51 protein-coding genes (2 of these 51 only partly in view) are annotated in these 57,671 nt (G+C 37.6%); 45 read left to right on the top strand and 6 right to left on the bottom strand.

Going from position 1 to position 57,671, the window contains the following annotated elements; translation table 11 throughout:
- The 3 genes from VPHSUH08_RS01915 to VPHSUH08_RS01905 form a co-directional block, all read left to right on the top strand.
- On the top strand, positions 1–1,499 hold the 3' portion of the coding sequence (locus VPHSUH08_RS01915; protein WP_008600545.1) for a Ppx/GppA phosphatase family protein. It extends 67 nt beyond the left edge of the window; the window shows 1,499 of its 1,566 coding nt (coding positions 68–1,566); the start codon falls outside the window, past its left edge; the stop codon is at positions 1,497–1,499.
- On the top strand, positions 1,489–3,606 hold the full coding sequence (gene ppk1, locus VPHSUH08_RS01910; protein WP_105086591.1) for a polyphosphate kinase 1: 2,118 nt from the start codon (positions 1,489–1,491) through the stop codon (positions 3,604–3,606). The genes VPHSUH08_RS01915 and ppk1 overlap by 11 nt, the downstream gene beginning before the upstream one ends.
- Positions 3,607–4,031: 425 nt before the next feature.
- Positions 4,032–5,009 (top strand): 3D domain-containing protein, encoded by a 978-nt coding sequence (locus VPHSUH08_RS01905; protein ID WP_012864137.1) that lies wholly within the window; start codon positions 4,032–4,034, stop codon positions 5,007–5,009.
- Positions 5,010–5,056: 47 nt separating this feature from the next.
- On the opposite strand, the gene msrB is transcribed toward VPHSUH08_RS01905, so the two are convergent.
- The 3 genes from msrB to VPHSUH08_RS01890 form a co-directional block, all read right to left on the bottom strand.
- Entirely contained in the window at positions 5,057–5,995 is a 939-nt protein-coding gene (gene msrB / locus VPHSUH08_RS01900; RefSeq protein ID WP_105086590.1) for a peptide-methionine (R)-S-oxide reductase MsrB, read from the bottom strand.
- Positions 5,996–7,117 carry a 5-methyltetrahydropteroyltriglutamate--homocysteine S-methyltransferase gene (locus VPHSUH08_RS01895; RefSeq protein WP_105086589.1) on the bottom strand — a complete coding sequence of 374 codons (1,122 nt, stop codon included), beginning with the start codon at positions 7,115–7,117 and terminating at the stop codon, positions 5,996–5,998.
- 253 nt (positions 7,118–7,370) lie between these two features.
- Positions 7,371–8,309, bottom strand: coding sequence for a LysR family transcriptional regulator (locus VPHSUH08_RS01890; protein ID WP_004697127.1), 939 nt, complete (start codon positions 8,307–8,309; stop codon positions 7,371–7,373).
- A 106-nt stretch (positions 8,310–8,415) separates the two neighbouring features.
- Between VPHSUH08_RS01890 and rnmV the strand changes: the two genes are divergently transcribed.
- Positions 8,416–8,943, top strand: coding sequence for a ribonuclease M5 (gene rnmV, locus VPHSUH08_RS01885; RefSeq protein WP_105086588.1), 528 nt, complete (start codon positions 8,416–8,418; stop codon positions 8,941–8,943).
- Between the two features lie 13 nt (positions 8,944–8,956).
- Positions 8,957–9,811 carry a 16S rRNA (adenine(1518)-N(6)/adenine(1519)-N(6))-dimethyltransferase RsmA gene (gene rsmA, locus VPHSUH08_RS01880; RefSeq protein ID WP_105086587.1) on the top strand — a complete coding sequence of 285 codons (855 nt, stop codon included), beginning with the start codon at positions 8,957–8,959 and terminating at the stop codon, positions 9,809–9,811.
- A gap of 90 nt (positions 9,812–9,901) precedes the next feature.
- Here the strand turns inward: rsmA and VPHSUH08_RS01875 are convergent, their stop codons facing one another.
- Positions 9,902–11,149: a sodium/glutamate symporter gene (locus tag VPHSUH08_RS01875; protein ID WP_105086586.1), complete on the bottom strand. Its 1,248-nt coding sequence runs from the start codon at positions 11,147–11,149 to the stop codon at positions 9,902–9,904.
- A 444-nt stretch (positions 11,150–11,593) separates the two neighbouring features.
- Positions 11,594–13,189: a peptide chain release factor 3 gene (locus VPHSUH08_RS01870; RefSeq protein WP_012864142.1), complete on the bottom strand. Its 1,596-nt coding sequence runs from the start codon at positions 13,187–13,189 to the stop codon at positions 11,594–11,596.
- Positions 13,190–13,368: 179 nt separating this feature from the next.
- Between VPHSUH08_RS01870 and VPHSUH08_RS01865 the strand changes: the two genes are divergently transcribed.
- Positions 13,369–15,690: a DNA topoisomerase 3 gene (locus tag VPHSUH08_RS01865; RefSeq protein ID WP_105086585.1), complete on the top strand. Its 2,322-nt coding sequence runs from the start codon at positions 13,369–13,371 to the stop codon at positions 15,688–15,690.
- A 126-nt stretch (positions 15,691–15,816) separates the two neighbouring features.
- On the opposite strand, the gene VPHSUH08_RS01860 is transcribed toward VPHSUH08_RS01865, so the two are convergent.
- Positions 15,817–17,115 (bottom strand): DEAD/DEAH box helicase, encoded by a 1,299-nt coding sequence (locus VPHSUH08_RS01860; protein WP_105086584.1) that lies wholly within the window; start codon positions 17,113–17,115, stop codon positions 15,817–15,819.
- Between the two features lie 539 nt (positions 17,116–17,654).
- On the opposite strand from VPHSUH08_RS01860, the gene VPHSUH08_RS01855 reads away from it, so the two are divergent.
- The 39 genes from VPHSUH08_RS01855 to VPHSUH08_RS01665 all read left to right on the top strand — a co-directional run.
- On the top strand, positions 17,655–17,888 hold the full coding sequence (locus VPHSUH08_RS01855; protein WP_094028542.1) for a FeoA family protein: 234 nt from the start codon (positions 17,655–17,657) through the stop codon (positions 17,886–17,888).
- 9 nt (positions 17,889–17,897) lie between these two features.
- Positions 17,898–20,267, top strand: a complete 2,370-nt coding sequence (feoB, locus tag VPHSUH08_RS01850) for a ferrous iron transport protein B (RefSeq protein ID WP_105086583.1) — start codon at positions 17,898–17,900, stop codon at positions 20,265–20,267.
- 230 nt (positions 20,268–20,497) lie between these two features.
- Positions 20,498–20,704 (top strand): FeoB-associated Cys-rich membrane protein, encoded by a 207-nt coding sequence (locus tag VPHSUH08_RS01845; protein ID WP_105086582.1) that lies wholly within the window; start codon positions 20,498–20,500, stop codon positions 20,702–20,704.
- A gap of 105 nt (positions 20,705–20,809) precedes the next feature.
- Complete coding sequence (locus VPHSUH08_RS01840; protein ID WP_005376730.1) at positions 20,810–21,070, top strand: DUF6110 family protein; 261 nt, start codon at positions 20,810–20,812, stop codon at positions 21,068–21,070.
- 14 nt (positions 21,071–21,084) lie between these two features.
- Positions 21,085–23,223, top strand: coding sequence for a heavy metal translocating P-type ATPase (locus VPHSUH08_RS01835; RefSeq protein WP_105086581.1), 2,139 nt, complete (start codon positions 21,085–21,087; stop codon positions 23,221–23,223).
- Between the two features lie 115 nt (positions 23,224–23,338).
- Positions 23,339–23,743: a hypothetical protein gene (locus tag VPHSUH08_RS01830; RefSeq protein ID WP_105086580.1), complete on the top strand. Its 405-nt coding sequence runs from the start codon at positions 23,339–23,341 to the stop codon at positions 23,741–23,743.
- Complete coding sequence (locus VPHSUH08_RS01825; protein WP_105086579.1) at positions 23,736–24,578, top strand: hypothetical protein; 843 nt, start codon at positions 23,736–23,738, stop codon at positions 24,576–24,578. Before VPHSUH08_RS01830 ends, VPHSUH08_RS01825 begins: the two co-directional genes overlap by 8 nt.
- A gap of 49 nt (positions 24,579–24,627) precedes the next feature.
- Entirely contained in the window at positions 24,628–25,389 is a 762-nt protein-coding gene (locus VPHSUH08_RS01820; RefSeq protein WP_105086578.1) for an ECF transporter S component, read from the top strand.
- Positions 25,390–25,490: 101 nt separating this feature from the next.
- Complete coding sequence (gene scfA, locus VPHSUH08_RS01815; protein WP_004693318.1) at positions 25,491–25,634, top strand: six-cysteine ranthipeptide SCIFF; 144 nt, start codon at positions 25,491–25,493, stop codon at positions 25,632–25,634.
- A gap of 165 nt (positions 25,635–25,799) precedes the next feature.
- The gene (gene scfB / locus VPHSUH08_RS01810; RefSeq protein ID WP_105086577.1) at positions 25,800–27,209 is read left to right on the top strand and encodes a thioether cross-link-forming SCIFF peptide maturase; all 1,410 of its coding nucleotides are present in this window, start codon (positions 25,800–25,802) and stop codon (positions 27,207–27,209) included.
- A gap of 35 nt (positions 27,210–27,244) precedes the next feature.
- Entirely contained in the window at positions 27,245–29,524 is a 2,280-nt protein-coding gene (hypF, locus tag VPHSUH08_RS01805; RefSeq protein WP_105086576.1) for a carbamoyltransferase HypF, read from the top strand.
- 233 nt (positions 29,525–29,757) lie between these two features.
- Positions 29,758–30,009: a HypC/HybG/HupF family hydrogenase formation chaperone gene (locus VPHSUH08_RS01800; RefSeq protein ID WP_004693324.1), complete on the top strand. Its 252-nt coding sequence runs from the start codon at positions 29,758–29,760 to the stop codon at positions 30,007–30,009.
- Positions 29,969–31,087, top strand: coding sequence for a hydrogenase formation protein HypD (gene hypD, locus VPHSUH08_RS01795; protein WP_004693325.1), 1,119 nt, complete (start codon positions 29,969–29,971; stop codon positions 31,085–31,087). Before VPHSUH08_RS01800 ends, hypD begins: the two co-directional genes overlap by 41 nt.
- A gap of 1 nt (position 31,088) precedes the next feature.
- A complete protein-coding gene (hypE, locus tag VPHSUH08_RS01790; RefSeq protein WP_004693327.1) occupies positions 31,089–32,096 on the top strand; it encodes a hydrogenase expression/formation protein HypE in 1,008 nt (335 codons plus the stop codon).
- Between the two features lie 261 nt (positions 32,097–32,357).
- Complete coding sequence (locus tag VPHSUH08_RS01785; protein WP_004693328.1) at positions 32,358–32,804, top strand: hypothetical protein; 447 nt, start codon at positions 32,358–32,360, stop codon at positions 32,802–32,804.
- 108 nt (positions 32,805–32,912) lie between these two features.
- Entirely contained in the window at positions 32,913–34,025 is a 1,113-nt protein-coding gene (locus tag VPHSUH08_RS01780; RefSeq protein WP_105086575.1) for a hypothetical protein, read from the top strand.
- Positions 34,026–34,062: 37 nt separating this feature from the next.
- Positions 34,063–35,616: an organic solvent tolerance protein OstA gene (locus VPHSUH08_RS01775; RefSeq protein ID WP_004697340.1), complete on the top strand. Its 1,554-nt coding sequence runs from the start codon at positions 34,063–34,065 to the stop codon at positions 35,614–35,616.
- A gap of 13 nt (positions 35,617–35,629) precedes the next feature.
- A complete protein-coding gene (gene galU, locus VPHSUH08_RS01770) occupies positions 35,630–36,493 on the top strand; it encodes a UTP--glucose-1-phosphate uridylyltransferase GalU (protein WP_004693334.1) in 864 nt (287 codons plus the stop codon).
- Positions 36,494–36,666: 173 nt separating this feature from the next.
- On the top strand, positions 36,667–37,233 hold the full coding sequence (locus tag VPHSUH08_RS01765) for a hypothetical protein (protein WP_004697294.1): 567 nt from the start codon (positions 36,667–36,669) through the stop codon (positions 37,231–37,233).
- 8 nt (positions 37,234–37,241) lie between these two features.
- Positions 37,242–37,754, top strand: coding sequence for a biotin transporter BioY (locus VPHSUH08_RS01760; RefSeq protein ID WP_004693338.1), 513 nt, complete (start codon positions 37,242–37,244; stop codon positions 37,752–37,754).
- Positions 37,755–37,816: 62 nt separating this feature from the next.
- Complete coding sequence (locus VPHSUH08_RS01755; RefSeq protein WP_004693340.1) at positions 37,817–38,923, top strand: acetyl-CoA C-acyltransferase; 1,107 nt, start codon at positions 37,817–37,819, stop codon at positions 38,921–38,923.
- A 1-nt stretch (position 38,924) separates the two neighbouring features.
- Positions 38,925–40,220, top strand: a complete 1,296-nt coding sequence (locus VPHSUH08_RS01750) for an AMP-binding protein (RefSeq protein WP_105086574.1) — start codon at positions 38,925–38,927, stop codon at positions 40,218–40,220.
- A gap of 27 nt (positions 40,221–40,247) precedes the next feature.
- Positions 40,248–41,246, top strand: coding sequence for a nucleoid-associated protein (locus VPHSUH08_RS01745; RefSeq protein ID WP_004693344.1), 999 nt, complete (start codon positions 40,248–40,250; stop codon positions 41,244–41,246).
- Positions 41,247–41,327: 81 nt separating this feature from the next.
- Complete coding sequence (gene ybaK / locus VPHSUH08_RS01740; protein ID WP_004693347.1) at positions 41,328–41,819, top strand: Cys-tRNA(Pro) deacylase; 492 nt, start codon at positions 41,328–41,330, stop codon at positions 41,817–41,819.
- A gap of 10 nt (positions 41,820–41,829) precedes the next feature.
- On the top strand, positions 41,830–42,555 hold the full coding sequence (locus tag VPHSUH08_RS01735; RefSeq protein ID WP_004693349.1) for a viroplasmin family protein: 726 nt from the start codon (positions 41,830–41,832) through the stop codon (positions 42,553–42,555).
- A gap of 22 nt (positions 42,556–42,577) precedes the next feature.
- Positions 42,578–43,501: an NAD-dependent epimerase/dehydratase family protein gene (locus VPHSUH08_RS01730; protein WP_004693351.1), complete on the top strand. Its 924-nt coding sequence runs from the start codon at positions 42,578–42,580 to the stop codon at positions 43,499–43,501.
- A gap of 20 nt (positions 43,502–43,521) precedes the next feature.
- On the top strand, positions 43,522–43,800 hold the full coding sequence (locus VPHSUH08_RS01725; protein WP_004693353.1) for a DUF1294 domain-containing protein: 279 nt from the start codon (positions 43,522–43,524) through the stop codon (positions 43,798–43,800).
- 83 nt (positions 43,801–43,883) lie between these two features.
- Positions 43,884–45,320, top strand: coding sequence for a glucose-6-phosphate isomerase (locus tag VPHSUH08_RS01720; RefSeq protein WP_004693356.1), 1,437 nt, complete (start codon positions 43,884–43,886; stop codon positions 45,318–45,320).
- A 9-nt stretch (positions 45,321–45,329) separates the two neighbouring features.
- Positions 45,330–46,319 carry a UDP-glucose 4-epimerase GalE gene (galE, locus tag VPHSUH08_RS01715; RefSeq protein WP_105086573.1) on the top strand — a complete coding sequence of 330 codons (990 nt, stop codon included), beginning with the start codon at positions 45,330–45,332 and terminating at the stop codon, positions 46,317–46,319.
- A gap of 125 nt (positions 46,320–46,444) precedes the next feature.
- Entirely contained in the window at positions 46,445–47,293 is an 849-nt protein-coding gene (locus tag VPHSUH08_RS01710) for a hypothetical protein (protein WP_004693360.1), read from the top strand.
- Complete coding sequence (locus VPHSUH08_RS01705) at positions 47,275–48,573, top strand: type II secretion system protein GspD (protein ID WP_105086572.1); 1,299 nt, start codon at positions 47,275–47,277, stop codon at positions 48,571–48,573. Before VPHSUH08_RS01710 ends, VPHSUH08_RS01705 begins: the two co-directional genes overlap by 19 nt.
- 28 nt (positions 48,574–48,601) lie before the next feature.
- Positions 48,602–50,521, top strand: coding sequence for an ABC-F family ATP-binding cassette domain-containing protein (locus VPHSUH08_RS01700; protein ID WP_105086571.1), 1,920 nt, complete (start codon positions 48,602–48,604; stop codon positions 50,519–50,521).
- A gap of 120 nt (positions 50,522–50,641) precedes the next feature.
- A complete protein-coding gene (locus tag VPHSUH08_RS01695; RefSeq protein ID WP_105086570.1) occupies positions 50,642–51,790 on the top strand; it encodes an ABC transporter substrate-binding protein in 1,149 nt (382 codons plus the stop codon).
- Positions 51,791–51,806: 16 nt separating this feature from the next.
- Positions 51,807–52,688 (top strand): branched-chain amino acid ABC transporter permease, encoded by an 882-nt coding sequence (locus VPHSUH08_RS01690; protein ID WP_105086569.1) that lies wholly within the window; start codon positions 51,807–51,809, stop codon positions 52,686–52,688.
- Positions 52,688–53,701, top strand: a complete 1,014-nt coding sequence (locus tag VPHSUH08_RS01685; protein WP_004693371.1) for a branched-chain amino acid ABC transporter permease — start codon at positions 52,688–52,690, stop codon at positions 53,699–53,701. The genes VPHSUH08_RS01690 and VPHSUH08_RS01685 overlap by 1 nt, the downstream gene beginning before the upstream one ends.
- A gap of 11 nt (positions 53,702–53,712) precedes the next feature.
- Positions 53,713–54,474 carry an ABC transporter ATP-binding protein gene (locus VPHSUH08_RS01680; RefSeq protein ID WP_004693372.1) on the top strand — a complete coding sequence of 254 codons (762 nt, stop codon included), beginning with the start codon at positions 53,713–53,715 and terminating at the stop codon, positions 54,472–54,474.
- A 1-nt stretch (position 54,475) separates the two neighbouring features.
- Positions 54,476–55,186: an ABC transporter ATP-binding protein gene (locus VPHSUH08_RS01675; RefSeq protein WP_004693374.1), complete on the top strand. Its 711-nt coding sequence runs from the start codon at positions 54,476–54,478 to the stop codon at positions 55,184–55,186.
- A 408-nt stretch (positions 55,187–55,594) separates the two neighbouring features.
- The gene (locus VPHSUH08_RS01670) at positions 55,595–56,338 is read left to right on the top strand and encodes a polysaccharide biosynthesis/export family protein (RefSeq protein WP_004693377.1); all 744 of its coding nucleotides are present in this window, start codon (positions 55,595–55,597) and stop codon (positions 56,336–56,338) included.
- Between the two features lie 37 nt (positions 56,339–56,375).
- Positions 56,376–57,671, top strand: partial view of a nucleoside-diphosphate sugar epimerase/dehydratase gene (locus VPHSUH08_RS01665; RefSeq protein ID WP_004693378.1) — the 5' portion only. Its footprint extends 531 nt past the window's final position; the window shows 1,296 of its 1,827 coding nt (coding positions 1–1,296); the start codon lies at positions 56,376–56,378; its stop codon lies off the right edge, out of view.

The raw sequence follows: 57,671 nt of genomic DNA, 5'->3' as shown, positions 1-57,671 counted from the left end.
TTTTAGAATACAAGGGCATCGATGATGTACGCGTTATAGATTATGCAGCTAGGGAGGTAACCTTTGGGGAAGAATTATTCCAAACCTCTCGTTTGAGTTTTGAAACAATTGAGGAAATTTGTCATATCTTAAAGGGATATAAACAATTAATGGCTGATTACGGTGTGAGTCGCTCTAGATTATATGGCACCACTGTAATACGTGAAGCCGCTAATCGTCGTAGTATTCTCGACCAAATTTATATTCAAACAGGTATGCGTGTTGAGGTTATCGACATGCCTAAAGAGGTGTATTACAAATATGCCTTACTATACTACAAGATGACTAATCAGTACCGCTTGACGGATCCTACAAAGGCAACATTATTCCTTGATATTACTTCTGGTGGTGTAGGTTTAACCGTTTGGCGTGGTGAAAGCTTATTATTTCAGCGCAATATGCATAGCGGGTCATTACGTGTTATGGAATCTTTTAATCGCAACCAACGTTCCTCTACATCGTTTCCAATGGCTATTACCGAGTATTTACATCGCATGATAGGCCCATTGCGGGAAGAGCTTAAAACTTTCAATATTAATAGTGTCATTTTATCAGGCGATGAAGCTCAATATATGGCGCGCCTCATGGGAGATGGCAGTAATAAGGATGATATTATTACCATTGAACCAGAACGTTTTAAGGGGTTCATCAAATCCTTTGATGGTGTAACGGCCACTAAGTTGATCAATCGATATAGACTACCTGAATATAAGGCCAATATTTTGATGCCTACTATGATTTTATTTAATGAAATTATAACGGCTATAGAGCCTAAATCGTTGATTTTTAGTAGCTTCTCCTTCTCGCAAGGAATAAGCTGGTTTTATGGAGTTGAGGCGGAAAATAATCCTTTTATGTATCAATTGCGTGAGCAAAATGCTCAATTAGCTCGTGCTGTTGCCGCTAGATATCATACTGACAGCATTCATGATGCTGAGGTAGAAAGATTCAGCTCTTTATTCTGTAAAACATTACGCCATAAAGGTTTACCGGAGCGGTGGGGTTATTTATGCCGCATTGCAGCTATATTATGTTCTGTAGGCAAGTTTGTTAATTTACGAAACCATGGAGAGCATGCGTATCATATTGTGATGGGCACAGATATTTTTGGGCTTTCAGAAGAAGAAAAACAAGTGGTAGCAAATGTTGTGTTTTATCATTATAAGGGAACTCCGTCTGATGATGATACATATTTTAATTCCTTGACGGAATTACAAAAGATTCAAGTTACAAAGTTAGTAGCTATCATTCGTGTGGCTTGTGCGCTTGATGCAGGTAGCAATCAAAAAATATCGGATATTACCTTAGAAGAACGGGATAATGTATTGTATGTATTCTGCCGCACTAATGAAGACATTTCTCTAGAATGGTGGACATTTAGTCGCGATTCCGAGTATTTTACAGAAGTATTTGGTATGGAACTCATGCTTGTAAGAGGAGGTGACCGCCATGTTCAGTAATGCTAAATATTATTTTAACCGTGAATTATCTTGGCTAAAATTTAATCAGCGTGTACTATTAGAGTCCATAGATACAAATACTCCGCTGTTGGAGCGATTGCGTTTTATTGCTATTGCTAGTTCTAATTTAGATGAGTTCTTTATGATTCGCGTGGCTGGTTTACGTCATCAAGTTGTGAATGGCATTGTTAAATATGATGCGGCTCATATGGATGCAAAGGCACAATTAAAGGCGATAGATGAATCTGTACAACGCCTTGTTGCTATGCAAAGTATGTATTTAAATAATGTTTTGACTGAACTAGAAAGTTATGGTTTTTTCTTTACACATCCTGATGAGCTAGACGTAAAAACAAAAGCCTGGCTACGCCATTATTTTGAGGAACATATATACCCCGTAGTAACACCATTGGCTGTTGACTCGGGGCACCCATTTCCATTTTTAACAAATCATACCATTAATGCAATTGTACGTATCTTTCAAATACAAGAGGATGGGACTAAGGATTACAAGATTGCTATCTTGCCAATACCATCTGTATTAGATCGAATCATTGAAGTTCCAAGCCGTGGCAATAAGGAACATCGATTTGTTTATCTAGAAGATGTCATTACTTATTATGCAAATCAATTTTTCCAAGGTTATGGTATTGAAGATTATATGGTTTTCCGTATTACTCGTGATGCAGACCTTGAAATAGATGAGGAAGAAGCAACAGATTTGCTATCTGAAGTAGAGGCATCCTTGCGGCGTCGCCGTCGTGGTGATGCGGTACGTCTTGAAGTTTGTGGAGAGATAAAGGATCACTTATTAGACTTTGTCCTTACAAGTGTAGAATTAGAGCAAAAGGACGTATATCGCATTGATGGACATTTGGATTGCCGTATGTATTTTGATTTCTGTAATTATCCAGGTTATGATAAGCTCCGATATGAACCGTTTGATCCTAAGATTCCTAGTGAATTAGTTGATTATGAAGGTGATAGCTTATTTTCTATTATTGGGAAGCAAGATCTTTTTGTTCATCATCCCTTTGAATCTTTTGCAGTGGTTGAGCAATTTATTGCACAAGCAGCTATAGATCCTGATGTATTGGCCATTAAACAAACATTATATCGCGTTAGTGGGGACTCTCCGATTATTGCGTCCTTAATAAAAGCGGCAGATAATGGAAAACAAGTAACCGTGCTTATGGAGGTTAAGGCACGATTTGATGAAGAAAACAATATTCATATGGCTCGACGACTCGAAAAAGCGGGGTGTCATGTTATTTATGGCTTAAAAGGTCTTAAGACACATTCTAAAATTACTATGGTGGTACGCCGGGAAACGGATGGTATTAGGCGGTACGTCCATCTAGCAACGGGAAACTATAATGGTAAAACAGCTCGCATGTATACTGATTGTGGTATATTTACTTGTAATGATGAGTATGGTGATGATGCATCTCGTTTCTTTAACTTGATTTCGGGATATTCTGACCCACCGATTTGGAATAAGTTTATTGTAGCGCCTTTAAATTTACGTGAAAAAATTATGGAACTTATTGACCGTGAAATTGAGTTTGCCAAAAACGGGGAAGAAGCCTATATCATCTGTAAGATGAATTCTTTGCTCGATAAAAAGGTCATTGCCAAGTTGTATGAAGCTTCTTCGGCTGGCGTTCGTATAGATTTAATTGTGCGTGGTATTTGTACGCTTCGACCTGGCATTGCCGGTGTTAGTGATAATATCACAGTACGCTCTATTGTGGGACGTTTTCTTGAACATCATCGTTTGTTCTACTTCCGTAATGGAGGGAATGAAAGTCTGTACCTATCTAGTGCAGATTGGATGCCTCGAAATTTGAATGAACGTGTAGAGCTTATGATTCCTATTGAAGATAAACGCCATAAAGAACGAGTAAAAAGTATTTTAGATTTATATTTAGATGATACATTAAAAGCTCATTTTATGAGAGCAGATGGTTCATATCATAAAATCAATGATCGAGAGAATCCTATATCTGCTCAAGAGGAGCTAATGAAAGCTGCTATTGAGCATGAACACAGAGAGTCAATGACGGTCATTGAACGGTTACAACCAATGTTAAAAATGAATAGATAATGAAGAAACCTTAATATATTAGGTAATGAATTTTAATACAATTACATAACATATAAAAAGCCCATTATATGCGCTTTTTTACTTCCTTATACATTTAAAAATGAGGGAAAAGTGAAGTTTTGAGTGTTCTAGAAAATGTTGGTAACAATTGAAAAACACATAAAAATACAAATTTAGTAATAAAAAATCTGTATATACTATATGTGGTATTACTGTTGTATATATGTACACAATTCGGAATATATTGTATAGTATTTAAAAATATCGATATGTACGTATACAGTGGACTTCTATTAAAAAATATAAAATACAAACTGTTATAAATTCAGTATTTATAAAGGGTTTCCTCTTATTGTTAACTTGCGGCGTTTGACAGGTTGTATCTATCTGTAGTAGAATAATACCATTACAGGAGGGATTACAACATGAGAATTCATAAGACACACAAGCGATATATTTCGTCTGTTGTTGCCGGATTGATTGTAACAGCTGTAACCATGACCGGTTTTTCTTATAATGATAAAACCGTTACCGTTATGGTAGATGGTGCAGCACACACTGTTAGAACGCATTTAAATTCTAACGAAGGCATTGTACGCGATGCTGGGGTTAAGTTAAATCCAAATGATAAAGTTATTTCTAGTTCATCTACAGTTCAAAATGGAACAACCTTAACGGTTGTTCGTGCTATTCCAGTTTATGTAACTGTAAATGGTAAAACAAGAGCTGTATTCACTACAGAAACAACTGCTCAAGGTGTTGCTAATGAGCTTGGTTTCAAAGCACCTAACTATGTAGTAGTGGGCGATGAAAATGGATCTGTTTTAAGTGGTACACGTATAACAATTGCTCAAGTAACAAGCCGCTCTCTATCTACAGTAGATCAAGAAGTTGCTGTTGAAGTGGTTCGTCAAAAAGATGATACTATGGCTAAGGGCGAAGAAGAGGTTGTTCAAGTTGGTCAACCTGGCTTAGAACGAGTACAACGTGAAACACTATATAGTAATGGTACCGTTATTAAAACTAATGACGTATCTAAAGTAACACAACGTGCAATGATTCCTACAATTATTAAAGAGGGCACTCGTGAAGTGACTACATCTCGTAATGTGGCGGGTCGTGCATCTCGCGCTATCGTAATGGAAGCATCTGCTTATCTTGCTGGCGATGGTGATGGTGCTGGTATTACAGCTACGGGTGTACCTGCAGTACGTGGCATAGCAGCAGTTGACCCAGATGTTATTCCATTGGGTACACGTTTATTTATTCCTGGTTACGGTGAAGCTATTGCTGCCGATACAGGTGGTGCTATAGTAGGTAACAAAATCGATCTTGTAATGGACTCTTATGGGGAGGCTATGGACTTTGGTCGTCAAGACGTTACAGTGTACGTTTTAGATTAATATAATAAAAGGACGCCTTACATATGTAAGGCGTCCTTTTATTTTAACTAGTCTTCAATATATGGAATTAAGTATTCGTATTTGGTACCCTTTAATTCTTCTTTAGGGATAAATCTTAAAGCTGATCCATTGATACAGTAGCGAAGAGAGCCATTAGGCCCATCTTCAAATACATGACCTAAATGAGCATTACCGATGCGGCTACGAACTTCTATGCGATTCATACCATGTGAGTCATCTTGGTAATATTTGATAACATCTTTAGCTATTGGCTTAGTAAAGCTAGGCCAGCCACAATGAGAATCGAATTTATGGGCTGATACAAAAAGGGGTTCTCCAGTTGTAATATCTACGTAGAGACCTGCTTTGAACTCATCTGTTAGTTCATGGCTGAAAGGTGCATCTGTAGCAGAGTTTTGAGTTACTTCAAACTCTTGTGGCGTTAATGCCTCTAAATCTTCCTGGGAAGGTTTAGCATATGTATTATCATCGATGAGTGGTTCATCAGATAACCCCAATGGAATGTGACAATAGCCATTAGGATTTTTGTCTAAGTAATCTTGATGGTATTCCTCAGCAGAGTAGTAATTCTCTAAAGGCAATACTTCAATAGCAAATGGTTTACCTTCGAAGGCTTGAGCACGAGCTAAGGTGCTTTCAATAACGTCCTTATCTGTTGGATCAGTATAATAAATACCCGTGCGATATTGAATTCCTACGTCACCACCTTGTTTGTTGACACTAAAGGGATCAATAGCACGTAGGAAATATTGAATTAAGTGATTTAAAGATAATATATCAGCATCGTAAGTGACCTTGAGGGCTTCTACGTGCCCACTATTGTGGCATACATCTTCATAACTTGGATTTTCTGTAGGACCATTAGCATAACCTACTTCAGTAGTAAGGACACCGGAGATCTTTTTGATATACCCCTGAAGGCCCCAGAAGCAACCACCGCCTAAATAAATAGTATGTTCACTCATTTAATCACCCCAAACTTCATGAGCTATTTCTTTGACTAATGCGAGTTTAGCCCATTGTTCTTCCTCGGTCAATTGGTTGCCAATTTCACAGGATGCAAAGCCACATTGAGGGGATAAGCAAAGTCTTTCGAGAGGGATATATTTTGTTGCTTCTTTGATACGTTCTTTGATGACTTCTTTATCTTCTAACTCAGGGCGTTTAGATGTGATAAGACCTAATACAACTTTTTTATTAGGAGAAACTTCACGCAATGGCTCAAAACCTCCAGAGCGATCATCATCAAATTCTAGGTAATAAGCGTCTACATTTTCCTTGGCAAATAGGATAGGGGCAATAGGTTCGTACCCACCACTAGCGGCCCATGTAGAGTTATAGTTACCACGACATACATGTGTAGTAAATGCTAAGTCGTGAGGGCGACCTTCAAGAGCTAAGTTATTCAAACGTAAATATTTTGCGGTTTCACCTTCAATGGTTACACTTTTATCCTTTTGACGACCTGTCCAGTAAGCATGGTCACAACACATACCCCAAGTACAATCATCAAATTGAATATTGCGGCAACCTGCATCGTAAAGGTCTTTAATTACTTGGCGATAGGCGGCAGCAATATCTTGAATCAATTCTTCTAAATCTGGATAGAAGGAGCGCGTTGTAATGCCATTGTCTTCACGGAATAACTCTGCCAAAAACTGAGAGGGAGCAGGAATCGTTTGACGCGCCGTAGTATTTTCGTCTTCAAATTGTTTTACAAATTTGAAATGTTCAACGAATGGGTGGTTTGTTCCCGTAATTTTGCCAGTAAGGGCGAGGGAACCTGGCGCTGTTTCTTGACCGACGAATTTGTAACCGTGTTCCAGTTCAATTTCTTTTACGCCGTTAAAGCCCCACATGAAGTCTAGATGCCAATAGGCACGACGGAATTCGCCATCTGTAATCACTGGTAGGCCAGCTACTTTCTGTTTTTGAATGAGGTCTGTAATAAGACGATCTTCAACGGCTGTTAATTCTTCTCGAGTAATATTTCCCTTATTAAAAGCTTCGCGTGCTTCTTTTAATTCTGCTGGGCGTAGGAAGGAACCTACGATATCAAAGTGGAATGGTGCTGTATGTTTGGACATAATAATCCTCCTTATATAAACGATTAAACCGATAATTTTGATAGGTTAATTATAGCTAAGTATGATTATATATAAAAATATTAATATATTTGAGTTGTGTATAGCTTGAAGTTATGTCTATGAGTGATTTTATGCTTTAAGTTATACCCAAGAAGGCACTCTCTAAAATAGAGAGTGCCTTCTTTATGGATTATCTGATACATCTAAATTGAACAATAGTGTTGTATCGCTCTATAAATAATATGATATATAATTATTTTTTGTTTTCCGGTAATTGAATATGTCTACCGTAATTACTAACGTATTGTTCTAGGGCGTGGATATATTCTTGACCTAAACGGCTACGTTGCATTTTATTATTAGTAATGTAGCCAATGTGCATTAAACCTTCTTCGGCAAGTGGAACGGAAATGATATTTTCACCATTTACCTCTTTATCGATTACACCACTAGATACAGTGTATCCATCAAGGCCAAGTAATAGGCTAAATAAAGATGCTCTATCGCGAACACGGATATGTTTTGGGCGCACTACGGTACTGAAGATTTCTTCAGAGAAGTAGAAGGAGTTGTGATCGCCTTGCTCAAAGGAAATATATGGATATTCCTCTAATTCGTCCATAGAGACTACCTCTTTATGGGCTAGTGGATGCGTTTTACCAATAAAGATATGAGGATGGGCCGTAAATAATTCAGTAAAGGTTAATTCGTTAGTGTGAATTAATTTTTCTAATACAGGACGGTTGAAATCATTATAATAGAGCAAACCAATTTCACTCTTCATATGAGCTACGTCATCGATAATTTCATAGGTTTGTGTTTCTCGTAAGGATACATCATATTGATCGATTTCAGCGCCTTTTAAAAGCTCTACAAAGGCATTGACTGCAAAGGAGTAATGTTGAGTAGACACAGAAAATTGTTTCTTACCGCCGCTTTGGCTCTTATATTGCTCCTCTAAAAGGGCTGCTTGTTCTAACACTTGGCGCGCATAGCCGAGGAAGCGTTCCCCTTCTTTAGATACGGTAATTCCTTTATTAGTACGATCGAAAATGGTAATGCCCATTTCTTTCTCTAGTTCTTTAATAGCCTTGGTGAGGCTCGGTTGAGACACAAATAATCTCTTTGCTGCCTCACTAATGCTGCCTATATTGGCAATTGTAGTGACATACTTTAATTGTTGTAAGGTCATGATTGGCCTCCTTTTATATATTACACTATTAATACTACTCGATTATAAGTATTTAAGCAATGTTATATATATGTTACAATGTATTAATAGAATAAAAGGGGGATATATGTTAAAACAAGTCATTGTGGTAGAAGGAAAATCTGATATACAACGTATCGCTCAAGCTGTAGAGGCTGATTGCATTGCTACAGAAGGATTTACCCTTAGAAGAGGTGTTATCGATATGATTCGCGTTGCCTATGAGAAACGTGGCATTATTATATTAACTGATCCTGATACGGCAGGGGAGCGAATCCGACGCGTTTTAACTAAAAAATTTCCTAATGCACAACATGCTTTTGTGCCTCGTGACGAAGCGTTTGCAAATGATGACATTGGTATAGAACAAGCATCTCCAGATTCAATCAGAAAAGCTCTATCTACATTACACGTAGAGTCTCTAAAATCATCCAACGAATTTACTATGGTGGACTTAGTGCGTCACGGATTGTCTGGTATGCCTGATAGTGCGGCTCGTCGAGCGGTTATTGGTGCTAAATTAGGTATTGGATACGGTAATGGTAAACAATTTTTGTACCGTTTAAATCATTATGGTATAACTCGAGATACTTATGAAGAGGCGGTAAATTGTTAAAATAGGAGTTAAGATGTTAGAATCAGTAATTGCAAGCCCAGAGGTTGTGCATTATATATGTAAGCGCTTTGATATTAAAATGAGCAAAAAGCTAGGGCAAAATTTTCTTATTAAGCGAGGCATAGTTGATGAAATCGTACATGCTGCGGAATTAACCGTAGGGGAACCTGTCCTAGAGGTTGGTCCTGGCATTGGTACGTTGACACAAGGTTTAGCTCAAAGTGGGGCAGATGTAACGGCTATCGAGCTAGATCGTCGCTTATTAGAGGTACTAGATACGACATTGGCATCTTATGACAATGTACGTATCATTCATGGTGATGTGTTAAAGCTTGATGTGCCAACGATTATGAATCATAAACCATTTAAAGTGGTTGCCAATTTGCCATACTATATTACAACACCTATTATTATGTCTTTGTTGGAAAGTAAACTACCTATTGAACGTCTAGTTGTGATGGTGCAAAAAGAGGTGGCCTTACGGATGATAGCAAAGCCCGGTACAAAGGACTATGGCGCATTATCTGTTGCTGTTCAGTATTATACGGAACCAGATATTGTTCTTGATGTACCGCCTAAATCTTTCTTGCCAGCTCCAGCGGTGACAAGTTCTGTTATCCGTTGCGTATTGCGTGATAAACCACCTGTAGATGTGATTGATGAGAAACTATTTTTTCGCGTTGTGAAAGCAGGTTTTGCGCAACGCCGTAAAACATTCTCTAATACGATGAAAACAACGGGCTTAACAAGGGATAGAATTGAAGAGTTATTAGCAAAAGCAAATATTGATGGTCAACGAAGAGGTGAGACCTTTACCCTTCAAGACTTTGCCGATGTAGCCAACGCGTGGGCGACTTTAATCAAATAGTATAATACATAAAGAGCTTATTGGACTGATAAAATATCATTTCAATAAGCTCTTTTTCATGAAAAAAGGACCCAAATGGGTCCTTTTTAGTTAGTAAAGAATGCCAGCCATGGTTGTAATGAGGAAAGCATTTGCAAAGTCGATTAAGAAGGCACCTACTAAGGAAACTACGAGCCAGGCACGAGGGGATGGACCGTGTTTACTTGCTAAGGATAGCATGTTAACTAATGCGTTTGGTGTAGCGCCTAAACCGAAACCGATAGCTCCGGAACCAAGCATAACTGCATCGTAGTTGCGACCAAAGAGGAAGTAAATAAGGTATGCAAATACACAGATAAGTGCCATTTGTACAACTAAGATTGTAATAAGTGGTAAAGCAAGATCAATTAATTGAACTAATTTCAAGCTGTTGATAGCCATTGTTACGAATAAGGATAATGCTACATTAGATACTGCATCAAGAGCTGCATCGTTGATTTTGTATGCTTTAGTAAAATCACCAAAGTTACGAATTACTGCTGCACAAATCATAGCGCCAATATATGCAGGTAGTGGAGTAAGAACAGATAATCCAGCACTTACGATGGTACCGATACCTAATGCAAGACCAATCCACATACAAATTGTTAAAAGATCTTGAGAGTTAAACTGTTTGCCACCGCTTTCAACGTGATCTTCGATCATATCGATGCCTTCATCCTCCATTAACTCAGGATTTTCATAAGGTGTTTTAACTTTATGCATTTTAATAATGCGTTCACCTACAGGTGCACCGAGGATTGTACCAGCTACCATGCCAAATGTTGCAGCTGCAACTGCTGCGGAAGCGGTACCAGGGATACCAAGTAATTGTTCGTAATATGGACCGAAGGCACCAGCTGTACCAAGGCCACCAATCATAGATACAGAACCAGCCATGATGCCAATAATTGGTTCAATTCCTAATGCTTTAGCAATCATAATACCTGCAGTATTTTGAACTACAATCCACACTGCACATGCTAAGAAGAAGAAAATAATGAAGATACCACCCTTTTTGAGGACTTTTAAGGATGCCATTAAACCGATAGTGGTAAAGAAGGCAAGCATTAGAAATGTTTGTAAGGAACCTTCAAAGGTAATGTTTAAGATTTTATAATAAGACAAAATAGCAGTTAAAAATGCAAATGGAAGAGCGCCTACGGCTGGTGCAGGCATACACATACGTTGTAAGAACTTGGAATGCTTATTGATCCAAGTACCGATGAATAAGGTAATTACAGCAAGACCTACAGTTTGAATCATGGACAGTTTTAAGGTCCATACATTGTTGACTAGGGCTAAGTCAATAAGTGGCATAAAATCACTCCTTTAAAATAAAAAATAAATCTGAATTTTATGGTATCATGAATGGTCAAAAAATACTATAGAATATATAACGTATAAAAAGTTTACATTTTTATCTTTAAACACTCATAACAACACAAAAAAACAATAATATTAATAAAGCTATTTTTATGATTATACATATAAATATAGAAAAGTAATAGTATATATTACTTATGTACATAATCATACTATATGTATTCGACTTAAATCTGTGATTTTCCTTCTTGTTATAAAAAAATAAACTGGAATATATTTTTTATATTTATAATTATATAAAATATACTCCAGTTTTAAAATTTAATATTTTTATGTTATTTCGTAAGGCTCTAAATTATAAATGCGATAAATTCGTTCTATAAATGCATGTTAAGTTATAACTAAAATATATATACCTAGCAATAAGCTAATTAGAAGTTATAGCTCATGGTGTAATTTAGGGGTTGTTAAGAATGTTACATCCGGATTACGCTCTTGAACCCAACCCATTTGCCATTCATTGGAAATAAGAACAACGGTGCGATCCCGATTATCTTTTACAATCATCGCATTATCAACACCTTTTAATGATGCAATATCAACTTCGCCATCAATCCAACGGGCTACTCCATATGGCAATGTATGATTTAATAAATCAACGCCATATTCATTTTTGAGGCGGTACTCAAGAACTTCAAATTGAAGCATACCTACGGCACCGACTACGAAGGAATCAAAGGCACCTGGTTGTTCAAAGATTTGAACAGCCCCTTCTTGAGCCAATTGAGTCATACCCTTTTGGAATTGCTTACGTTTCATAGTATCTTTCGGGGATACACGGGCAAAGAATTCCGGCGGGAATACAGGGAAGTCACCGAAAGTTACTTTGTGTTTTTGTGCACAAAGTGTATCGCCTACTCCCATAGTACCTGCATCAAAAACACCAATAATATCGCCTGGATACGCATCTTCCACAATGGTACGTTCCGTAGCTAAGAATTGTTGCGGCTGAGATAGACGGATTGTTTTATTAGATTGGCGATGTAATACGGACATACCTTTTTCGAATTTACCAGAGCAAATACGCATAAATACGATGCGGTCATGGTGATTTGGGTCCATATTAGCCTGGATTTTAAATACTAGAGCAGAGAAGTCTTCACTAGTAGGCTGTACCATTTCCTCTACCGCTTGTCGTGGAGCAGGGGATGGAGCTAGTTCTAAGAATTTTTCTAAGAATGGTTTTACCCCGAAGTTAGTCATAGCAGAACCGAAAAACATAGGTGTTAATTCACCAGCACGAACCTTATTAAAATCGAATGGATCGCCAGCAACGTCGAGCAACTCAATATCGTCAAGCAATGCTTGGTATACATCGTCACCTAATAGCTCTTTCATGCGCGGATCCGTTAAAGCACCTTTTTCGGATGCAAGTTTTTCTTGGCCATGAGTTTCGTCTTTTGCAAAGAGCTCGATAGTTTCGTGTTCTCTGTCGTAGACGCCTTTGTATTCGCCATTAATACCGATAGGCCAGTTCATAGGACATGTACGAATGCCCAGAACATTTTCGATTTCTTCCATTAGATCGAATGGGCTACGACCGAAATGGTCAATTTTGTTTACAAATGTAAAGATAGGAATACCGCGCTCTTTTGATACGGCAAATAGTTTCTTTGTTTGGGCCTCTACGCCTTTTGCTACGTCGATAAGCATGACAGCACTGTCAGCAGCCATCAATGTACGGTATGTATCTTCAGAGAAGTCTTGGTGACCAGGAGTATCAAGGATGTTTACGCGACAACCATCGTAGTCAAATTGCAACACGGAACTTGTTACAGAGATACCACGTTGTTTCTCGATTTCCATCCAGTCGGATACGGCGTGTTTTGCAGTTTTACGAGACTTTACGGAGCCTGCTAAGTGAATAGCACCACCATATAATAGTAATTTTTCCGTTAATGTTGTTTTACCCGCATCCGGGTGAGATATGATAGCAAACGTACGACGACGTTGTACTTCTTCTAAAAATGTCATGATTCACCTCTATTAATATGTTTGTAAAAGCAGATAAATCTTTAGGTTCTACTTTCACAGTCTATATATCGTAAAAATTATACATGATTTTTCTAGTTATGACCACTAAATTGTAGTATAATGAGATTTCATAGAACGGCTTGGGGTTTAGCCGTTATCTTTAGGTTAAGGAGGGGACCATGCGGTTATTTATTGCGGAAAAGCCATCCATGGCTCGCGAAATCAGTAAATGCTTGCCAGAAAATAAGAATATCCAAAAGAGGAATGGCTATTTTATCCAGGGTGACGATGTGGTGACCTGGGTAGTAGGTCATGTACTGCATCAGGCTGAGCCCGGAGATTACGATGATAAATATATCCGTTGGCGTCCTCAAGATTTGCCTATCGTGCCAGCTGAGTGGAAATTGCTTGTCACAGATAGCAGCCGTCAACAGTTTGAGATTGTAAAAGACCTTATCGACAAAGCTGATGTCATCGTCAACGCAGGTGACCCGGATCGGGAAGGGCAACTCTTAGTTGATGAAGTTTTGTACTATGTAGGTAATACAAAACCAGTACAGCGTATTCTATTAAATGCCCTCGATGAAAAATCCATTCGTTCCGCTCTTGATGATTTGAGAGATAACAAGGACCTTCACAATCTATATCAATCTGCATTGGCAAGAGCACGGGCAGACTGGCTCATTGGGATGAATTTATCTCGGGCATATACATTATCTGAACGTTATAAAGGTAATAAGGTAACATTGCCAATTGGTCGTGTAAAGACGCCAACCTTAGCTCTTGTTGTACGTAGAGAACGAGAGTTAGCTGCATTTAAACCAGTAGACTATTTTACTGTAAAGGTATTATATAACCATCCTAATGGGGTGTTTTGGGCCACTTGGCAGCCGACAGATGAGCAAAAAGGATTAGATCCTGATGGTCGTCTTATTAATAAGGCTATAGCTGATTCATTAGTTGAACAATTGCAAAGTGGACCTGATGGTGTTATTAAAGCTGTTACTAAATCCAAAAAGAAAGATGTACAGCGTTTACCGTTATCCCTGTCATCCTTACAGGTACTGGCAGGTAAAGCCTTTTCTTATGATCCACAGACTGTACTTGATACAGCGCAAAAATTATACGAAAAGAAATTAACTACCTATCCACGTTCTGATTGTGAATATTTACCACCCAATCAATATGATGATCGCAATGCAATCCTCAACAATCTACAAAATGCAGGTGATGAGAGATTAGCACAGTGGGCTGCCGATGCAGATCGTTCTATTAAGAGCCGTGCTTGGAATGAAAAGAAAATTACCGCCCATCATGCTATTATTCCTACAACGGTGGCTTGTAATATAAATAGTTTGTCCCAAGAGGAGCGAAATATTTATTTCCTCATCAGTCAAGCTTATATTGCTCAATTTTATGGGGAGCATATTTACGAGCAAACTAAAATTGTAGTAGAACAATGTAAGGAAGAGTTTGTAGCTAATGGTCGTGTAGTTATCGAAGAAGGATGGAAATTGCTTTATAAACGACATAAGTCTAAATCTACGACGGACAATGACGAGCCCGATCTAACCGATGAGCGTGGGGCTGAGTCAGACCCTAAAAAAGAGATTATTGAAGAAACGGACCACTTGCCAGCAGTTAAAAAGAACGATACTGTTTTATATACGGATTCTTCTGTAGAGGCTAAACAAACAAAGCCACCATCCCGTTTTACGCCGTCCACATTACTACAAGCGATGAAGGAAATTCATAAATTCGTAAAAAATGAAGATTTGAAAAAACAATTAAAGGCTGTATCTGGTATTGGTACAGAAGCAACGCGGGCAAACATAATTGATGAGCTTATCAGTCGAGGCTTTATGAAAACGTCAGGGAAGAAGCAAGTCTTATCTCCAACGGAAACGGGCTATCTCTTAGTAGATGCTCTGCCAGAAGAGCTGCTTTATCCTGATGAAACAGCTGTTTGGGAAGAACGCTTAGCACTTATGAGCGAAGGAGAGGATACATTAGATTCCTTCTTAGCGGATCAAATTAAGTTTTTAAAATTATTAATTGATAAACTTGGTTTTGATAAAGTAGTAAACTCTGATCAAATGATGCCAAATGTGGTACGAACTATAACGAGTCAAAATCGTAAGCGCCCTATGGATAGTGAAAGCGTAGACTTGTCTTCCTTACCTGTATGTCCTAAGTGTAAAAAGGGCCGTTTGCAACAGCGGAATGGTAAATTTGGTGCCTTTTTAGGCTGTACAAATTATCCTACTTGTAAACATACTCAGCCAGTAGAAGGGGATGTTTCTAGTATTGAAGATAATATTGAAGTATCTGATGAAGATAAACAATATAAATGCCCTAGATGTAAAGTAGGTTACTTTGTGAAACAAGAGGTGAGAGGTCGAACAAACTGGATTTGTAGTAATCGATCTCAATGTAAGACCCAATGTTCTGATGTAGATGGGGTACCGAGTATTTATGTTAACAAATCTAACATTACTTAGAAATGATTATTTTTATTGTAAATAATAAAAAGACGCGCACAGCTAAGCTGTACGCGTCTTTTTTGTTTAAAACTGCTTTTGTAGAAGAAAAATTTCTTCATTTAGTTTAGGATATTAAGCTGAATTTTATCTGCGTTTGCCACGACGCCCAGTCTGAGACGTAGACGCGCGGCGTTGGCGTGTATTTGAGCCTTTGTGACCTCGTGCTTTGTGAGCTTTAGCCTTAGTGGATTGGTAAGTGCTTGTAACCTTAGGTTTACTAGCTGATTTTGTGCGTTTTGGCGCAGTGCTAGCATTGCCCTTAGTTTTGATCTGACCATCCTTAGTATATTTTGTAAGTGTAGCTTGGATAGCTCGTTCGATGCGTCGTAACCATGATTCGTCTTGTGGTGTCGCAAAGGTTACAGCCACGCCAGAGTTACCAGCACGACCTGTACGGCCAATGCGGTGGATGTAGTAATCTACATCGCGAGGTACGTCGTAATTATATACATGTGTGATACCTTCGATGTCGATACCGCGAGCCGCAATATCGGTAGCCACTAAGATTTGTGTTTTAGCTTTTGCAAAGTCTCGCAGAATTTGTGTGCGACGACCTTGTGTCAAGTCACCGTGCATTTCTGCAATATTAAGTCCCGCCGCGGTTAATTCGTAGGATAAACGAATGGCACCTTCCCGTTTATTACAGAAAACAATAGCTAAAAACGGATTATCATCTTCAATCATTTTGATGAGACGTTGTGTTTTTTCTTCAGGATTCATCATATACACTCGTTGATCAATTGATTCGAGCGTGATGTGTTTTCCTTCTGCCGTTACTGAAACGGGTTTAGACATATATGCCTTTGCGAGATTTCGGATTTTATCTGGAATTGTAGCGGAGAATAGTAATAGTTGTCTATTAGCATCTGTTTGGCTGATGAGATTTTCGATATCTGGTAAGAAGCCCATGTGAAGCATTTGGTCTGCTTCATCTAGTACAACACGACGAATACAGTCTAGATGGAGAGAAACGCGCTTTGCATGATCCAATAGACGACCAGGTGTACCTAAGATGACTTGAGGTCGGCGGCCTAACTGTTGTAACTGTGCCTCGATTGTTTTGCCGCCGATGAGAGGAAGAATATCTACATTTAAAATAGAACCTATTTCCTTCGCTTCATCGGAAATTTGTTTAATTAGTTCTCGTGTAGGCGCAATGATAAGCACTTGTTCTTGATGAACATCAGTATGTACACGTTGTAGAATTGGCAGTAAGAATGCTAGTGTTTTCCCCGTGCCTGTTTGAGCTTTGGCTATGACATCATTCCCTTTAAAGACGACAGGAATGGATTGTTCTTGAATTGGCGTAGGCTCCTTTATACCTTGTTTTTGTAGGGCTTGGATAAGTTCATCACAAACACCTAAAGATTTAAAAGAATTCATGAATCGTCCTTTCTATAATACATATTATATTAATTATAACGTATGCACATATTAGGGGCAAATGAATTGAACTTGGAAGATGTATAGTCTTAACATACTCTAGGCTCAATAAATATTATAGTATTTTGGGGTATATTTTTTTTGATAATATATGGAAAAATACTGATATAACTAAGTGAAATGAGAAATGAAAATATTAAAATAGCTACATTTAAACTGTTTATAAACTATTAATTGAGAATGTGAGAGTATTTGTAAATGATAATCTTAATAGAGTTTATTGATTACAGCATCTAAATATTTAGCTATCAAATATTAAATTTCAGCTAGTATTCAGTATTTTATTAGATAATCATATAGATAATCTCATATTAAATATGATAATAAAATATAGATATGAGATAAAAAATAACCATAAAAATGATAATAATTGTTGAAATTAATGCTTGGTTTGATATAATAATTTAAGATATTAATACGCATTATTATTTTGTGTGGTTAATATGAGGTTGTTAGGTACAATAATTAGGAGGTGTCGTATGGCTATCAAAAAGTTGAAAGACATGAAGCCAGGTGAGTCTGGTCTTATTGTTGCACTACATGGCAGTGGCAATGTTAAGCATCGTCTAATCGACATGGGTCTCGTACATGGTACAAAAATCCATGTTATGAAGTTTGCCCCTTTGGGTGATCCAGTGGAAATCAAAGTAAAAAACTTTGAATTAGCACTTCGTACAAGCGAAGCTGGCATGATTGATGTAGAGGTTCAATAGGAGGTTCACATGGCAGAAAATGGGCAAATTCGCATTGCCTTAGCAGGTAACCCTAACTGTGGTAAAACTACAATGTTTAACAATATCACAGGGGCGAAGCAACACGTGGGTAACTATCCAGGTGTTACAGTAGAGAAAAAAGAAGGCCATACGAAATTTGATGGCCATGAGTTATTGTTTATTGACTTACCAGGTACATATAGCTTAACTGCACGTTCCTTGGATGAGTTAGTAGCGCGTAATGTTATCGTAAATGATAACCCAGATGTAATTGTTAATGTTCTTGATGCATCTAACTTGGAACGTAACTTATATTTAGCTGCACAATTATTGGAACTTGAAAAGCCAATGGTTATTGCTCTAAACATGGCTGACGTTGCTGAAGAAATGGGCATCAAATACGACCTAAAAAAAATGGCAGAAATGACAGGGGCTACAATTGTTAGCACAGTAGGTCGTACAAACATTGGTACAAAAGACTTGTTAGCAGCAACAATTAGTGTAGCTGCTTCTCAAAAAGCTCCTGGTGTAACAATTAATTATGGTGATTTGTTAGAAGGCAAAATTAGTGAGCTTGTAGAAGAACTAAAACAAGCTGGCACTGTTACATATCCACTTCGTTGGATTGCTATTAAATTACTTGAAAAAGATGCGGACGTTATTGGCAAGGTTATGCGTTTTGATAATACGGAAGCTGTTATTCAAAAGGCTGAAGCTATTCGTGAAGAAATTAAAGATCAAGTCGATCTTGATGTAGTATTCCAAGAATATCGTCACCGCTTCGCAGTAGAAGTATATAATAAATGCTTAACACAGGCTCCTACACAATTAGAAACGCGTTCTGACCGTTATGATAAAATTTTAACTCACCGTATTCTTGGTTTGCCAATTTTTATGGTTGTAATGTGGTTACTATTTAACTTCGTAAATACTGTAGGGGCTATTCCTCAAGGTTGGATTGAAGATGGCTTTACTGCATTACAAGCATGGGTTGTAACAGTTATTCCAGAAGGTCAGTTACAATCACTTATTTCTGACGGTATCATCGCCGGTGTAGGTGCTGTATTATCCTTCGTACCATTAATTCTATTATTATTCCTTGGTATCTCTTTCTTGGAAGATACAGGGTATATGGCACGTGCTGCCTTCGTTATTGACCGTGTAATGCGCGCTTGTGGTTTACATGGTAAATCCTTTATTCCTTTATTATTAGGTTTTGGTTGTTCCGTACCATCCGTAATGGGTGCACGTATCCTTGATAACTACAAAGATCGTATGGTAACAATCTTAATTACTCCATTCATGAGTTGTTCTGCACGCTTACCTGTTTATACTTTGTTTGCAGCAGCATTTTTCCCTCCTGAATGGGCTGGTACTGTAGTATTTGGTGTGTATGCATTAGGTATTGTATTTGGTATCGTATTTGCTAAAATTTTCCGCAAATATTTATTTGCTGGCGAAGCAGAACCATTCGTAATGGAATTGCCTCCATATCATTTACCAACTTTAAAAGCTACATTAACTCATATGTTTGAACGTGGTATTATGTACCTTAAAAAAGCAGGTACTTTCATCCTTGCTGCTTCCATCCTCGTATGGTTCATCACAACATATCCAATGGATGTAGAATACTCCAAAGATTATGATGCATTGCATGATCAAGTAGCTCAAACATATGAAATGAAAGATGCTGAAACTTTGGCTCATTTTGGTATCACTACAGATGAACAAAAAGATCAAGTAAATGAAATTGTAGATAATATGAAATCTACTGTACAAGATGCCACTGCACAAGCAGAAGCTGCTCAAGAAGCTGCTCCTGAAATCGAAGTAGAAGATGATTCTGAAGCACCTGAATTATTCAATGATATTAAAGATGAAAATAAAGACTTGTTCCCAGCAGCATGGGCAATGTACAAAAACAGTGCTAACTTAGATGCTGAAAATGACAAACTTGATAAAGAACAAGCTTCTGAAAAACTTGAACAATCCTATGCAGCATCCTTTGGTAAAGCTATCAACCCAGTGCTAGAACCATTGGGCTTTGACTGGAAAATGGGTGTATCTCTCGTAGCTGGTTTAGCGGCTAAAGAAGTTGTTGTATCTACATTGGGTACTATCTATGCAGTAGGTGGCGATACAGATCATCCTCAAGCATTGACTGATTACTTACAAAATGATCCACACTTTACACCATTGATTGCATTAACATTAATGCTATTCATCTTGATTTACCCTCCATGTATCGCAGCTTTAGCAGTTATCAAACGTGAAACTGGTTCTTGGAAATGGATGTTGTTCATGTTCTTCTATGAAAATGCATTTGCATGGATTGCATGTTTCATCTTCTATAACATAGGTCGCGCATTAGGTTTCTAATCTAGAGTCGCTAAATAGGTGTGTTTAGCCACTTTTAGATTCTTTAAACAAAAATGAATAAAAAAATGCGATTTTGTTATAGGTAATTTAAAAATAATACTTGATAATTATCAATATTCGTGGTTAAATGATAATGAGAAAAGGGAAATATCCTTTAGATATTGCTTTTATCTTGTTTATCACTAAGACAGATATTGTAATTTAGTAGATATTGAGAAAGAGGAATAATAATGGATAATCTTGTTATAGGACTCATAGTTGTATTAGCATTAGCTTATATCGGTACTAAAATTTATAAGCAAGTGTCTGGAAAAGGTGGTTGCGGCTGTGGTGGCGGCGACTCTGATTCTAGCTCAAAGAAATCTTCTGGTTGTGGTGGTAGCTGCAGCTGTGATGGTTCCAATAAGGCTTTAGGCATTAAACGTACTGTTAAGTAAACTAATACATATTTCTGATTTTGAAAGAGGGGTCTCTATAATGGGCTCCTTTTTTCAAATATAGTAAGTAATTTTCATATATATTTAGTAGAAAGGAATATTATCATGTTCAACTTCAACCAAAACAATCTTAAAAACGCTAATTTATTCGCAGCAGGTCTTGCATTAGGTACTGTAGGTCTTAAAGTTTTAACTTCTAAAGATGCTAAAAAAGTATATGCTGGTATTGTAGCAGCTGGTCTTCGCGCTAAAGAAACTGTATTAGAAACAGCTGAAAAAGTACAAGCATCCGCATCTGATGTATTGGCAGAAGCTCAAGAAATCAACGAAGCACGCAACGAAGAAATCTTTGAAGAAAACAAATAATTGAGGATTTAACTATGTTACAATTTTCTGTTGTACGAAAACTCAGAAATCGCTTGCATGTTAAGGTAACAGGTCATCGCTTTACAGAAGCTGAAGCTGCTTATGTAGAGGATACATTATTACTTAATGATGCAATTTTAGACGTAACCTTCTATACACGTAGCAGTCAGATCGCCATTAAACATACTGGCGATTCTGAATCTGTACGTGATGCGGTGTTAGGTCTACGCGATTTAGATTTGTCCGAAGCTCCTGCTTTGAATGAATACTCTCCGCGCTTGGTAAATAAAAAATACCGTGAAATGATGATTAACCGCACAGCAGTTTACTTAGGTAAAAAAGCAGTGTTACCTGCACCGATTGCGGCTGCATGGGCATGGTTTGATGGGATTAAATTTATCGGTAAAGCGATTAAAACATTGTGGCAACGTAAGTTAACTGTAGAAGTACTTGATGGTGTAGCTATTGGTGCTGCATTACTTCAAAAAGATTATCCTACAGCTGGAGCCGTTATGTACCTATTGGGTATTGGTGATATCTTAGAAGAATGGACTCACCGTAAATCCGTATTGAATCTTGCTCAAAGCATGTCCTTGAACGTAGATAAAGTATGGGTATTGGTGGATGATATTGAGGTAAGCAAACCTGTTAACGAGGTTGTAGCTGGTGATCAAATTATCATTCGTCAAGGTGAAGTAATTCCATTGGATGGCACTGTAATCGATGGTGTTGTTCTTGTAAATGAAAGCTCCATGACTGGTGAACCAGAAGCAGTTCGTCGTGATAAAGATACTTCTGTTTATGCTGGTACTGTTGTTGAAGATGGTAAAGCTATTGTAGAAGTACGTAGCACATCTAAATCTTCTCGTTACGAAAAAATCGTTAACCTAATCGAAGAGTCTGAACAAATGAAATCCGGTATGGAACAACAAGCATACCGCATGGCTGATAAATTAGTGCCTATTAGCTTTATCGGTGCTGGTTTAACATATTTGTTGACTCGAAATGTGATGAAAGCATTGTCTTTCGTTATGGTTGACTTCTCTTGTGCTCTAAAATTATCCATTCCATTGGCAGTACTTTCCGCTATGCAAGAAGCATCTAAACGCGGTATCACTGTTAAAGGTGGTAAGTTCTTAGAACAAATTGCACAAGCAGATATGATTGTGTTCGATAAAACTGGTACTCTTACAAAAGCAGAACCTGAGTTTGAACAAATCATTCCGTTCAACGGTCATGATGCAGATGAAATGTTGAAATTAGCTGCATGTATTGAGGAACATTTCCCTCACTCCATGGCAAAAGCAATTGTACGCGCTGCTAAGGATCATGCATTACCTCACAAGGAAATGCACTCTGACGTAGAATACGTTGTGGCTCATGGTATTGCATCTAAGGTTGGTCGCTATCGTGTACGCATTGGTAGTGCTCATTATATCTTTGATGATGAAAAAACAAAGATTCCTGCTGATGAACAAGAAAAATTCAATAATTTACCAAATACATCTTCACATATTTACCTCGCTATTGGTGGTACATTAGCAGCGGTTATTTGCATTAAAGACCCTGTACGTGAAGAGGCAAAACAAGTTATAGCTGATTTGCATGCATTAGGTATTAAAAAGGTTGTCATGATGACTGGTGACTCTAAGCGTAATGCACAACGTGTAGCTGATGAACTTGGTATTGATGAAGTGCATGCAGAAGTATTGCCAGAAGATAAAGCAAGTTATGTAAAACAAGCTAAAGCTGATGGCTATACTGTTATGATGGTAGGGGACGGTATCAATGACTCCCCGGCAATTTCTGAAGCTCATGTTGGTATCGCTATGAATGAAGGCGCTCCAATCGCTCAAAAGATTGCTAATGTTACTATTTCTTCTGATAATCTACAAGCTCTTGTAGATTTGCGCCGCATTTCTATGGCATTGATGAAACGTATCAAAGCTAATTACAATGGCATCGTTGGTTTTAATGGTGCTCTTGTAGGTGGTGGCGTACTCGGTATTATGCCGCCAAGCCAAACAGCATGGTTGCATAATCTATTCACATTGGGTATCGGCTTAGAAAGCATGACCCCATTATTGAAAAAAGATGAACCAAAGGAAACTGTTCCTACAATTGATGTAACAGCTGATTCTGTAGTAGCTTAATCAAAGAACCTCCATATAGGTATTGATTTACCTGTATGGAGGTTTTTCTTTTTTGATGACATTTATCTATGATTATTGTAAAATACAAGGAGATTACATATTGTAGGAGATTTATATGAACATTTTGATAGATATTTGTAAGCGCTCCTTCTATTTGAATCTATTTATTGTGGTAATCCCCATTATTGCATATATGATTCATAATGGATCGAGTGCGACCGTAGCACTAGTATGGTATTTATTGTTATCCTTATGTATGCCTTGGGCCTATTTATCATTTAAAAGCAGTACCTTTGATGATGGTAGATCTATAAGTCGCATTGCTTATGTAGTGAGTTGGGTTGTCGTTCATGGTATCAGCTATAAAGGTATTTTTTTAGGTGTTGATTTATCCATGTTGTGGGGATGGCCAACAGTAGGTCGTGATATAGCCTTTTTATTAGCTATGTATTTAAGTGTCACATTTAGCTTGCTTATAGCTTATGGCTTAACTCGATTAGTGGGAGGCTGTAATGAATAAAAGTTTTTGGCTATTTACGTTAATTTGTTCACTTTTTGTAAGTGCTATTACAACAGTACTTTCATTAAGTGGGGCATTATCATTATCCATTTTAGTGTTTCCAGTTTTGTCGCTAGTCATACCAATTATGGTGCGACGACTAAAGAATGCCAAGTTTAACGATGATTTACCGCTAAGCATGGGGTATCATGCTTATAGTTGGGCTTGGTGGATGGTATTTTCGTTTCTTCATACACCATTTAGCTTTAATGTAGATAATGGATTAGCAAAAGCATTACTTTTATTTGTGGTGTATTTTATCGTTCAAGTTCTCATTGAGTTATGTGGTTTATTAGCTACGAAGTTTTTCAATCGTACTTATCGATGGGGTATGATTGATGAAGCATTAGATATAATTGCCTATACTATACCGATTCCGTTCTTGTATATTGGCTCAATCCTATATATAGATTTACAAGATCCGATGGTATATTTTATGTATGCATCATCCATGAATGTAAATATATTATTTGCTGAACTTGTATTATTATTAGTTTCTTTATTGGTCTTTGTATTCTATTTGTATCCAAGAGATTTAGCATATAAGGGTGTACGTTTGTTGCGTATCATTATTACTGCAGGCATATGGCTTGCTATGAACGCTCATATCTTGTATGGTGGTTATATTCCAGAATTTATTTTATCTTTAGTTCCCACCGTTTTTCCAACGTACCAAGGTAATCCACTAGTGTTTGTAACTCCAACTTTATTAGAAGCTGGTATGACAGGTGGAGCAGTGATTATAGGTGCATTGGTAGAGCGTGGTATTATTTCACGACGCCGTGAACGTATTTAATTTCTAGTTTCGACTTATATCCGTAAGGAATGAGAGCGAAGGAGGATCTATGAACAACATTGAACGTCCATTGGATGATAACTCAACTGTATCAATCCACGACAATGAAAAACTGAAGCAAGTTGAACGTAAAGAGGCCCAAAAAGAGAAGAAAAGTGGCATTACGATTCGAGAATTGACAATTATTGGTCTACTAGCAGGTATCACTATTGCATTAGGGCTTTCTGGTTATGGTATTATTCCATTAGGGCCGCTAAATGTAACAACTTTACATGTACCAACTTTAATTGGTGCTATTGTAGAAGGACCAAAAGTGGGGGCCTTTGTAGGCTTTATCTTTGGTTGCTATAGTTTGTGGCAAAATATTACAGCTCCTAATATTTTATCCCCACTATTTATTAATCCAATTATTTCCGTATTACCGCGTATACTTTTCCCAGTATTAGCATATTTGGTATATCTATTATTGTGGAAAGCACCGCAAGGTCCACGTATTATTGTTTCTGCTTTTATGGGGACCGTATTCCATACGATCATGGTTATGGGATTAATCTTCTTACTCTATGCAGATATGTTTGCTTTTAAAATGAATCTTAGTCCAGATCAAGTATTAGGCTCTATTGTATTCTTGTCTGTTACACATGGTATTCCAGAAGCAGTTTTTGCTGCTGTAATTGTAACACCGGTGGCAATGGCTTTACGAAAAGTATTGCGTAAGGATGCTCCTAAGAAAACTAAAGGTGAAGCTATGCGAGACGCAAAAGTTACAGACCATCAATTAGGAGAAACTGAAGTGGTAGAAACCAAATAAGCTGAAGTTGTAGACGAAAATAATAACGAAATAGTATTTTACAGGCTTTTTATAAATATGATAAAATAAATATCATTCGATAAGTATTGAGGAGGATAATCATGGCTAAACGTATTCGTACTATCAACACTGAATCCTTACAAAAAACTGCTAAAACTGGCGGTTGTGGGGAATGTCAAACATCTTGCCAATCCGCTTGTAAAACAAGTTGCACAGTTGGTAACCAAGTTTGCAAACAAAAATAATGAAGAGGCTCGCTTAGCGGGCCTTTTTATTTATGTTTTAAAGACATACATTGTATAGTATATCTTTATGACTCTTTTTATAACGTTTAGTGTGGAAATGTGGTACAATTATCTAGAAAGTTCTATATACTAGAGCTTTTACCATACAAATCAATTGGAGGTACCATGTTAGAATTAAAACCAATGATCCATAAGTTTCGGATGAAGGATAACTATTACTGCTTAGACGTAAATAGCGGTATTATCCATGTTATCGACGAACTCATCGATAGAGTTCTTGACATATATGATGGCACTAATCGCGATGCTGTACATGCTGCGTTAGATGCTAAAGAAGATGCAGTAGAACTAGATGAGATTATGGACGAGTTAGATGAGCTCATCAAAGCGGAGCAACTATTTGCACCGATGAGTAAAGAGTTTAAACTTGTAGTAGGTGAGAAACCTATTGTTAAGGCATTATGCTTAAATATTGCTCACGATTGTAATTTAGCATGTAAATATTGCTTTGCTAGTCAAGGGGATTACGGCGGTGTTAAACGAGAATTGATGAGCTTTGATGTAGCAAAACGAGCTGTGGACTTTCTTATTAAAATGAGTGGACCTCGCCAACATTGCGAAATTGACTTTTTCGGTGGTGAGCCATTGTTGAACTGGGATGTTGTTAAGCAAACGGTTGAATACATTGAATCCATTCAAGAAAAGCACAATAAGATATTTAAGCTTACATTGACTACGAATGGTATGCTTTTAACACAAGATAAAATCGACTATGTAAACAAACACAAGATGAGTTTAGTATTGTCTTTGGATGGTCGTGAATCCGTACATAATGCAATGCGTCCAGTAGCAGGTAGTGGTGCAGAGTCTTATAAATATATTGCTAAAAACCTTATCAACGCAGTAAAACAACGTCACGGTCTTGAATATTATGTACGTGGTACATATACTCATAAAAACTTAGACTTTACTAAAGACGTTATGGCAATGTCTGATCTTGGCTTTGAGCATTTGTCCATGGAGCCTGTTGTCGGTGAAGAAGGGGACTATGTGCTTCGTGAAGAAGATTGGCCAGCTCTAGAGAAAGAATATGAAAAATTAGCAGATATTTATTTACAACGCCAGTTAGAAGGTTGGGGTGAGAAGTTTAACTTCTTCCACTTCCGCATGGATTTATATCGTGGGCCATGTATGGCGAAACGCCTTCGTGGTTGTGGGGCAGGTCATGAATATATGGCAGTCGTACCTAATGGCGATATTTATCCATGCCATCAATTTGTAGGCAAAGATGGATACGTGCTTGGTAATGTGTATGATGGTTTACAAAATACAGAGATTCCTAAAGATTTCCGCAATACACATGTATTCTCTAAACCAATTTGTGCTGAATGTTGGGCGAAATTCTTCTGTTCCGGTGGCTGTCATGCTAACAACATTACATTGGGTGGCGATCTAGAGACACCTTATGAATTTGGTTGTCGTTTACAGAAGAAACGTATTGAATGTGCTATCATGATTCAAGCCGAATTAGAACAAGCTGGTATTGATGGCAGTATTCCTGTTGCATTAGGTTAATTACATTTGATTCTCCGAGTATAGTAGGAGTTTATATGAAACAAAATAGTAATCAAACTACAGAACGCTGGGGAATTCGCTATACCGGTATAGTTCAAGGGGTCGGATTCCGACCCCTTGTTTCTATGTTAGCCCATTCTCTAGGATTAACAGGTTTTGTATATAATGATAGTCAAGGCGTGTATGTTGAAGTTCAAGGTTTTCTAGGTGAATTGCAGTTATTTTTAGATGCTGTTCAAGAGGAGCAACCTCGTTTGTGTCGTATTACTAGTCAAACTGTACAGCATCTTACACTTAATATGCATGAAAGTGATTTTGTTGTGCAGGTATCCCCTTTAGGTGAATCCGTGAGTACCTTTATTAGTGCTGATACTGCGCCTTGTAATGATTGCCTTAAAGAGTTACAACAAGATAAACGTAGAAAGGAATATCCTTTCATCAATTGTACAAATTGCGGACCAAGGTATACGATAATCAAATCTTTGCCCTATGATCGAGAACGAACGACGATGAATGAGTTCCCCATGTGTGAAGATTGTAAGGCTGAATATGAAGATATAGAGGGGCGTCGTTATAGAGCTGAACCAAATGCATGCTCTTATTGTGGGCCTCGTTATACTTTATACAAGCCAAATCGCACGGCTGTAGATACGGTAAATGTATGGAATACTACGCGGGAATTGATCAATGAAGGTAATATTATCGCCATAAAAGGTGTAGGAGGGTATCATCTTGTTTGCGATGCTAGAAATGACGCTGCTGTACAACGATTACGTAAGCGGAAGAATAGACCGCATAAACCATTAGCAATAATGGTGGGATCTCTAGATATGGCGATTGAGTTAGTACATATTAACGATGTAGAACTAGATGTATTAACGGGGATGGAACGTCCTATTGTGTTATTAGAAAGGAATCATAATAGTTCTGTTCGGTTAAGTCCTCACGTTGCACCTGACAATCATATGTTGGGTGTGATGTTGCCCTATACACTGATGCATGAGGTTTTATTGCCCTCTGATGCAGCCTGGGTTATGACCAGTGGCAATCGAAGTGGTGATTCCGTATTATATAACGATGACCAAGCGTTTAATGAACTAGGTGAGGTAGCAGACTATTTCCTCGTTCATAATCGTGAAATCTATGCTCCTCTTGATGATTCTGTGGTGGTGGTCATCAATAATAAACCTCGATTTATTCGTCGCAGTCGTGGCTATGTACCTGAGCCAATTCATTGTGACGGTTTAGAACAAACTTCGATATTAGCTATGGGCAGTGATTTGAAAAATGCGTTTGCTGTGAATAAAGGTAGTGAAGTTCTTGTAGGACCCCATATTGGAGATTTAGAGAATGCATCTACTCATAAAACCTTAGAATGGACCATTGAACGATATAAAAATTTATTTTCTATACAACCAGAAAAGATTATTATAGATAGTCATCCCCAGTTTTTCTCTTCTCGGTTAGGTGAAAGAATAGGTGAAAGTCTCCATCTTTCTGTTGTACCTGTTCAGCATCATCATGCTCATATAGCCTCTGTTATGGCAGAACACAATTTAAGGGGGCTGGTACTAGGAATTGCTATGGATGGTACTGGCTATGGACCAGATGGGACTATATGGGGGGGAGAATTCCTCCTTTGTAAAGGCAATCAATATCAGAGATTGGCACATATTCATGCGGCTCCATTGCCTGGTGGAGAAAAGGCTGTTTCTGAACCTTGGCGACAAGCCTTATGGTATATTCGTAATTATTATGGCGATGATATCCCTTTTGTATATCAAGAATGGATGAAAGAACTTCCAAAGGGATGGGAAATTTTAGATAAAGCATTACAATCTACGATGCCCATGATTCAAGCTACAAGCTGTGGGCGATTATTTGATACTGTAGGTGCTTTATTAGGTCTTGGTATGGTGCATAGTTATGATGCACAAATTGCCATTTCCTTAGAAACTCTATGTGGTGATGAAAAAGGATCACTACTTGCTTACAATTATGACGGACATATTCTTGATTTTACACCTACAATTCAATCTATTATGGATGGCGTTGTTCGTGGTGAATGTCGAGCTCATTTAGCCGCTTCATTTCATAAAACAATGGCAATCGCACTATGCGAAACGGCTGCAGACTTGATGGAGCGATATAATATTAGTGATGCAGCCATGTCTGGTGGTGTATTTCAAAATCGTAAACTATTAGAATTTATATATAAGACGTGGCATATAGGTAATTTATATATGAATGAAGCGGTTCCCTCTAATGATGGTGGACTTGCTTTAGGACAACTGTGGTTAGGAAATCAATTATAAATTGTCATATAGCTCTTATTCTTAGACAAATTTATTTAGTAATGTTTTGAATATTGTTTAATCTATGTGAGTGCCATAGCTAGTTTAAGTTCTAGTTGTTTGTGGCTACTATCACTAAATAATGAGTGTAACTGTGATACAATAATATTAATTTTATTCATATATTTCGGAGCTGTTTTATTGAAGTAAATGTATATAAAACTTGTTATAAATGATATAGATAAGGAGATAATATGTGCTTAGCTGTACCAGCGCAATTGATTGCTGTGAATGATGCTATTGGTACCGTTGAATTGACAGGTGCTACCCGTGACTGCAGCTTGCTCCTCGTACCAGATGCAAAGGTCGGGGACTGGTTGTTAGTTCATGCAGGTTTTGCTGTACAAATTGTTGATGAAGAAGAGGCTCAAAAAACATTAGAGGCCTTTAAGGAGTTAGAAGAACTTGAAGAAGCTTACTTTGCAGGAAAAGCAGCACACAGCTGATGCTTTGTTAAGGCGCATCAATGCGCTTCATAAGCCCGGTGAAACTGTGCGGCTTATGGAGGTTTGTGGTACGCATACAGTATCGATTTTCCGAGAAGGTCTTCGTCAATTATTGCCAAGTGGCATAGAACTTGTTAGTGGACCAGGATGTCCAGTATGTGTAACTGATCAAACCTATATGGATAAGGCTTTAGCCTATGCAGAACGTGAGGATGTTATTATTGCTACCTTTGGGGATATGTTAAAGGTTCCAGGTAGCTATAGTAGTCTCAATGAAGCTCAAACAAAAGGAGCTCATATCCATGTTATTTATACGCCTTTAGAGGTAATAGAACTTAGCAAAAAATATTCAGAAAAGAAAATAGTATTCTTAGCTATTGGCTTTGAAACGACTATTGCGATTATATGTGCTACTGTGAAAGCCGTTCACGCAGCAGGACTTAAGAATGTATTCTTTTTAGTATCTCATAAATTAGTGCCTCCAGCATTGCGTGCACTATTAGATAAACAAGAAGGTCATATCGATGGATTTATTTTACCTGGCCATGTGAGTGTTATTATTGGTGAAGAACCATACCGATTTTTGCCCAAAGAATACGGTATTCCATCTTGTATCGCTGGCTTTGATGGCTTAGAAATATTGTCTGCTATAGCTAATATTTTAGAGCAACGTGAGTCTGGTAATGTTGTGGTGGGCAATACGTATCATTCTGTAGTTATGCAGAAGGGAAACCCTGTAGCCCAAGCTATGATCGAGGAAGTGTATGAAGTATGCGATGATGTATGGCGTGGTATTGGTGTGATTCCTAACTCTGGTTTAGCATTAAAGGGGGAGTATGCAGCTTATGATGTAGAGCTTGCCCTTCCTATTAACTTGGATAAACCATCTCTTGATCCTAAAGGCTGTCAATGTGGACGTGTTTTGCAAGGCCTTATTAAACCGAGTGAATGTCCGTTATTTGGTAAAAGCTGTACCGCAGATCATCCGGTAGGTGCCTGTATGGTATCTGTAGAGGGTAGCTGTGCTGCATGGTATAAATATGGTTATTCTAGTGGTGGATCGACGTGGGAGGATTAATATGGAACGAGTTCGCTTAGTCCATGGTAATGGTGGACGATTTAGTCATGAGTTGACGGACCGTTTTATTTTGAAATATTTTACAAATGATTTATTGGCGCCCCTACACGATGGTGCCCAGTTTCCTGTTACAGCCGGGCGCATGGCCTTCTCTACAGATTCTTATGTGGTGCAACCTGCGTTCTTTCCTGGTGGTAATATTGGCAAGTTGGCTGTTTGTGGAACTGTGAATGATTTAGCCATGAATGGCGCGATACCTCAATATTTAAGTTGTGGTCTTATTTTAGAAGAAGGTTTGGCCTTTGAAGAGCTAGATGAAATTCTTCGCACTATGTCAGAAATGGCAAAAGCCGCAAATGTTCAAATTATTACAGGTGATACAAAGGTCGTTAAAAAGGGCGAAGTAGATAAAATCTACATTAATACTGCTGGTATTGGCATGATTCCAGATGGAATAGATATTGGTCCACATCGTGTGAAAGCAGGGCTAGATATCATTTTGTCTGGTGCTATTGGAGATCACTCCATTGCCGTTATGGGGCAACGGTTTGGGTTAGATTTATCTGACTCCTTAACAACTGACTGTGCACCACTAAATAAGATGGTTCAAGCAGTATTAGATAAAGTAGGAACTCAAGTTGCTTTGTTGAGAGATCCCACTCGTGGTGGCCTAGGTACCGTTTTAAAAGAGATCGCTGATCAGAGTCAAGTAGGCATTAAAGTTGAAGAAACGGCCATACCTATTCATGAAGAAGTGCAGTCAGTATGTAATATATTGGGGTATGACCCTTTATATTTAGCGAATGAAGGGAAAGTAGTTCTTATCGTTGAACCATCTGTTACGGACGAAGTTCTCAAGATTCTTCATAGTTTTGAAGAGGGAAGCGAAGCAGTTTTAATTGGTAAAACTTTAGATAAAAATATTGGTAAGGTTGGTCTACAAACGGCTATTGGAGGTGTTCGTTTGATTGATTTATTAGGTGAAGATCAGGTTCCACGAATTTGTTAAATTTATAATTAATAAAAGTAATTAAACTATATCATTTTGTTAATCTTTTTATTTCAATTTTTGAGCTTTCTAGATGTAGCTCGTATTAGATGTTGACACGATTTATCATTGATGATAGCATTAAATTAAGTTGCGTAAAATTCATTAAGAATTCATCGAAAATCTATATTATGTTAGTATCTTTATGTGTAAGTTCTTATACTTTCACTAGAATCTATGTATAGAATTTGTTAAAATATAAGTATCTATAGGAGGCTTATTATGAAAAAGAAGATTATTACAGCTGTTCTAGGGATTTGTTTAACTACAACTGCATTTGGTGGTATCTTGACAACTCAAGCTGGTGGACTTAGCAGCATTCTTGGTGGTGCAGCTAAAATTGGTGGTATCGGCATTGTTGTTAACAAATTTGGTCCACAAATTGACTCTTTCCTAAATAAATTATTGAAACAAAATAACTTGAGTACTGAATATACAACTAAAGTAGTTCCTATTATCAGTATTGGTACAAAAGGTTATATCGGTGCTGCTCAAGTTACTGGGCCTGCTTCTAGCATTGAAGAAGTTAAAGCTGTTGCTCAAGTAGAAGGTAGCTTTAATGGTATGGTTCGTGTAAAAGGCTTAGTTCCTGTTGATAGCACAAACCCAGTTGGTGCATCTCGTGTTCAAGGCGTAGGTGTATCTGCGATTATTGATTTGAAAATTTAATGGCCACTGAGCATATAAATTGATAGACTCAGGGAATAAGCACGGTCTTAGGCCCGTGCTTATTCTGTTGTATAACAGTTATACATTAGATACATTGTGGAGGAATTTATGAAGAAACAAGTACTTACACTTTTAATGGCATCCCTAATTTCAGGCACTGCATTTGCCGCTCCTGGTACAGTAACTGAAAAAACAAATGTTTTAGAAACTACTGTATATGGAACTGTACAAGATGGTGCTGTTGTGGACCGCATTAATCAACTTGATGAAACCGTGTATGGTACTGGTTTCAATGGTAATTCCGCAACATTGAGCAAACGTGTTGACTCCCTCTACAATTCTGTAGAAGGCAGTGGTACTAATATTTCTTTGCGCGAAGAAATGGATGCATTGGAATATACATATCAAAATAGCATTAACGCAGGATCTCTTGTAGACCGTGTAGAAAAGATGGAACGTAGCGTTAATGGTCGCATTGGTAGCGGTTCCTTACAAAAACGTATTATTTCTTTGAAGACAAAGGTATATGGTAGCAATGTGTCTCTTACTAACCAAGTAGGTACATTGTCTGGTAATCAAGTGTTCAAAGTGACTCTAAATGAAGCGGTTTCTTCTAAAACTAGTCATGAAGGTGACACTATATCCTTTACTGTTGCAGAAAATGTAATGGATGGCAATGTCTTATTAGTACCTGCGGGCACTGTAGGCTCCGGAACAATTACTTCTTTGAAAAAGGCTCGTTCCTTTGGTCGTAATGGTGCGTTAGATATTACATTTGATACAATCCCAGCTATTGATGGTACAGAATTTACTGCTGTACAAGGTAAAGAGGCTAAGGATAAAACCCGTAGTGAAGTTAAAGCAGCAGGTGCATCTGTAGCGGGCGCAGTTCTACTCGGTCCTGTTGGGCTTGTAGGGGGCGCTTTCATCAAAGGTAAAAATATTGAGTACCCAGCTGGTGCTACTGTATATGTACAACCTCAAGATTCCGTAACAATTCAAGGTCTTGTTATTGGTGGCGATGGGTTAGCTCATAGTGATGATGAATTAGCTGATGCTGTAACTGTACCTAATACAACAGGTGAATCTGAAGAATATGTAGAAAATAATGATACTGATGAAAATGCAGCTATAGCTGAAGATACTACAGCAGTTGAGGAGCCAGAAGAACCTGTAGAAAATGTTTCTCAACCTATCGTTGTTGTAAAGCGTAATCAATAATTAACAAATTCTTAAAGTAATAGGAGTTCTAGTAACCATGAGGAAACGTAAAGTACAATGGCTGGCAGCGGCATGTGTTGTTTGTTTAGCACAACCTGTATGGGCCGCTACTGAGTCAACTATTGTATATCAAGATACATTGGATAGCGTAGGTCAATCCTATGCAGGAGAAATTTCTAAAGCATCTACACCTGAATATAGTAATATCCGTGTTGTACGTCGTGGTGAAAAAGCGAAATCTGCTGCTCCTGCTGAACAGTTGCCTACACGTATCGATGCTAATAAAATGTCTTATACTGGCTCTACAGGTGATGTATATGCTCAAGGCGATGTTGTGGTGTCTCAAGGCAATCAAACTTTGATGGCCCCGCGTATTGAAGGTAATACTAAAACCACAGAATATCGTACTGTTGGGGGCTATCGCTATTTGGAAGATGGCGGTAAAACAAAAGATATTACAGGTCAAAATATGACGTATCGCACTAGCGATCGTCACTTTGAGGCAGACCAAGCCATGGGATGGAGCGATCCCTATTATGTAAAGGGCAATAACGCCACTTTTGATGGACAAATAGGCCATATGGAAAAGGGCATGGTCACTACAAAACATGCGATGGCTTTTGTTCATACTCCAGATTATCGTGTGGAGGGTCAAGATATTCAGGTATATCCTGGTGATAAAGTCGTTATTAAAAAACCATCCTTTTATATTAAAAACTTTAAAGTATTATCCTTGCCATCTTATACGACTTCATTGCGTCATGACAAAGAAGGCAAATTTAGTATTTTTTCCTTAATACCAAAACCTACGTATAGTAACGATGATGGTATTGGCTTACATGGTAGTACAGAATATCCTATCGGTAAAAATGGTGAAGCTTATATTGACTATCGTTGGTATTCTAAATCTGGTTTTAAACCACAGGTGGGATATCGTCATTATTTACCTTGGGGGACTGCTTCTGTTGGTTATAGCAAGGAATCTAATGAATATAATGATGAAACAGTATGGGTAGAAAAAATAGGTGAAGCTCGTTTGGATACTCATACATATCATGTAGGAAATTCTCCAATTACTGTACGTGGTGGTGTTAATGCTGGTTATTGGAAAGAGGGTTCTGTAAAAGGTTCTCATAAGGAATATTATGCAGAAGTTTCTCATGATCCGATTAAGCTTGGTAAAAATGCTGATTTACGCTTCTTAGGTGGTTACCAACGTGACTACTATGGTTATGATGGTAGTATCCGTAGCATGCCTTATTGGGGTGCTAGATTCCAATCTAAAGTTGGTAATCGTGCTAATGTATGGGTTAGCTATAATCAACGAAATATAACCTACAATAATTCCCCTTATCGTTTTGACACGACAGAACTTCCAAAAGAGCTTATTTATGGCGGTACGTATAAATTGACTCGCCTAGATGATATTTCTGTAAGTGTTAAGAATAACATGATGAGTGGGGATATTGATTCTGTCTATTATACATGGCATCGTGATTTACACTCCTTCGATATGTACTTAACATATAAAGATGGACATAAAAATAAAAATGATCAATGGAAAATTAAATTTGTAGGTAAAGACTTTTAGTTAGGAGAATACTATGCAACGCATTAGAAAAGCTGTAATTCCAGCAGCTGGTTTTGGTACACGTTTCTTACCAGCTACCAAGGCACAACCAAAAGAAATGCTTCCTATTGTCGATACACCTGCTATCCAATACATTGTAAAAGAAGCTTTAGATTCTGGGATTGAAGAAATTCTAATTATTACAGGTCGTAATAAACGTGCTATTGAGGACCATTTTGATAGTAGTGTTGAATTAGAATTGTTATTACAAAGTCAAGGTAAAAATAAACCATTGGCTATGATCAAGGATTTGGCGGACATTAAAGTTCACTTTATTCGTCAAAAAGCACCTCGTGGACTTGGTGATGCTGTATTGTGTGCAAAAGCATTTATTGGTGATGAGCCATTTGCAGTGTTACTTGGTGATGATATTGTTTACAATCCAGAAAATCCATGCTTAAAACAGTTGATTGATTGCTATAATGAGCATCCTGGTATTATTTTAGGCGCTCAATTTGTACCGGAAGATAAAGTTAGTTCTTATGGTATTGTATCTGGTGAAGCATTGGCTGATAATTTATATCGCGTTGATAACTTGGTGGAAAAACCTAAGAAAGAGGATGCCCCATCTCGACTCGCTGTATTAGGTCGTTATATTTTAACACCAGATATTTTCAATATCTTAGAAGCTACTAAGCCTGGTGTAGGTAATGAAGTCCAATTAACTGATGCATTGGCAGCCTCTAAAACGGATACGTATGCATTAGCATATGAAGGTATTCGCTACGATACAGGGGATAAATTGGGCTATTTAAAAGCCACTGTTGAGTATGCATTGCGCAACGAAGAATTGGGTGAAAGCTTTAAAGCTTACCTAAAGGAATTAGATCTAAAATAGATAATCTATGAGACTTCCATGTGAGGGGCCTATGATATATGTCATAGGCTCTTTTTGTTTATAGTTTCAAACTCATTTGTTATTTGTTAACATATGAACAATGCCTTTTGTTGACGAATGAAATAATGTTGATTATAATCAAGATATTGAATAAATAAAAGGACTGTGATTATATGAGAACATTATTTAAAGCATTATGTAATAATGATTTGAACCTACCGGGACATAGCGTTATTAAACATATGCATTATGATTCCTCAGGTAGTGATAGAACCGTATGTGAAATCGTATCGAAGGTGGCTAAAACTACCACAATTGGTATTATGGATCGCTCAGGCTTCTTGATGGTTGATTTACGACCAGTGCCAAAACAATTTAACATTCGTTCTACTATAAACCAACAGGGAACAGATGGTGCTATATCTTTCTCTAAGAAAGAGGTCATACGATTTGTAAATGATATTAATGATACGAATTCCATCCATCGTGAGAATCCTTATGTTGTTCCTGGCTGTATGATTTTAGAAACGATGTGGGATTTTTGGAATATTAGTAAATCTGCTCTGCAAATGGCGATTTATTTTCATGCACCAGTTATTGCAGATGACAAGGTAACTTTGGTGGAATATCCTGAAGATGCTCATGTAGAAGGTTACATTGGTGATACATTGGCATTTTCGGCTACGTTTTTCGGTGAAAATGAAGATTCATCATCTTTGAAACAAAGATGTATTAGTTAGAGGTAATTATGGAAACAAGACGTTTAACAAAAATGGCTTTATTAACAGCCTTATTATGTATTTCAGCATATATTTCTTTCCCATTGCCATTTAGTCCCGCTATGGTAACGGCTTTGACTTTGGTAGCCACATTAATCGGCTTATTGTTACAGCCTAAGGATGCACTTATCGTATTTATCATTTATATTTTGCTTGGTGCAGTTGGGTTACCAGTATTTGTTGGCGGTACGGCTGGTCTTGGCAAATTGTTGGGACCAACAGGTGGCTTTATTTTTTCTTGGCCAGTTGCATATACATTACTAAGTATATTTAAAGGTTCTAAAAAAAGCTTTTTCTCTTATGCCTGGCGATCTCTTGTGATTACCATTCCTGTAGTGTACCTCTTTGGTGTAGCAGGTTTTATGATTGTTACAAAAACAGAACTTTGGGCGGCCTTGCCTGTAGTCATGTTCCCATTTATTCCTGGAGATATCGTAAAATGTCTGGTTGCTTCTTGGTTAGCAACTAAAGTTAAAATTTAGAATACAATTAAAGTGGCATTCTGCGGGATGCCTCTTTTTTGCTTTTAATAGAAGGAGTATATATGTCAGTATATATTCATGGTGGGCTTAGAAGTCCTATCGGCGTTTTAAATGGACAATATAAACATATGAGACCCGAGATTTTGGGCTCTCAAGTAATTGATGAAATAATTAATCGTTATACTATTTCACATATAGATGGAATCTTCTGTGGTAATGCAGTTGGTACTGGTGGTAACCTTGGCCGTCTCATGGGACTTATGTGTAATTTACCAAATTCTGTGCCTGCTATTACCGTTGATATGCAATGTGCCTCAGCTTTGATGAGTATTGAGATAGCATATGCACATATTGTGTCTGGTATTATGGATTCTGCTATTGCAGGCGGTATTGAAAGTTCGTCGTTACAGCCAGAGCGGGTGTATGCATCTGGGGATGACCGAGAAGGTCCCTATAAGGTAGCTCAATTTACGCCCCAAGATCAATCGCCTTTAGCCATGCTCAAAGGGGCCGAGCGGACTATTCATAAATACAATGTAACAAAGGAAGATTTATATCCGCATATTATTGGCAGTCATCAAAGAGCATCAGCAGCTTTAGATAACCCATATTTACAGTCATATATTATGCCTATTACTATAGATGGTAAAAGATGTATAGATGAATGTATTCGACCTACGATGAACGAAAAACTCTTGTCTAGGATGAAACCTTTGTTGGGAGCTGACTCTATTACAAATGCAGGCAATGCGTGTTTAACTCATGATGGAGCAGCCTTTGTATATTTATCTAATAAAAAAGGGCCTTTTAAAATTCATAGCGTCAAACCTTGGGCAGGAAATCCCCAGTTTAGTCCAGAGGGTGCCCTTGAAAGCACAGAAGCCATTTTAAAACGTACAGGTTTAACTATGGATGATATTGACGTAGTGGAATGGAATGAAGCCTTTGCCATTATTGATGTTCTTTTTGATAAGACTTATCCTAATCATATTGGGAAATATAACATGTTTGGTGGAGCGTTAGCTTATGGGCATCCCTATGGATGTTCTGGCGCCATATTAGTGCTTCACTGTATGGCTGCTTTAGAATCTTGTGGTGGTCGTTATGGTTTATGCGCTATTGCTGGTGCAGGAGGCACAGGATCGGCTTTAATTATGGAACGTATGTAATATGACAATTATTGAACGCTTACAACAGAATAAAGAGTTAGAGCCCCATAAAATTGCCCTAATCGTAGATGACATACAATATACATATGGTGAACTATATGATGCTATTCTATCGGTAGATATTAATAATACAAGTCACATTGTAAATTTTACTCAGTCTAAAGAGACATTAAAAACTAAGGTTCTTTTAATTAAGGAATTGTCGTTTGTTGAACAACTTACACAGTGGCTTGGGGCAATATATAAAGATAATATTCCTATGGTATGTCACAATGAGATGGATAAGGCTTATGTAGATGAGCTAGCTCGTATTATAGCCTATGAAGGTGTACCGCCATTAGCTGATTTTGGAGTACTTACATCGGGGACTACGGGACGACCAAAACCTTTGTGGAGACGAGAGAGGTCTTGGCGTGATTTTTTTGATATTCAAAATAATATTTTTCATATAAACAAAGATGTTAAAATCTTTTTACAAGGGAGTTTTAGTTTCACAGGTGTTAGCAATATGGTTATTGCCGCTTTATGGGCTGGAGGGACCGTTGTTACTACGAGTTCATTGCGTCCTAGTAGATGGATACAGCTCATAGAGGAATACAATGTAGACCATATATATGCATTACCAACAAAACTACGATTATTGGTACGACACTGTAAAAGTAATTTATCATCTATTAAATATATAATTGCAGGATCTCAAGTTCTAGATCGACAATTAATGGAACAGTTACAACATATATGTCCTGATATGGAGTTTATCTTGTACTATGGCGCATCAGAGCTTAACTATATAACGTATTGTACAGGTAAGGAATGGCTAGAGCGAGAAGGTACGGTGGGGAGACCATTCCCAACCATACAGATAGCAGAGACTGATAATGTTATTTATGTGACCACGAAATATCATATTGAAGGGATTCCTAATACATATACTGTAAATGATTGTGGATATATCGATAGCGATGGTTATCTAATGTTTAATGGGAGAGCAGGCGACGTAATCAATAAAGGGGGATATAAAATTTCTATTCCAGAGATGGAATTGTATTTACAATCCTTACAAGGGGTTTCCGAGGTTGCTATAATTGATATTACTGATGAGATACGAGGGGAGGACTACGTAGTTTATATGGTGCTAGATGGTGAGGCTAGATTGAATGAAGTTATAGACTTTATTCATAATAAAAGGCCTTCTGTGGAGTGGCCAAAAGCTATAATAGAAGTTCCTATGCTACCCCTTACGGAATGCTCAAAAGTTGATAAACGAAAGCTAAAAGAGTGGTATAATAAAGGGTAAACATTTTTTGTACTACAAGGAGGCATCATGCAGATTAATAAGGCGGCGCTAGAGATTTTCGACTTTACATCCTCGTTAGCTGTATATTCTGAACATGAATTAAAGGTTGGGGATCAAGCTATACAAGATTATATAGCAAATCATGTAGTTAAGGCTTTTAAAGATCCAGGGGCTAGAACCGGAATCTTACATGATGCGAGCCCTGTGGGCAAACAATTATTAGATTATAAAAATGGAGAGCTTAAGTTTATTGATTTATGTAAGAATTTAGGTGAAAGCTTATTTTCTTACATGAAACAAGCTACTGATTCTGTTGTTATTGATACAATTATCTGTGAAGCCGTTACGGATACGCCTTATGTTTGTATTCTTTTGTGTCAAGCTCATGATGCTTTTACCCATCAATTATTCAGTGAAGATGATGGTACATTGGCTACAGAACTTGTTTCTCATAAGGCAGTACTACCTATGCCATCACAAAAATTACGTGCCTTTGCATCCATTAATTTGCATGATTTTAGCGTTCGAATTTTTGAACCTAAAGGGGAATTTGATGGTGAGGTATCCTATATCCTAGCAGATAAGGTCTTGCAATTAGGGACTAATCAATCCTCGCGAGATACGGTGAGAAAGGTAAAGACTATCGTAGATAAGGTGGCTCAAGCTCATGAGTCTGATGGCGTTGTTGAGTTGACAACCGCTAAATCTATGATTGCTAAAAATGCAGAAGTATCAGATACCGTTGATCCTGTTCGTATTGTAGAAGAGGTATTTAAAGCGAATCCTATTCAACAAGAGGCGGCAAAAAAAGAATTAGCTGATGCGGATATGCTGCGTCCTTTGCCAGTCAATCGTGAGTTTGCCACGAAGGTTGGAGAGCATCATAAGATTAAAACAGATACAGGTATTGAGATTTCATTTCCTGTAGAATATATGAAAAATCGTGAGTTTATTGAGATAAAAACTAATGATGATGGTACTTTGCGTATTGAATTAAAAAATATTAATAAAATCGTAAATAAATAGTAATGAAAAATTATATTTGTCTATAGAAATATATTATGTAATGATTAAATTTATTTGCTATGCTAGTATATGGAGGTTATGATGAGTAAAGAGAAACATAAAAAAACAAACGCATTACGTATTTTAGATACTCATAAGATACCTTATAGTATTAGCGAATATGAGTGGTCTGAAGAGCGTGCTGCTGGCCTTCATGTAGTAGAAGCATTAAAACTCGATGAGAAACAAGTCTTTAAAACATTAGTTGGCAAAGGTGACAAAATTGGATATGTAGTATTCTGTATTCCTGTGGCTGAAGAGTTAGATATGAAACAGGCAGCACGTGTTAGTCATAATAAGTCTGTAGAGCTTGTTCATGTTAAGGATTTGTTAGGTATTACAGGTTATTTGCGCGGTGGATGTTCTCCAGTAGGCATGAAAAAAGCATTCCCTACCTATTTTGATGCTACTATGGAACCCCAAAAGTTTGTATATGTAAGCGCAGGTTTACGCGGTATGCAAATGAAGGTAAATCCAAAGGATTTGGCATCTGTTGTAAATGCTGAATTTGTTGAACTGACAATGGACCATTAAGGGGGGGCGTATGGCAAAAAAGTTTTATGCTGTTCGTCAGGGTCGTGTACCAGGAGTTTACACTACATGGTCTGACTGTGAAAAACAAGTAAAGGGCTATGGTGGTGCTATCTACAAATCATTTTCGACAGAAGCCGAAGCACGTGCTTTTGTAGAGGATTCAGGTTTGTCTTTAAGTGATTTTATGAGTGCTAAAAAGAGTGAACTTAAATCGCCACAAGAAGTGAAGTTTAAATCTAAAAATTCTAGGCCTATAGTTTCTAGTTCTAGTATTCAAAGTAAAGTATCAGCAAATGTTGTGAAACCAGATTTTACTACTCCAAACTATATGGTTGCGTATATCGATGGTAGTTATAATAAAGAGACCAATACTGTTGGGGCAGGTGGGGTTATCTTTTTGAATGGCAAGAGGAAAACATTTTCTTTTTCCTCTACTGATAAACGATATACATCGTTTTGGAATGTAGCTGGCGAGTTGTTGGCTGCTATGCATGTTATGAAATACGCCGTTGATAATGGGATTTCTGAATGTTCACTTTACTATGATTATATGGGCATAGAAATGTGGGCTACTAAGGGATGGAAACGTAATAATGAGCTAACCCAAGAGTACTCAGCATTTTATGATTCTATAAAAAATCGTGTGCGAGTTTACTTTCACAAGGTGGTTGCTCATACGGGCGATACATATAATGAAATGGCTGATGCACTAGCAAAACAAGGTGCAGGTATTTAAAGATGTTAGAAGGGAGGGCGCTATGAATATATGTGTTACTGGTGGGGCCGGATTTATTGGTTCTCATTTAGTTGATAGATTAATTGAATTAGGTCACGATGTACTCGTTATAGATAATTTATCTACAGGTATGCGCTCCTTTGTACATGAAGATGCTCAATTTATTGAGATGGATGTACGAGATCCAAAATTACTATCTGTATTTGAAGAGTTTAAGCCGTCTATTGTTTTCCATGAAGCGGCGCAAACAATGGTACAATCCTCCATGGAGAACCCAAGTTATGACTGTGATGTAAATCTAATAGGGCTTATTAATGTTCTCGATGCTTGTCGTAAAGTGAATGTTGAACAATTTTTAATGCCTTCATCAGCTGCTGTATATGGCGACTTGGCAGTATTACCATTGACTGAAGACTTGAGTGGTATGCCTTCGTCTTTTTACGGCTTAACAAAGCTTACTGCAGAAGGCTACTTGCGAATTTATCATGAAGCTTTTGGATTAAATACAGTATGCTTTAGATATGCTAATGTATATGGACCACGTCAAGGTGATGGTGGTGAAGGTGGTGTTATCAGTATTTTCAACCGCTTGATTGTCGAAGGGCAACCATTAACTGTATTTGGTGATGGTGAGCAAACTAGAGATTTCATTTATGTAGATGATGTGGTAGATGCTAACATTAAGGCTATGGGGAATGGTCAATGCACAGGTATTTATAATATATCTACCAATAAGGGAACATCTGTGAATGAGTTGATTACGCGATTCCGGACTATTAGCGGGACAGATTTTATGGTTTATTATGAAGATGAGCGTATAGGAGATATTAAACATTCGCGCTTAAGTAATGTGAAAGCTGAACGTGATTTTGGCTTTACTGCTACTACAACATTAGAGGACGGCTTACAAAAGACATTAGAATACTTTAAAGCTCATCATAAGTAAGGGGTATAAGGTTTGGGGATATGAGTGATACACAATTTTGGGTGACCGTAGGTATATGGAATTTTATCGTATTTAGCCTGTATGGATATGATAAATTATGTGCCATTAATGGATATGATCGGATTTCAGAGTTCACATTATTATTTTTAGCGTTTGCCTTTGGGGGTGTTGGTGCTTTATTAGGCATGGTCCTATGGCGTCATAAGACGTTAAAGCTTAAATTTAAATTAGCCATTCCTTTTGCATTACTTTGGTCTGTATATGCGGTTGGATTCGGTTATGGCTTGTGGGTGAAATGATTGTATAAACTAATATTTTATTCATTCTTTTATGATATAATAAGAGAATATTGTACATAAAATGTCAGTGAAGGAGATATTTGATGTTGCGATTACAATCAGGTTTTGAGTTAGATTATGCTAATATATATAATGAAAGTTGCATACAAGAACGCGATGTGAATAATTTTGAACGAGCTATACAAAATGTATGGCGCCATACAAATATTTTGCGTTCTACAGGCTTCGAAGAAGGTCATGTTTCTAAAGATGGTTTACCTGAACCTGTGTTGTTTTACCAACTTCCATATATTTCAGAAGATGGTATCAATACACCAGATATGTTAGAGCGGCTCTACGAATTACGTGACTATGCACGCCATAATATTGATACGGTTGTATCTCTAGGTATTGGGGGCTCCTATTTGGGAAGCAAAGTTATTTTTGATGTGCAATGTGGAGCATTTTGGAATAACTACAGTGCAGAGGAACGCGACGGCTATCCTAGAATGTACTTTGCAGGCTTTAATGTGGATGGTGATTACTTAGTAGGGCTAATTCGTACGTTAGAGTGTCAAGCTCAGAAAAAAGGTCCTGATTATAAGGTGATGCTCGTTATTAATTCTAAGTCTGGATCTACCATTGAACCTATGGCTAACTTCATGATTTTGGAGAAGGCTTTACAAGATCGTAATATTAACTACGAAGTGATAGCTGTTACAGATGTATCTGATGATGAACATCCTACGATTTTACGATCTATGGCGATAGAAAATAATTGGAAGACCTATAGTATTCCTTATGGCGTAGGTGGTCGTTTCTCTGTATTTACAGAAGTTGGTTTTGTAACGGCCGCTCTTGTAGGATTTGATATTGAAGGATTTTTAGCTGGTGCTGCATCTATGGATGTAGCATGTCAAGAAGAAGACATTTTTAAAAATCCAGGCCTTTTAAGTGCATTATTGAAATATATTGCATCTGAACGATATGGTCGTATTATAGAGGTGTTTATGCCTTATAGTGAAGCACTCCACTCATTATCTGATTGGTATGTACAGCTCCTATCCGAATCTCTTGGAAAAATGAGTAATACTTGTCTACCATATGGCCGTACGCCAGTAGCTGCAGTAGGTACTATGGATATGCATGCTCAAGTTCAAGAGCATCAAGAGGGGCGCCTAAATAAGGTAGTTCAATTTATTAAGGTTAAGGACTGGAAACATAATCTCATTGTTCCAGATTCTTATAGTCAATATGAACGTTTACACTCTCTATCTGATGTAGGCATTTGTGATATTTTAAATATTGCTTTAGATGCTAATAGAGAAGCATTGTCTAGTGACAATCGTTTTAACATGACTATAATTGTACCAACATTAAACGCATTCCATTTAGGGGAAATTATGTTTATGCATTGTTGGGCCGTTTATTTTGAGTCCATTTTTGCGGGCGTTGATGCTTTTGATCAACCAGGGGTAGAGGTTTATAAGCGTCTCATTGGGCCCAAATTGGCTCGAGCAAAGGATGTACATAATTCATGAGGGGGAACTATGAATATTTTAGTAACAGGTGGTGCTGGTTATATTGGGAGTCATACTGTACGTGCTTTACAACAAGCAGGATATACACCAATCATTGTAGATAATTTATCTCGAGGGCATGTAGAATCTATTCCTGAAGGGGTAAAGTTCTACAATATGGATATTGCAGATCCTAAACTAGTAGGCATTATGAAAGAACATAACATCCTAGGTGTAATGCATTTTGCTGCTCACTCACAAGTTGGTGAATCCATGCAAAATCCAGCTATTTATTATGAAAATAATGTAGTTGGTTCCTATCACCTTATTGAGTCTGCTCGTACCGCAGGTATAAAGCATTTTGTATTTTCTAGTACGGCTGCTGTGTATGGTGAGCCAAAGGTAGTGCCTATTCGTGAGGATGCTCAACTGCAACCAACAAATGTATATGGTCGCACTAAATTGATGATAGAAGAAATGTTGTCTGATTATAGTTCTATCTATGGTTCTACATATGTTGCGTTGCGTTATTTCAATGCGGCCGGTGCAGATCCGTCTGGTATGATTGGAGAAGACCATCATCCTGAAACTCATTTGATTCCACTTGTGTTAGATTCGGCTCGCGGTAAAAGAGAGCATATAACTGTATTTGGTACTGATTATGATACGGCTGATGGCACATGTGTACGCGACTATATTCATGTCAATGATTTAGCAACTGCTCACGTATTGGCTATGGACTACTTACGTAAAGGCGGAGAATCTCAAGTATTTAATCTTGGTAGTGGCAATGGATTCTCTGTAAAGGAAATCATCGAGACTGCAAAAGAGGTTACAGGTATCGATATTCCTGTTCAATATGGTGATCGCCGTGCTGGTGATCCAGGAACATTAATTGCGTCCTCTGAAAAAATTAAAAATTTACTTGGTTGGGATCCTAAATTTAGTAATGTTGCTGATGTTATCAAAGATGCATGGCATTGGCATACATCTCATCCAGATGGGTTTAGTAGTAAATAAAGAACAAATAGTTTTGATTTGTCAATATAATGAATGACTCTATTAGTCACCGTGGTGACTGGTAGAGTCATTTTTTTGTAGGATTTTAAAAGAGCCTCCTAGAATATGTCAGCAGGAGGTGGATTATGAATTTACGAGACTATATAGAACGTATGAAAATGTGGATTGATAAGCAGCATTTTATTATGCGCCACTATAAGTTTGCACTTGGTATTTTCCTTATCATTACGGTGGCCCTTTTAGGTATTGGTATTTTTTATCCTCATGAGGAGGAAAATGTTCATATTAGTTTAGATCAATCTAATAGTAGAGAGGGTAATCAAAATGAACGAGGCTCAGAGAAATTATCAAACGAAACAACACATGGTAATAGAACAGGGAAAGGAAAGAATTATTTTAAAGATGAAAGTGATATAAAAGATGTAAAGGACAGAGAGGTAAAAAGCAATGTTCATGGACGATTATTATATGATATCACCGGTGTTGAGCGAGCAAATCCTTGGCGAGAGGTTTTTAAAGATATTCCTATAGATGATTTACTTGGTCAGAATAAGATAACTAAAGATAGTAATGGCAATTTCGTTGATATAAATAATAATTTATATGAGTCCGATGATGAACTGAGTACTTTTGGAAAAGCGGAAGATAAAAGTCGTAGAAATGGAAAATATCAACAAATAAGAAATAATAAAAAACATAGAAATAATTATATTGAAATAAAGGGGCAAGATACTAGTGTTGGACCAGTTAAATCCAGTATACAAACTACTGTAAGCCATCCTACTAAACAACATCCCATAGAGCTTATAGGTATTATTGAGGGACAACAGAATATTGCCATTTTACGAAAAGGCACAGAGGAACAAATGGTTAGTATAGGAAGTGTCTGGAAAGAAATATTAGTATCTAAGATAACTGCAAGTGGTGTAGAAATTATTGAAGGAGGTTCATCACGGTGGCTAAGAATCGAATAAGTTTTATAGGTCTAACATTTATAGATAAGATTATAGTGACTGTTATATTGCAAATAAGCTTATGGATGGTCGTCATGCTTGTAACTCCCTTCATGGTATTTGCTAATGGTACTGATAGGATAACTACTAGTAGTTCTGAAAACATTGTAAATAGTGGTGAAGTAGCTAAAAATGAAAAAAATATTGAGAACAAACTCATAACGATTTCTGTACGCAATGCATCCTTAAAGGAGACCGTCTTAGGCATTTGTCGTAGTTATGGTATATCCGTTATTGGTGTAGAGTCGTTAAAAGGGAGTATTACGGCCACTGTAAAGGGAGAATCACCAGAAGCAATTATTAATGAGTTAGGTAAGTTATATCATTTTTCCGTATCGAAGGAGCATAATACCCTTCTTATTGATTCTGATGATGAAACACTTGAAAAAAGAGAGCTATATGTTATATCACCTGAACATTTGCCAGCTGAGTCTTTGAAAAATGTGGTAGGCACAGTGGTAAAAAACGATAAAATGGCAGTGCTTTCAGAACAAAACGAAGTAATTATGCATTTGACGAGTGGAGAAAAGCGACGTGTAGAAACCTTAGTACGTGCTATCGACAAGGAACCAAAACAAGTGCAATTAGAAGCTACCATCATTGCTATGGAACAATCCTATGCTAAGGAACAAGGATTTAGATGGTCTTGGCTTAGCTTGACAGGTCATGGAGAAGATAAAACACATTCCTATGGTGCCGTTACCTTTGGCAAAACCCCGACTGGAGAGGCCTATAAGTTCTTTGTAAAACCAGAGCTAAGTCTTATGGAAAGCTCAGGTAAAGCCGTTCTAATTGCAAAGCCATCTATTATGGCTATCAATGGTGAGACTGCACATATCTTGATAGGTGAAAGAATACCAGTTATAGAAGAATCGGAAGTGAATGGAGAACGAAAGCGTTCTACTCGTTATGAAGAGGTGGGCATTAAGTTGAATTATACTCCTATTATTACTGCTGATGATGGTGTAGATGCTAAAATACATGCAGAGGTGAGTACACCTATTATGGTATCTGAAATGAAAGCCTATAAAATAAGCACACGTCAAGCACATACAAGAGTACGATTACAACCAGGAGAAGTGCTGGTTATTGGTGGACTCATGGACAATCGAGATCAACATCAAATACAAAAGATACCTATTTTAGGAGATATCCCTTTGTTAGGAAAATTATTCCGTCATAGTCGAAAAACAAAAGATTCTATAGAAATGTTAATGTTAGTGAGGGCAACTGTGGTATAATGAAGAGTAAATGATTAGGAGGTTGTGAATGGAACGCATTCGAATGATAGGCCTTGGAAAATCGTTTGGAGTGCGCCAAGTATTTTCCAATGTGTCCTTTGAGTTAAAAGAAGGGGATCGACTCGCTTTGGTAGGCCCTAATGGGGCTGGGAAATCTACTTTGTTAAAGTGCATATTAGGCTATGAAGAGCTGGATGAAGGTAATGTAGTCAAGTCGCCTGTTGCTAGTATTGGCTATTTACAACAAGATGTAAATCTGGGAGATGATAGCCTTGCTACGGAAATAGAAAAGGCTTGGGCCGATGTTCATGCATTGGAAAAACAATTAAAAGAGCTCACTAGTCGTTTGGAAACTGAAGAGGCTAGCGAATCGGATTTACAACGCTTAGATTATTTACAGAATCGTCTAGAATGGTTAGGTGGGTATGACTATGAGCAAAAGACAAAGCGCATAGTCTATGGTCTTGGTTTTACTGACGATGACTTAGATAAGCCGGCTAATGCATTTTCAGGTGGTCAAAAAACACGTATTAACTTAGCTAAAGCATTAGTACGTAGTCCTGATTTTTTATTCTTAGACGAACCGACAAACCATTTAGATATGGATATGCTTGAGTGGTTAGAGGGTTATTTATCTGCCTATCAGGGTGGAATTCTCATTGTAAGTCATGACCGGTATTTTTTAGACCGTATTGTCACAGGTGTTGTAGAGTTAGATAATCACAAAGCCACAACCTATCGCGGTAACTATAGTCGGTATATTCAACAACGGGATGAACGCTTAAAGGCAGATATGGTGGCCTATGAAAAGCAACAGGAGTACATTAAGAAAACAGAGGCTTATATAGATAAATACCGTGCTGGTATCAAGTCTAAAATGGCTCGTGGCCGTCAGTCTCAACTCAATCGATTAGAACGTCTAGAGGCACCTGTTACTTCACATCATTTACAATTTTCTTTTCCTCCCGCAGCGATGAGTGCTGACAAAGTTTTAGTCTTGGATCATTTATCTGTCGGATATGGTGAAAGTCGTATTATTAATGATATCTCTCTTGTTGTTCGACGTGGTGAATCCGTAGCACTTATCGGGCCTAATGGAGCTGGTAAGTCTACACTGGTGAAAACTATTGTAGGAGAATTATTCCCTGAAAATGGTCATGTAGATATTGGCAATCGCGTACAAGTCGGTTACTTCTCACAAGAGCACGAAGAGCTGCACGATTCTTGGCAGGTAGTAGAAGAGATTATGAATTACTTTAACTACAGTGAGGATAAGGCGCGTAATGTGCTTGGGTCGTTCTTATTTAAAGGGGATGATGTATTTAAGTTAGTAGGTGAATTATCGGGTGGTGAGCGAGCTCGGTTAGCTTTACTTAAGTTATTTCTTCAAGGCGATAATTTCCTAATTTTAGATGAACCGACAAACCATTTAGATATTCCTACACGAGAAATTGTAGAGAGAGCATTACAACAGTTTGAAGGGACTTGCTTTATTATTTCTCATGATAGATACTTCTTAGATCAAGTTTCTACAAAAACAGTAATTCTAGATGAAGGTAAAATTACAGAGTACCTCGGTAATTATTCATACTATAAGGAAAAACTGAAAGAGCAAGAAGACTTATTAGCATTAGCTAATGAGAAAAACTTTGAGAGCAGTAAGAGTGATAGTAAAGCTACTCCTACTAATGAGTCAATGCTTTCAGCATCAGAAGCTACAGAGGAAAATCAGAAGAAGCCAAATGCTTATATGGTAGAAAAACAATTAGCTGAGGTAGAAGCTGAAATTGCTCGTTTAGAGGCGACGATGAAGATGTATGAAGTGCAATTAGCGAATCCTGTAGTTCAGCAAGATTTAGATGAAATGTCTAAAATTTCCATACAAATTGAAGAGACTCAAACTGAGTTGGATTCATTATATGAGAAGTGGGAACGGCTATGTGAATAGCTTTTTAATGTATATATTATTAAGGAATTAAAATCATTTTCTTTTAATTGACAAAAGATTGAAATTTCTCATAATATAGGTATAGAATCAAAGTTTTATGTTTTAAAGGAAGGGTGTAACATGAATAAATCCATGTTAAAAAAAGCAGCCATTTTTGGCCTTGCTGGTGTAATGGCAGTTGCTGCTGGTTGTGGCAGTAATAAAGATGCAGGTAATGCAAATAGCAATGAAGCTAAAATCGCATTGTTGACAACAACAACTGGTGGTGCAGCAGCATATGGTGAGTCCATTAAAGCTGGTGCAGAATTGGCAGTAAGCGAAATTAACGCTGATGCAAATGCTGTAAAAATTAACTTATTAGTAGAAGATACTAAAGGTGATAAAAACGAAGCAATTAATGCAATGAATAAAGTAATTTCTAAGGATAAAGTTGTAGCTGTTATCGGACCAATGTTATCTGGTGAAATGATGGCAGCTGGTCCTGTAGCAAACAAAAGTAAAATCGTAGCTCTTGGTACATCTACAACTGCTGAAGGTATTACAGATATCGGCGATTACATTTTCCGTAATGCAGTACCTGAATCCTTGGCAGTAGATACTGCAATTAAAGAAGCACATAAAACTTTAGGCTTCAAAACTGCAGCTATTATGTACTCCAACAACAATGACCAAATGGTATCTGTAAATAATACAGCTCGTAAAGCATTGGAATCTGAAGGAGTACAAATCGTTGATACTGAAACATTTGCAGATAAAGATACTGATTTCTCTGCACAATTAACTAAGATTCAACAAGCAAAACCTGATGTTATCGTAGTTGCTTCTCTTTACCAAGAAGGCGCATTGATCATGAAAAAAATGCGTGAAATGGGTATGAATCAACCTGTAGTTGGTTCCAATGGCTTTAACAGCCCTGAATTCATTAAAATTGCAGGTGCTGCAGCTGATGGCGTTATTGTAGGTACACCTTGGTTCCCTAACAAAGACGATCAAAAGGTAAAAGATTTCCGTAAAGCTTACAAAGATAAATACGGTAAAGAACCAGACCAATTCGCAGCTCAAGCTTATGATGCGGTATACCTCTATGAAGCAGCTTTGAAAAAAGCAGGTTCCACTACAGATCGTGAAAAATTCCGTGATGCTTTGAAAAATATTGCTGACTTTGTTGGTGTAACTGGTCAATTCAAGTTCAACGAAAAACGCGACCCTTCCATGGAAGTTCAAGTTTTACAAATTAAAAACGGTCAATTTGACGCATTAAAAAAATAAAAGTTGAGGTAGTATAGTGTTTTTACAACAATTAGTTAACGGATTAACCCTCGGTAGCTTATATGCTGTACTCGCTATTGGCTTAACACTTGTGTTTGGCGTTTTAAATATCATCAACATGGCACACGGAGGCATCTTTATGATAGGTGCCTTCGTTGGTCTTTTTATGGTAACTGTTTTTGACGTTAACATTTTTGTAGCCCTTATCGTAGCTATGGCTGTGGGTGCTATCCTTGGTTATCTTTTAGAATTTGTGGCACTTCGTCCACTTCGTAAGAAAAAGGTGTCTCACTTGGCACCACTTATTAGTACCATTGGTGTTTCTATTTTCCTTGAAAGTTTGGCATTATTGCTTTGGGGCCCTCAAACTAGATCGTTCCCACCAGACTATATTGGTGGCCTAATCGACTTTGGAGCTTTCAAAATTTCCATGGTACAAATTATTGGCTTAGGCGTTTCTGTTGTGCTAATGCTCATTCTTAATATAGTTATTAAGAAAACTAAAATTGGTAAGGCCATTCGCGCTGTATCCATGAGTACAGAAACGGCAGCTCTTTTGGGTATTAATCCAACAATGATTATATCTGTTACTGTTATGATTGCATCTGCCTTAGGTGCTGCTGCAGGCGTATTAGTAGGTTTGTCCTTTAATGCTATTGAGCCTACAATGGGCGTTATTATCGGCTTTAAAGGCCTCGCAGTACTTATCTTAGGTGGTCTTGGTAATATTACAGGCGCCATGGTTGGCGGCTTCATTTTAGGCGTAGCAGAAATCTTCTCTGTTGCATATGGCGCATCTACATTCCGTGATGCTGTGGCCTTTGGTCTCATCATCCTATTATTATTCTGGCGCCCACAAGGCTTGTTTGGATCTAAAGATAAAGGGGGGAGACCATAATGGATTTATTGAACCCGTATTATCTACAGATCGTGATGTTTTTCATCATCAATGCTATCATGGGTATTTCAATTTATTTCACACTGGCAAGTGGACAGCTTTCTTTAGGGGCTGCTGGCTTTATGAGTGTTGGTGCATACGTAGGCGCTATTCTTTCTTTGAAAGCTGATTTGCCTATCGTTGTAGGCATTATTATTGGTGGCTTAGTTGCTAGTCTTGTGGCTGTTATTATCGGTTTGCCAACAACACGTCTTAAAGGTTTGTATCTTGCCATTGCTACACTTGGATTTGGCGAAGTTGTGCGTGTTATTTTCTTGAATTTGGATATTACAAATGGTGCATTAGGCCTTTCTGGTATTCCATCCATTCCTCAAGAATTGACAAATTATGCCTATGAATTTGATCTCGATGGTTTAATGGGCATTGATGCTGTTGCATGGGGCAATCTAATGGCTATCATTATTTTGTTAGCTATTTTAGTATTGATTATTGCCTTTTGTGTACGAATCAATAATAGTCGTGTGGGCCGTGCCTTTGCAGCGATTAAGGCTGATGATCATGCAGCAGAATTGATGGGGATTAACGTTGTATACTATAAGATGATGGCCTTTATCATTGGTGCTTTCATCGCTGGTATTGGCGGTGGTTTGTATGCTCATATTACAAACTTTATAAATCCTACAGACTTTAGCTACCATAAGGTTGTTCAAATCTTATTATTCCCTGTATTTGGTGGTTCTAATGTAGTATGGGGCTCCGTATTAGGTTCCTTTATTCTTACATTATTGCCAGAAGTATTACGCTTCTTATCCGATTATCGGGACATCATCTACGGTGCATTACTCGTTATTTTGATGGCAGTTCGCCCAGATGGTATTTTAACAGAATCTATGGTAGACAAAATTAGTCGTAAATTAGGTTTTAAAAAAGCTCCATATATTCCTGAATCACAAGTGTTGACAGAACGTTTTGAAGCATATAAACGCAAACAACAAGAAGAAAAACAAGGATAGGAGGGAACTGAATGCTATTAGAATTAAATGACGTAAGTAAAAGCTTTGGTGGCGTTGCAGCCCTCACAGGAGTATCTTTTGGCGTTAAACAAGGTGAAGTATTTGGTGTTATTGGTCCAAATGGTGCTGGTAAGACGACACTGTTCAACTTGATTACAGGTGTATTCCCAGTAAGTTCAGGCGAAATTGTTTTTGATGGTATGTCTGCTGTAGGGATTAAGCCTCATAGAACTGTTGAAATGGGCATTGCTCGCACATTCCAAAATATTCGTCTCTTTGGCAATATGACAGCTCTTGAAACTGTTTTAACTGGTATGCATTGTCGCACCGGCTCTGGATTCCTATCTAGCTTTTTGAAAACAAAACGTCAACGTATTGAAGAAGAACGTTGCCGTGGTATTGCCTATGAGTTTTTAAAGCTTGTAGGGCTTGAAGATGATGCGGAAGAGGTTGCCACATCATTACCGTATGGTAAGCAACGTCGTCTTGAAATTGCTCGTGCCTTAGCTACACATCCGCAGTTAATCTTGCTTGATGAACCGGCAGCAGGTATGAATGATAGTGAAACTGAAGTTCTGCGTCAATTGATTGGCAAGATTCGTGACCTAGGTATTACTGTTGTGGTTATTGAACATGCCATGGAATTAATGATGAATATCTGCGATCGTTTGGTAGTACTTAACTTTGGCAAGAAAATTGCCGAAGGTACACCTCAAGAAATTCAAAATAATGAAGCTGTAATTGAAGCATACTTAGGAAAAGAAGAGGTGTAATATGTTAAAACTAGAAAATATTGTGGCTGGTTATGGACATATTACAGCCTTAAAAGATATAAGCCTAGAGGTTCCACAAGGTTCGATTGTATCTCTTATTGGTGCTAATGGTGCCGGTAAGACTACTACGATGAAGACTATTATGGGACTTGTAAAACCCACATCTGGTCGAGTGATTTTTGAAGGTCAAGATATTACAGGTCGTCAAACTCATCAAGTTGTACAAAATGGTATCTCATTAGTTCCTGAAGGACGTCAAATACTACAAGATATGAGTGTTTATGAGAATCTTGAAATGGGTGCTTATACACGTAAAGATAAAGAAATCGAAGCAGATATTAAAAAGGTATTTAAACGATTCCCTATTCTTGACGAACGAAGCTATCAATTGGGTGGTACTTTATCTGGTGGTCAACAGCAAATGTTAGCTATTGGTCGTGCACTTATGGCTCGTCCAAAGTTGTTATTACTAGATGAACCATCTATGGGCCTTGCGCCTTTAGTAGTAAATGAGATCTTTGAAACCATTAAAGAAATTAGTGCCGATGGAACAACAGTTCTTTTAGTAGAACAAAATGTACGTCAAGCATTGAAGATTGCTGATTATGCGTATGTTTTGGAGACTGGTAAAATGGTATTATCTGGATCTGCTGATGAAGTTCGCCATAATCCTCGTGTTATGGAAGCTTATTTAGGCGGTCGTGTTGAATAAGTAATTATATAAAGCGATCATTAGTGTCAGAAACTTTGAATAAGGTGTATATACTAGATTTCTAGTATATACACCTTATTTTTTATCACTAATTCTGATATAAATAGGAGCACTATGTGAGCTGATAATGAAGTGAGTTTATAAAATTTTTATTATTTTTAAGAAAATCAATAATAAATCTAGTGAATTAGGAATGAAAAAAGCAAATAATTATTAATGAACATATATTGAAAATACTGTATTTTTAAGGAATCGTTGTTGAAGATTTTATGAAGTTCGCCTAGAAGATACTAGATTTGTAGAAGTATATTTAAAAAAATGATAAAATAGCATGACTGATTTTTTAGATATAAGATACATCAATAATTAAGTGATGAATTAAATAAGTTGAATAAAAAAGAGGTAAGTATGAAGAAGAAACAGTATATGATGATGGCTACATTCTTATGTACTACAACAATGGCTATGGCTGCACCAGTTAATATAAATACTAATCAGCCTTATAATGCTAAGAATGTACAAATGGAAGGCCATGCACCATTGGAAAATAGTGCATCTGTAATTAGCTCTGATAAAGAATATCGTCTGCGTCAAGGCGATGAACTGAATATTCAAGTGGTTCAGCAGGCAGAGCTTGGTACACGTAATGGTAATGACATTGTGTATACCGTCAGACCAGATGGATATGTATCGTTTCCTATGGTTGGTGCTGTAAAAGCAGATGGCTTAACTGTAGATGAATTTACAGCTGAATTACAGCAAGGTTTGTCTCGTTATATCATTAATCCTGATATCACAGTAAATGTATCGAAATTGGGCGGTGTTCGCGTATATGTATTTGGTGAAATTAATAAGCCTGGCGCCTATACGTTGACTAAATCTAGTACAGTTATTGATGCGATTGGGGCTGCAGGTAGTTTTAACTGGGATACAGCAAAGAAGAAAATTTACTTGATTCATCAAGATAATCCAGAGAAACCGATTCCTATCAATTTGAATCGTATTTTACAAACTGGAGATATGTCTGAAAACTACATCATGCGTGAAGGTGATATTCTTTACTTAACTAAGAATAGTCGTATCAACTTTGCTCGTGATATTGCTCCAATCTTAACAGGGGCTTATATGGTATCACGAATAGGTAAGGATTAAAGATAAGGCGATATCTATCATATAAGGGGGCGTTTTTTTGCGTTCATATTTATTACCATCCATATTGTTTATTACCGATATTGTGACAATTGTAATCGTTGCTTTTATCAGTCTTTTTATTCGATTTGATGGACACATAGAACCTCAATATATTAATCAAATGGTGGATGCACTTCCGTTATTACTTATTTCGTATATGTTGATGTTCTTGATAATGCATTTATATACACGTATTTGGCGCTATGCAGGGATGCGAGAGGTATTAGCAGTATTTGTAGCGACTACAATTGGTACGGCTTTATTCTATTCCTCTATGTTTGTATTTGGTAAGTCATTACCACGTTCTGTCTATTTTATTACATGGTTCCTCACTACAGGTGCTGTAGGTATGGGACGTATGTTGCTTCATTATGTGGCACTTCACTATAGCAGTGGGGATGATGGTGAAAGTGGCCAAGTGAATACATTGATCATAGGCGCCGGTGATGCAGGTGCAACTATAGCTCGTGAAATTGAACGATATCATAAGCGTTCTCGTCGAGTGATTGGTTATGTTGATGATGACATGTTTAAACATAATCGTCTTATGAATGGTTTTAGAATTCTCGGTAATCGTGAAGATATTCCAGCATTAGTTGCTAAATATAAGGTAGAAGAAATTATTATTGCCATGCCTTCCGTGAAGCGAGATATTATTCAAGAAATCATGGAAATCTGTTCTCCCTTAAAATGTAAAATCAATATTTTACCGGGGATGTATCAATTACTTGATGATGAAGTTCTTGTATCTCATTTACATCCTGTTTCAATCGAGGACTTGTTGGAGCGTGATGAGATTCAGCTCGACACGTCCAAGGTTGAAACATATCTTAAGGATAAAGTGGTTTTAGTTACTGGTGCAGGGGGCTCTATTGGTTCTGAAATTTGTCGTCAAGTTTTACGTGTAAAGCCTAAAAAGCTATTGCTTCTAGGTCATGGTGAAAATAGTATTTATCTTATTCATCAAGAATTGCGCAATATTGCGCCCCAAGATACCTTAGTTCCAATCATTGCAGATATTCGCGATAAGAATCAATTAGAACAAATTTTCAAAAACTATAATCCTGATGTAGTATTTCATGCGGCAGCTCACAAACATGTGCCTCTTATGGAAATCCAGCCAATTGCTGCGGTATTAAATAATATTTATGGTACTCGTAATGTTGCGGATGTAGCCGGAGCTCATGGGGTAGATCGATTTGTTATGATTTCCACGGATAAAGCGGTGAATCCAACTAGCGTTATGGGCGCTACAAAACGGGTTGCTGAAAAAGTTGTACTTGGTATGAATCAC

This window comes from Veillonella sp. S13054-11 (genome assembly GCF_002959795.1).
GTDB lineage: Bacteria > Bacillota > Negativicutes > Veillonellales > Veillonellaceae > Veillonella > Veillonella parvula_E.
This window is presented reverse-complemented; position numbering and strand designations above follow the sequence as displayed.

Coding starts and splice junctions, on each gene's coding strand:
- ppk1 (WP_105086591.1), top strand. CDS start 1,489: ATGTTCAGTAATGCTAAATATTATTTTAACCGTGAATTATCTTGGCTA.
- VPHSUH08_RS01905 (WP_012864137.1), top strand. CDS start 4,032: ATGAGAATTCATAAGACACACAAGCGATATATTTCGTCTGTTGTTGCC.
- msrB (WP_105086590.1), bottom strand. CDS start 5,995: ATGAGTGAACATACTATTTATTTAGGCGGTGGTTGCTTCTGGGGCCTT.
- VPHSUH08_RS01895 (WP_105086589.1), bottom strand. CDS start 7,117: ATGTCCAAACATACAGCACCATTCCACTTTGATATCGTAGGTTCCTTC.
- VPHSUH08_RS01890 (WP_004697127.1), bottom strand. CDS start 8,309: ATGACCTTACAACAATTAAAGTATGTCACTACAATTGCCAATATAGGC.
- rnmV (WP_105086588.1), top strand. CDS start 8,416: ATGTTAAAACAAGTCATTGTGGTAGAAGGAAAATCTGATATACAACGT.
- rsmA (WP_105086587.1), top strand. CDS start 8,957: ATGTTAGAATCAGTAATTGCAAGCCCAGAGGTTGTGCATTATATATGT.
- VPHSUH08_RS01875 (WP_105086586.1), bottom strand. CDS start 11,149: ATGCCACTTATTGACTTAGCCCTAGTCAACAATGTATGGACCTTAAAA.
- VPHSUH08_RS01870 (WP_012864142.1), bottom strand. CDS start 13,189: ATGACATTTTTAGAAGAAGTACAACGTCGTCGTACGTTTGCTATCATA.
- VPHSUH08_RS01865 (WP_105086585.1), top strand. CDS start 13,369: ATGCGGTTATTTATTGCGGAAAAGCCATCCATGGCTCGCGAAATCAGT.
- VPHSUH08_RS01860 (WP_105086584.1), bottom strand. CDS start 17,115: ATGAATTCTTTTAAATCTTTAGGTGTTTGTGATGAACTTATCCAAGCC.
- VPHSUH08_RS01855 (WP_094028542.1), top strand. CDS start 17,655: ATGGCTATCAAAAAGTTGAAAGACATGAAGCCAGGTGAGTCTGGTCTT.
- feoB (WP_105086583.1), top strand. CDS start 17,898: ATGGCAGAAAATGGGCAAATTCGCATTGCCTTAGCAGGTAACCCTAAC.
- VPHSUH08_RS01845 (WP_105086582.1), top strand. CDS start 20,498: ATGGATAATCTTGTTATAGGACTCATAGTTGTATTAGCATTAGCTTAT.
- VPHSUH08_RS01840 (WP_005376730.1), top strand. CDS start 20,810: ATGTTCAACTTCAACCAAAACAATCTTAAAAACGCTAATTTATTCGCA.
- VPHSUH08_RS01835 (WP_105086581.1), top strand. CDS start 21,085: ATGTTACAATTTTCTGTTGTACGAAAACTCAGAAATCGCTTGCATGTT.
- VPHSUH08_RS01830 (WP_105086580.1), top strand. CDS start 23,339: ATGAACATTTTGATAGATATTTGTAAGCGCTCCTTCTATTTGAATCTA.
- VPHSUH08_RS01825 (WP_105086579.1), top strand. CDS start 23,736: ATGAATAAAAGTTTTTGGCTATTTACGTTAATTTGTTCACTTTTTGTA.
- VPHSUH08_RS01820 (WP_105086578.1), top strand. CDS start 24,628: ATGAACAACATTGAACGTCCATTGGATGATAACTCAACTGTATCAATC.
- scfA (WP_004693318.1), top strand. CDS start 25,491: ATGGCTAAACGTATTCGTACTATCAACACTGAATCCTTACAAAAAACT.
- scfB (WP_105086577.1), top strand. CDS start 25,800: ATGTTAGAATTAAAACCAATGATCCATAAGTTTCGGATGAAGGATAAC.
- hypF (WP_105086576.1), top strand. CDS start 27,245: ATGAAACAAAATAGTAATCAAACTACAGAACGCTGGGGAATTCGCTAT.
- VPHSUH08_RS01800 (WP_004693324.1), top strand. CDS start 29,758: ATGTGCTTAGCTGTACCAGCGCAATTGATTGCTGTGAATGATGCTATT.
- hypE (WP_004693327.1), top strand. CDS start 31,089: ATGGAACGAGTTCGCTTAGTCCATGGTAATGGTGGACGATTTAGTCAT.
- VPHSUH08_RS01785 (WP_004693328.1), top strand. CDS start 32,358: ATGAAAAAGAAGATTATTACAGCTGTTCTAGGGATTTGTTTAACTACA.
- VPHSUH08_RS01780 (WP_105086575.1), top strand. CDS start 32,913: ATGAAGAAACAAGTACTTACACTTTTAATGGCATCCCTAATTTCAGGC.
- VPHSUH08_RS01775 (WP_004697340.1), top strand. CDS start 34,063: ATGAGGAAACGTAAAGTACAATGGCTGGCAGCGGCATGTGTTGTTTGT.
- galU (WP_004693334.1), top strand. CDS start 35,630: ATGCAACGCATTAGAAAAGCTGTAATTCCAGCAGCTGGTTTTGGTACA.
- VPHSUH08_RS01765 (WP_004697294.1), top strand. CDS start 36,667: ATGAGAACATTATTTAAAGCATTATGTAATAATGATTTGAACCTACCG.
- VPHSUH08_RS01760 (WP_004693338.1), top strand. CDS start 37,242: ATGGAAACAAGACGTTTAACAAAAATGGCTTTATTAACAGCCTTATTA.
- VPHSUH08_RS01755 (WP_004693340.1), top strand. CDS start 37,817: ATGTCAGTATATATTCATGGTGGGCTTAGAAGTCCTATCGGCGTTTTA.
- VPHSUH08_RS01750 (WP_105086574.1), top strand. CDS start 38,925: ATGACAATTATTGAACGCTTACAACAGAATAAAGAGTTAGAGCCCCAT.
- VPHSUH08_RS01745 (WP_004693344.1), top strand. CDS start 40,248: ATGCAGATTAATAAGGCGGCGCTAGAGATTTTCGACTTTACATCCTCG.
- ybaK (WP_004693347.1), top strand. CDS start 41,328: ATGAGTAAAGAGAAACATAAAAAAACAAACGCATTACGTATTTTAGAT.
- VPHSUH08_RS01735 (WP_004693349.1), top strand. CDS start 41,830: ATGGCAAAAAAGTTTTATGCTGTTCGTCAGGGTCGTGTACCAGGAGTT.
- VPHSUH08_RS01730 (WP_004693351.1), top strand. CDS start 42,578: ATGAATATATGTGTTACTGGTGGGGCCGGATTTATTGGTTCTCATTTA.
- VPHSUH08_RS01725 (WP_004693353.1), top strand. CDS start 43,522: ATGAGTGATACACAATTTTGGGTGACCGTAGGTATATGGAATTTTATC.
- VPHSUH08_RS01720 (WP_004693356.1), top strand. CDS start 43,884: ATGTTGCGATTACAATCAGGTTTTGAGTTAGATTATGCTAATATATAT.
- galE (WP_105086573.1), top strand. CDS start 45,330: ATGAATATTTTAGTAACAGGTGGTGCTGGTTATATTGGGAGTCATACT.
- VPHSUH08_RS01710 (WP_004693360.1), top strand. CDS start 46,445: ATGAATTTACGAGACTATATAGAACGTATGAAAATGTGGATTGATAAG.
- VPHSUH08_RS01700 (WP_105086571.1), top strand. CDS start 48,602: ATGGAACGCATTCGAATGATAGGCCTTGGAAAATCGTTTGGAGTGCGC.
- VPHSUH08_RS01695 (WP_105086570.1), top strand. CDS start 50,642: ATGAATAAATCCATGTTAAAAAAAGCAGCCATTTTTGGCCTTGCTGGT.
- VPHSUH08_RS01685 (WP_004693371.1), top strand. CDS start 52,688: ATGGATTTATTGAACCCGTATTATCTACAGATCGTGATGTTTTTCATC.
- VPHSUH08_RS01680 (WP_004693372.1), top strand. CDS start 53,713: ATGCTATTAGAATTAAATGACGTAAGTAAAAGCTTTGGTGGCGTTGCA.
- VPHSUH08_RS01675 (WP_004693374.1), top strand. CDS start 54,476: ATGTTAAAACTAGAAAATATTGTGGCTGGTTATGGACATATTACAGCC.
- VPHSUH08_RS01670 (WP_004693377.1), top strand. CDS start 55,595: ATGAAGAAGAAACAGTATATGATGATGGCTACATTCTTATGTACTACA.